At 44.6% G+C, this 47,644-nt stretch carries 38 protein-coding genes and 1 pseudogene; 24 read left to right on the top strand and 15 right to left on the bottom strand.

Going from position 1 to position 47,644, the window contains the following annotated elements; translation table 11 throughout:
- Nucleotides 1-111: 111 nt before the first annotated feature.
- Entirely contained in the window at nt 112-1,557 is a 1,446-nt protein-coding gene (locus tag RT143_RS01635; RefSeq protein ID WP_313090725.1) for an L-serine ammonia-lyase, read from the top strand.
- Nucleotides 1,558-1,607: 50 nt separating this feature from the next.
- On the opposite strand, the gene RT143_RS01630 is transcribed toward RT143_RS01635, so the two are convergent.
- The 3 genes from RT143_RS01630 to RT143_RS01620 form a co-directional block, all read right to left on the bottom strand.
- Complete coding sequence (locus tag RT143_RS01630) at nt 1,608-3,167, bottom strand: pyridoxal phosphate-dependent decarboxylase family protein (protein ID WP_313090723.1); 1,560 nt, start codon at nt 3,165-3,167, stop codon at nt 1,608-1,610.
- Nucleotides 3,168-3,244: 77 nt separating this feature from the next.
- Nucleotides 3,245-3,814: a nucleotidyltransferase family protein gene (locus RT143_RS01625; RefSeq protein ID WP_313090722.1), complete on the bottom strand. Its 570-nt coding sequence runs from the start codon at nt 3,812-3,814 to the stop codon at nt 3,245-3,247.
- Between the two features lie 83 nt (nt 3,815-3,897).
- Nucleotides 3,898-5,262, bottom strand: coding sequence for a diaminobutyrate--2-oxoglutarate transaminase (locus tag RT143_RS01620; protein ID WP_313090721.1), 1,365 nt, complete (start codon nt 5,260-5,262; stop codon nt 3,898-3,900).
- 840 nt (nt 5,263-6,102) lie between these two features.
- Between RT143_RS01620 and RT143_RS01615 the strand changes: the two genes are divergently transcribed.
- The 12 genes and pseudogenes from RT143_RS01615 (at nt 6,103) to pgsA (ending at nt 17,714) form a co-directional block, all read left to right on the top strand.
- Nucleotides 6,103-6,708 (top strand): 2Fe-2S iron-sulfur cluster-binding protein, encoded by a 606-nt coding sequence (locus tag RT143_RS01615; RefSeq protein ID WP_313090719.1) that lies wholly within the window; start codon nt 6,103-6,105, stop codon nt 6,706-6,708.
- Nucleotides 6,705-7,748: an FAD binding domain-containing protein gene (locus tag RT143_RS01610; protein WP_313090717.1), complete on the top strand. Its 1,044-nt coding sequence runs from the start codon at nt 6,705-6,707 to the stop codon at nt 7,746-7,748. The genes RT143_RS01615 and RT143_RS01610 overlap by 4 nt, the downstream gene beginning before the upstream one ends.
- Nucleotides 7,745-10,168 (top strand): molybdopterin cofactor-binding domain-containing protein, encoded by a 2,424-nt coding sequence (locus RT143_RS01605; protein WP_313090715.1) that lies wholly within the window; start codon nt 7,745-7,747, stop codon nt 10,166-10,168. The genes RT143_RS01610 and RT143_RS01605 overlap by 4 nt, the downstream gene beginning before the upstream one ends.
- Before the next feature lie 21 nt (nt 10,169-10,189).
- Entirely contained in the window at nt 10,190-11,284 is a 1,095-nt protein-coding gene (locus tag RT143_RS01600) for an XdhC family protein (protein ID WP_313090713.1), read from the top strand.
- The gene (locus RT143_RS01595) at nt 11,268-11,957 is read left to right on the top strand and encodes a nucleotidyltransferase family protein (RefSeq protein ID WP_313090711.1); all 690 of its coding nucleotides are present in this window, start codon (nt 11,268-11,270) and stop codon (nt 11,955-11,957) included. The genes RT143_RS01600 and RT143_RS01595 overlap by 17 nt, the downstream gene beginning before the upstream one ends.
- Nucleotides 11,958-11,966: 9 nt before the next feature.
- Nucleotides 11,967-13,253 carry a molybdopterin molybdotransferase MoeA gene (locus RT143_RS01590; RefSeq protein WP_313090708.1) on the top strand — a complete coding sequence of 429 codons (1,287 nt, stop codon included), beginning with the start codon at nt 11,967-11,969 and terminating at the stop codon, nt 13,251-13,253.
- Nucleotides 13,253-14,260, top strand: a pseudogene (gene moaA / locus RT143_RS01585) (GTP 3',8-cyclase MoaA); the annotation flags it as partial. The gene RT143_RS01590 and the pseudogene moaA, both read left to right, overlap by 1 nt.
- A 128-nt stretch (nt 14,261-14,388) precedes the next feature.
- A complete protein-coding gene (moaC, locus tag RT143_RS01580; RefSeq protein ID WP_313090703.1) occupies nt 14,389-14,886 on the top strand; it encodes a cyclic pyranopterin monophosphate synthase MoaC in 498 nt (165 codons plus the stop codon).
- Nucleotides 14,873-15,136, top strand: a complete 264-nt coding sequence (moaD, locus tag RT143_RS01575; protein ID WP_313090701.1) for a molybdopterin converting factor subunit 1 — start codon at nt 14,873-14,875, stop codon at nt 15,134-15,136. Before moaC ends, moaD begins: the two co-directional genes overlap by 14 nt.
- Nucleotides 15,137-15,173: 37 nt before the next feature.
- Nucleotides 15,174-15,665 (top strand): molybdenum cofactor biosynthesis protein MoaE, encoded by a 492-nt coding sequence (locus RT143_RS01570; RefSeq protein ID WP_065254023.1) that lies wholly within the window; start codon nt 15,174-15,176, stop codon nt 15,663-15,665.
- A 24-nt stretch (nt 15,666-15,689) separates the two neighbouring features.
- Nucleotides 15,690-16,427 (top strand): sulfite exporter TauE/SafE family protein, encoded by a 738-nt coding sequence (locus tag RT143_RS01565; RefSeq protein ID WP_135889443.1) that lies wholly within the window; start codon nt 15,690-15,692, stop codon nt 16,425-16,427.
- 612 nt (nt 16,428-17,039) lie between these two features.
- Nucleotides 17,040-17,714, top strand: a complete 675-nt coding sequence (gene pgsA / locus RT143_RS01560) for a CDP-diacylglycerol--glycerol-3-phosphate 3-phosphatidyltransferase (protein WP_188874815.1) — start codon at nt 17,040-17,042, stop codon at nt 17,712-17,714.
- Nucleotides 17,715-17,858: 144 nt separating this feature from the next.
- Here pgsA and RT143_RS01555 read toward each other — a convergent pair whose 3' ends face one another.
- Complete coding sequence (locus RT143_RS01555; protein ID WP_313090699.1) at nt 17,859-18,320, bottom strand: pyridoxamine 5'-phosphate oxidase family protein; 462 nt, start codon at nt 18,318-18,320, stop codon at nt 17,859-17,861.
- Nucleotides 18,321-18,715: 395 nt separating this feature from the next.
- On the opposite strand from RT143_RS01555, the gene purL reads away from it, so the two are divergent.
- The 8 genes from purL to RT143_RS01515 all read left to right on the top strand — a co-directional run bounded on the left by purL (nt 18,716) and on the right by RT143_RS01515 (nt 31,431).
- Nucleotides 18,716-22,723, top strand: a complete 4,008-nt coding sequence (purL, locus tag RT143_RS01550) for a phosphoribosylformylglycinamidine synthase (protein WP_313090698.1) — start codon at nt 18,716-18,718, stop codon at nt 22,721-22,723.
- Between the two features lie 276 nt (nt 22,724-22,999).
- Nucleotides 23,000-23,695 carry a YceI family protein gene (locus tag RT143_RS01545; RefSeq protein WP_313090696.1) on the top strand — a complete coding sequence of 232 codons (696 nt, stop codon included), beginning with the start codon at nt 23,000-23,002 and terminating at the stop codon, nt 23,693-23,695.
- Between the two features lie 176 nt (nt 23,696-23,871).
- On the top strand, nt 23,872-24,522 hold the full coding sequence (locus RT143_RS01540; RefSeq protein WP_313090694.1) for a YceI family protein: 651 nt from the start codon (nt 23,872-23,874) through the stop codon (nt 24,520-24,522).
- Between the two features lie 283 nt (nt 24,523-24,805).
- The gene (locus tag RT143_RS01535; protein WP_313090692.1) at nt 24,806-25,531 is read left to right on the top strand and encodes a LemA family protein; all 726 of its coding nucleotides are present in this window, start codon (nt 24,806-24,808) and stop codon (nt 25,529-25,531) included.
- 184 nt (nt 25,532-25,715) lie between these two features.
- Nucleotides 25,716-26,987, top strand: coding sequence for a TPM domain-containing protein (locus RT143_RS01530; RefSeq protein WP_313090690.1), 1,272 nt, complete (start codon nt 25,716-25,718; stop codon nt 26,985-26,987).
- Nucleotides 26,988-27,092: 105 nt separating this feature from the next.
- Nucleotides 27,093-27,686, top strand: a complete 594-nt coding sequence (locus RT143_RS01525; RefSeq protein ID WP_313090688.1) for a TPM domain-containing protein — start codon at nt 27,093-27,095, stop codon at nt 27,684-27,686.
- A 325-nt stretch (nt 27,687-28,011) separates the two neighbouring features.
- Nucleotides 28,012-30,402: an ATP-binding protein gene (locus tag RT143_RS01520; protein WP_313090687.1), complete on the top strand. Its 2,391-nt coding sequence runs from the start codon at nt 28,012-28,014 to the stop codon at nt 30,400-30,402.
- Nucleotides 30,403-30,813: 411 nt separating this feature from the next.
- Nucleotides 30,814-31,431, top strand: a complete 618-nt coding sequence (locus tag RT143_RS01515; protein ID WP_313090802.1) for an LOG family protein — start codon at nt 30,814-30,816, stop codon at nt 31,429-31,431.
- 64 nt (nt 31,432-31,495) lie between these two features.
- Here the strand turns inward: RT143_RS01515 and RT143_RS01510 are convergent, their stop codons facing one another.
- Nucleotides 31,496-32,905, bottom strand: a complete 1,410-nt coding sequence (locus RT143_RS01510) for an FAD-binding oxidoreductase (RefSeq protein ID WP_313090686.1) — start codon at nt 32,903-32,905, stop codon at nt 31,496-31,498.
- 219 nt (nt 32,906-33,124) lie between these two features.
- Between RT143_RS01510 and serA the strand changes: the two genes are divergently transcribed.
- Complete coding sequence (serA, locus tag RT143_RS01505) at nt 33,125-34,357, top strand: phosphoglycerate dehydrogenase (RefSeq protein ID WP_007117350.1); 1,233 nt, start codon at nt 33,125-33,127, stop codon at nt 34,355-34,357.
- 63 nt (nt 34,358-34,420) lie between these two features.
- Here the strand turns inward: serA and RT143_RS01500 are convergent, their stop codons facing one another.
- The 3 genes from RT143_RS01500 to ettA form a co-directional block, all read right to left on the bottom strand.
- Nucleotides 34,421-35,023 (bottom strand): retron system putative HNH endonuclease, encoded by a 603-nt coding sequence (locus tag RT143_RS01500; RefSeq protein ID WP_313090683.1) that lies wholly within the window; start codon nt 35,021-35,023, stop codon nt 34,421-34,423.
- Nucleotides 35,024-35,026: 3 nt separating this feature from the next.
- Entirely contained in the window at nt 35,027-36,550 is a 1,524-nt protein-coding gene (locus RT143_RS01495; protein WP_313090681.1) for an AAA family ATPase, read from the bottom strand.
- Nucleotides 36,551-36,643: 93 nt separating this feature from the next.
- Nucleotides 36,644-38,305: an energy-dependent translational throttle protein EttA gene (gene ettA / locus RT143_RS01490; protein WP_007117348.1), complete on the bottom strand. Its 1,662-nt coding sequence runs from the start codon at nt 38,303-38,305 to the stop codon at nt 36,644-36,646.
- A gap of 285 nt (nt 38,306-38,590) precedes the next feature.
- On the opposite strand from ettA, the gene RT143_RS01485 reads away from it, so the two are divergent.
- On the top strand, nt 38,591-38,875 hold the full coding sequence (locus RT143_RS01485; protein ID WP_313090679.1) for a GNAT family N-acetyltransferase: 285 nt from the start codon (nt 38,591-38,593) through the stop codon (nt 38,873-38,875).
- 127 nt (nt 38,876-39,002) lie between these two features.
- Here RT143_RS01485 and infC read toward each other — a convergent pair whose 3' ends face one another.
- Together infC and thrS are read right to left on the bottom strand one after the other, a co-directional pair.
- Complete coding sequence (gene infC / locus RT143_RS01480; protein ID WP_172460503.1) at nt 39,003-39,500, bottom strand: translation initiation factor IF-3; 498 nt, start codon at nt 39,498-39,500, stop codon at nt 39,003-39,005.
- Nucleotides 39,501-39,535: 35 nt separating this feature from the next.
- Complete coding sequence (gene thrS / locus RT143_RS01475) at nt 39,536-41,464, bottom strand: threonine--tRNA ligase (protein WP_313090677.1); 1,929 nt, start codon at nt 41,462-41,464, stop codon at nt 39,536-39,538.
- 465 nt (nt 41,465-41,929) lie between these two features.
- Here thrS and RT143_RS01470 point away from each other — a divergent pair, with 465 nt between their 5' ends.
- A complete protein-coding gene (locus RT143_RS01470; RefSeq protein WP_313090676.1) occupies nt 41,930-42,949 on the top strand; it encodes a 5'-nucleotidase in 1,020 nt (339 codons plus the stop codon).
- A 77-nt stretch (nt 42,950-43,026) separates the two neighbouring features.
- Here RT143_RS01470 and RT143_RS01465 read toward each other — a convergent pair whose 3' ends face one another.
- The 5 genes from RT143_RS01465 to RT143_RS01445 form a co-directional block, all read right to left on the bottom strand.
- Nucleotides 43,027-44,670 (bottom strand): cation acetate symporter, encoded by a 1,644-nt coding sequence (locus RT143_RS01465; RefSeq protein ID WP_313090799.1) that lies wholly within the window; start codon nt 44,668-44,670, stop codon nt 43,027-43,029.
- A gap of 184 nt (nt 44,671-44,854) precedes the next feature.
- Complete coding sequence (locus tag RT143_RS01460; protein WP_313090675.1) at nt 44,855-45,175, bottom strand: DUF485 domain-containing protein; 321 nt, start codon at nt 45,173-45,175, stop codon at nt 44,855-44,857.
- A 473-nt stretch (nt 45,176-45,648) separates the two neighbouring features.
- Nucleotides 45,649-46,053, bottom strand: a complete 405-nt coding sequence (locus RT143_RS01455; protein ID WP_313090674.1) for a thiol-disulfide oxidoreductase DCC family protein — start codon at nt 46,051-46,053, stop codon at nt 45,649-45,651.
- A gap of 4 nt (nt 46,054-46,057) precedes the next feature.
- Nucleotides 46,058-46,489, bottom strand: a complete 432-nt coding sequence (locus RT143_RS01450) for a thiol-disulfide oxidoreductase DCC family protein (RefSeq protein WP_309594169.1) — start codon at nt 46,487-46,489, stop codon at nt 46,058-46,060.
- 18 nt (nt 46,490-46,507) lie between these two features.
- Nucleotides 46,508-47,455: a TIGR01777 family oxidoreductase gene (locus tag RT143_RS01445; RefSeq protein WP_313090672.1), complete on the bottom strand. Its 948-nt coding sequence runs from the start codon at nt 47,453-47,455 to the stop codon at nt 46,508-46,510.
- Nucleotides 47,456-47,644: the final 189 nt, after the last annotated feature.

Below are 47,644 nucleotides of genomic sequence, written 5' to 3'. Positions count from 1 at the left end.
TTGATAAACTTTTCGATAGCACATTGACACAGATGGGCAATTCGTGGTTATCTAGCAGAATGAATACAACATAATTGAATTTTTCAACTGATTGGCATATAGGATTTATCAGTGATCAGTATTTTTGATTTATTTAAAATTGGGATTGGACCTTCAAGTTCGCATACGGTCGGACCGATGAAAGCGGCGAATCTGTTCGTTAGCGCATTATCACAGCAGCAGCTACTGACGCAGGTGGATAGGGTGCAAGTTGAGCTGTTTGGTTCACTCGGTGCGACGGGTAAAGGGCACGGTAGTGATATAGCGGTGATGCTAGGTTTGATGGGGGAGCAACCACAGACGACGGATGTCACCGCTATTTCACAAAAAATTGCCGATATCCAAGCGCAAAACACGCTGTGTCTAAATCAGCAGCATGAGATTAACTTTGTTGCTGACAAAGATTTAATCCTAAATGGTAGGGTATCGCTGCCCCATCATCCAAATGCTTTGACTATCACTGCTTTTACAGGCAATGACATTGTTTACCAAAATACTTATTATTCAATCGGCGGCGGGTTTGTGCAGACCGAGCAAGAAGCCCAAGCAAAAGAACCGGTAATTGAAAGCGTCAAAAAACCGGTACCTTATCCCTTTAACAACGCCAAAGAATTATTACAAATTTGCCAACACCATCAACTGTCAATCGCTCAGGTCGTCCGAGCCAATGAACTGGCTAACTTGAGTGAAGATGAGCTGCTGGGTGGGCTTAATGACATTTGGCAAGTCATGCAAGACTGTGTCAATGATGGTTGTCGCCACGATGGTATTTTGCCAGGGGGCTTACAAGTACAGCGCCGCGCCAAGGCGATTTATCAGCAGTTATCCGCTGCCGATAGCCGAAAAGCGTTTAATGATGCCCTTGCCGTGATGGATTGGGTGAATCTGTATGCCTTGGCAGTTAATGAAGAAAACGCCAGTGGCGGACGTGTGGTAACTGCACCCACCAATGGTGCGGCAGGCGTGATACCTGCGGTCATGCATTATTATCGAGATTTTTGTCCAAGTTATACGCTGCAAGGTTTGCATGATTTTCTACTAACCGCTGCGGCGATTGGCATCATTATCAAAGAAAATGCCAGCATCTCAGGCGCAGAAGTGGGCTGTCAAGGGGAAGTCGGATCGGCGTGTGCGATGGCGGCGGCAGGGTTAACCTATGTGCTTGGCGGTAGTCCTGCCCAATGTGCCAACGCTGCCGAAATTGGCATCGAACATCACCTTGGTATGACGTGTGACCCGATTGCGGGATTGGTGCAAGTGCCTTGTATCGAACGCAATGCCATGGCGGCAGTAAAAGCGATTAATGCCTCAAGGCTTGCGCTTAAAGGCAATGGGCAGCATGTGGTATCGCTTGATAAAGCCATCAAAACCATGAAAGAGACAGGCAGAGATATGATGTCAAAATATAAAGAAACCGCAATGGGCGGGCTTGCTATCAATGTCCTAGATGAGGATTTTGCCGCCCAGTCAAATCTGATTCCGACGCTGGATGTGACGGTCAATTACAGTCAGTGTTAGAGCTACAATAAAAAAACCGATTCGCCAAGGAATCGGTTTTTCTGTGCTTATCAATCAATCGCAGGCTGATAATCCCCTGTGATAATACGGTCTTTGATGTCATCGGCTTGTGCCAACACTTGAGCCAATAAGGCTTTGACATTGTCAAGCGTGGCGATGGGGCTTAACGTGGTCATTTTAAGCGATTGCACATCTTGGTGAGCATCCCCTTGCTTTTGGTAACTGACGCGCGTCACGCCGATGTTGGCTTCACCTTTGGCAAATAGCTCATCGGCGACATTTTGGTTCAAGCTATCAATCAACTCAGTAGGGTAGTCTTTGGGTACCACGCGAAATAGCACGGAGGCAAACTGTGGCTCTACCAACAACTCAAGCCCATCAGTGGCTTTGATATAGTCAGCGACTTCGCGGGTCAAATCAACGCCATGGTCAATCATCGAGCCATATAATTCTTCGCCCAAGGCTTCCACCGTCAGCCATAATTTTAGCGCATCAAAACGGCGCGTCGTCTGTAGCGACTTAGAGACTAGGTTGGGTACGCCATGTTCTTCGTCATACGCAGAGTTCAAATACTCAGCTTCATAATGCATGAAGCGATAGTTAGCTTCATCTTTGAGCAGAAATGCCCCGCAAGAGATGCTTTGGAAGTAGTGTTTGTGGAAGTCGAGGGTGATAGAGTCGGCTTGCTCAATACCTGCAAGTTTATCGCGGTAGTTATTCGATAAAATCAGCGCACCGCCCCAAGCGGCATCAATATGAAGCCATGCACCGTACTCATGGGTGAGCTTACGAATCGCAGGGATTGGGTCAATCGCGCCCGCGTCCGTGGTGCCTGCGGTAGCGACCACACAGGCGATGATTTTGCCTTCGGCTTTGAGTTGCGCCATGGTGTGTTCAAGTGCGGCAACATCCATCTGCGCTTGGTCATTGACTGGCACAGTAACCACCGATTGAAAACCCATACCCATCATTGCCATGTTTTTTTGCACGCTAAAATGCGCGTTTTCTGAGCAGATGACTTTCACTTTTTGCATGGCGTCGGCTGGGATACCGTCACGCTGTACTGACCATTCTGACCCATCGTCATTTTTATAGTTTTTAGCGATACACCAATCACGGGCGAGTAACACGCCCATCAAGTTGGATTGGGTACCACCTGAGGTGAATACGCCCGCTTGTCCGCTACCAAAACCGACTTTTTGACGTAGCCAATCAATCAGTTGCACTTCCATCAGTGACCCAGCTGGGCTTTGATCCCAAGAGTCCATCGATTGGTTGGTGGCATTGATCAGCACTTCGGCGATTTGACTGGTCACCATCGTTGGGCAGTGCAAGTGAGCGAGCGAATGGGGGTGATGCACTTTTAGGCTTTTATTAAGGAATAATTCGACTGAACGTTTTAAGGCGTCTTCTAAGCCAAGTCCTTCTTTTGATGGTTGAAAGCTAATGGCAGCACGCAGCTGCTTAATACTACCGCCAGTGTACATTTTGTCGTTTTTGAGCCAGTCGGTGACGGCTTGTACAGCGGTGTTCATATTTTTTTGGTAATCGGCAATGGATTGGCTGTCATTACAAAATAACGCTTGGCGGTGCTGTGATAAGTTTGACATGGTAAGTCCTTGCATTCTTTAAGAGAGAGTTAACTATAAATTGTCATTAAAAAGAGTGATATGAGCAAATGGTTAATTTATTTTACAAAACTACGCTTATACAGTTGATGATTTACAATATTGGCTTTGGCATCGTTTTTATCCCAAATTTGCAGTTCCCAAGGATAATAAAAATTGCTCGCATTTTTAAAATACACATGCACACCGATGTACCCGTCGATATCACGTAAATACCAATTTTTTAGACTGTAATCTGTTTTCCAATCATCCAGTTTTTCCATAATGTCTGTCACATCAGCCGATGGCAAAATTATCCGAGCACCAAAAATATCATTTAAGATATTATTGACCGGGTACTGGTTTTGTCGTGCCAAATAGCGATTGACTTTGTCATAGATACTTTCAGCCGTTTTAACGCGGTAAAAAAAATCGATATTTTGGGTATCGGCAAATGCCAAATAATCATTAATCGCTTCATGCAAATTAAGCCGATATGACAAGATAGGCTCAATAGGGACGGTTTTGAGCGTATGTGATAGATTGATTTTTTGTACCTTGCCTGTTTCGAAATAATCTTGCGAATACTCACCATGAATCCGATTGATTTCTCGAATCAGGCGTTCGGTCTTGGCGATATTGGTTTCCATATTTTACTCAAAATGAAATAAACAGATAATAAAAACGGCAAAGCCACGTCAGTAACTTTACCGTCTTGATAGGCAATAATCAATTACCCACGTACTTTTTGCACGGCTTCAGCCACTGCCTTTTTAAAGCGTTCAAGCACCGCATTACATTCTTCTTGGGTGATGTTAATCGGGCAAAGCAAGCGAATCACTGTACCGCCACGACCGCCTTTTTCCAGCAGTAACTTGTTGTCAAAACACGCTCTTTGAATCGCGTTTGCCATGTCAATATCGGCAGGATACGAGCCGATACGGTCAGCAGGTTTACGCTCATCGACAATCTCAATACCGGTCATCAAGCCGCGACCGCGCACGTTACCGATACAAGGGAATTCTTGGGCGATTTTTTTGAGTTCCTCACGCAAGAATTCACCACGGATGCGCGCATTTTCTGCCAAGTTTTTGCTGCGGATTTCATCCAATACTTGAATCGATGCCGCCATTGCAAGCTGATTGCCACGGAAAGTACCGGTGTGACCGGCTGGTGCCCATGCGTCGAATTTTTTGTTGATGGCAAGTACGCATAGTGGCAAACCACCCCCGACCGCTTTACTCATCACCACCACGTCAGGCACGATGTCGGCATGTTCGAAGGCAAACATTTTGCCTGAGCGCGCAAACCCAGCTTGCACTTCATCCAAAATCAATACGATATCGTGTTTGGCCGTCACTTCACGGATTTTTTGTAGCCATTTTTTGGGCGCAGGCACGACACCGCCTTCCCCTTGAATCGCTTCTAGGATGACCGCTGCAGGTTTGACCACGCCGCTTTCAACATCTTCAATAAAGTTTTCAAAGTAGTAAGTCAGCGCATCAACGCCCGCTTCACCACCAAGCCCAAGTGGGCAGCGGTATTCATGCGGATAGGGCATAAACTGTACCCCTGGCATCAAATTGCCCACTTTCTCTTTGGCAGACAAATTGCCAGTCATGGCAAGCGCGCCATGGGTCATACCGTGATAACCACCGCTAAATGCGATAACGTTGTCACGCCCTGTATAAGTTTTTGCTAATTTAATTGCCGCTTCTGTACCGTCAGCACCGGTCGGACCGCAAAATTGCAATACAAAATCTTTTGGAAAAAAAGACAGCAAGGATTCGGTAAATGCATCTTTGACAGGTGTGGTGATATCTAGGGTGTGCAGTGGCAGACCGCTTTCTAACACATCGTATAAGGCTTGTTTGACGGCTGGGTGATTGTGACCCAAGGCTAATGTACCAGCACCGGCTAGGCAATCAAGGTAATCATTGCCTTCAACATCGGTGACCCAAATACCTTGGGCTTTAGCTATAGCTAGCGGTAGTTTGCGGGGATAACTACGAACATTAGATTCCATCGTGTTTTGACGAGTTAAGTAATATTCGTTAGTGGCATGAGAAATAGGGTGTACAGGGGTGTGAACGCTCATATCGGATTACCATCTCAGATAAGGGTTTAAGAAAATTTGCTTGTGGCTATCTTTCTCGAACTTGTGAATAAAATATCAGTCAGGATGACTGACACCAAAACAAAAACGTTATACCGCAAAACCCCAAAATGCCATGACACTGCACCCAAGACCTAACAATATAACGTTCAAAATTTATGGGGGCATAATACCCTTTTTTTGTGAAAAATAAAGTCTTTTTTGCAAAAAATCGCATGAATCCTCCAAAGTGATAACACAGGCTGTATTTTGCGATGGCAAAAGCAAAAAATCACGGTAAGCGGTAAGCGGTAAGCGGTGAGCAATGAGCGGCACAAAACTATGAAGCAGTGTGGAAAGTTTGATAATCGTTGATAGTCTATACGGTATATAAAACTCTGCAGTCACAATTTCAGTCACGATAATGATAAAAAAATTACCTAGTTAATACCATGTTAATGAATTATTTGGTACAAAATAGCCAAGTGTCAACAAGGCTAACAACATCAAAATTTTATAAAAGCTAAATACTGCTTATTGAGAGTTTTACACGAATAAACATACAAAAGCTGATTAAAAAAATATAATAAAATAAAGTCAATTACCTAGCAAAATACACTGGCAAAAAAACTAGTAAAAAAATTACCAAAAGAAACTGCCAAAAAAAATTGCCAAAAAAACAGGATGGCGACATACGCAAAAATGACAAACCCTTCTAATGTTAGCATCATCCTTGCGTAGGCAAGGCGTAGCGAATTTTTAGAAATAAGTTTGATAACAGGCGTCAATACTAGATAACACACTTACCAATAAACCCATAACAACTAGACGAGAAGCAGCTTTATGCCACAATCCTTAACACTTACTATCAATCAGCAACAACATACTTTGACGAATCTAGATGTACGCACCACGGTACTAGATGTCTGTCGCAATCATCTTGGCTTGACTGGCAGCAAAAAAGGCTGTGACCACGGTCAGTGTGGCGCATGTACCATGCTGATTAATGGTCAGCGGGTCAACAGCTGTCTGACCCTAGCGGTCATGCACGAGGGCGATAACATCGAGACCATTGAAGGCATTGGCTCACCTGAAGCGCTTGACCCGATTCAACAAGCGTTTTTGGAACATGACGCCTTTCAATGTGGCTATTGTACCCCTGGGCAAATTTGCTCGACCAAAGCGATGATTGAAGAGTTACGCCAAAACTGGGCAAGTCATGTGTCAGCTGATTTGATGCAGCCTTTATCAAACGATACAGCGCAATTTAAGCAACAATTAGATAAAGAAATCTCTGAGCGTATGAGCGGTAATATTTGTCGCTGCTCGGCATATCCCAACATCGTGCGAGCTATTAAACAAGTATTACAAGAAACAGGTTTTTCGGCAGAGACAGATAAGGTGACCGCTCAGACAGCAGCTACTCAGGCTACAGGAGTGTCGCTATGAAAACGTTTGATTATCAGCGCGCCAACTCGGTGGATGACGCAATCAAAATAGCCACTTTAGCTGAGGGGCATTTGGCTGAGGCGCAGCGTCCGTTTTTTATCGCTGGGGGTACCAATTTACTTGACTTGATGAAACTCGAAATCGAACAGCCAACACAGCTGATTGATATTTCACGTTTGCCGCTTAATACAATTGAAGCCACGCCAGGAGGTGGGTTAAAAATCGGCGCTATGGTCAGTAACAGTGAATTAGCGGCTCACCCTGTTATTCGTCAAGATTATGCGGTGCTTGCCCGTGCCTTGTTATCGGGTGCATCGCCGCAACTGCGTAACAAAGCCAGTACCGGTGGCAATCTACTACAGCGTACCCGTTGTTACTATTTTTATCAGCCTGATAGTCCGTGTAATAAGCGTGAGCCCAATTCTGGCTGCGGGGCAAAAGCAGGTCTTCATCAGAATTTGGCAATTTTAGGCACAAGCGAGCAGTGTATTGCCACCCATCCATCAGATATGGCGGTGGCAATGCGATTACTCGATGCCGTCATTGTTATCCAGCAAGCCGACGGGCAAACCCGCCAAGTGCCTATCGCTGAATTTTATCGCTTACCTGAGCAAACCCCACATATTGAAACTTGCTTAAATCTAGGTGATTTGATTACCCATATCATTCTACCGCCACCCTTAAAAGGCGTGCATAGCTATGACAAAGTGCGTGACCGTGCCTCATATGCCTTTGCTTTGGTGTCCGTCGCTGCCGTGATTGAGCATGATAATGATACACTCACCAATGTGCGACTTGCATTTGGCGGTATTGGCAGTCAGCCATGGCGAAATGACGAAATTGAAAAAATACTGATTGGTAGCACGGGCGATGCCGTGAGTATTGAGCTTGCGGTGGCAACCCTATTCAAAGAAGCAAAAACCGATGAACAAACCGAATACAAGACCGTGCTAGTACAACGTCTTTTACACCATGTTGTGCAGCGTGCGTTACAACAACCCAATCAATCAAGTCCTTTAAGTAGTGGAGTGAGTGCATGAGCCTAACACAAATTTTTGGCGAATCGCCCCTTGAAAAAAAACTGATCATGGACAAGCCTGTCGAGTCACGGCTAGATACGACCGATAGCAAGCTCGTTGGCAAACCACTGAGCCGTATTGAAGGACACCTAAAAGTCGCAGGCAAAGCCACGTATACTGCTGAGCACCAATTTGACGACTTGTGTCATGGGGTGATGGTCGGCGCAACCATTGGTAAAGGCAAGGTAAAAAAAGTACATAAAGATACCGCCTTACAAGTTGCAGGTGTGATTGGGGTGTTTCATGACCCGCTGTTTTTACGCAACCCGCAACAAGGGGGTGTCAAAATGGCGCCTGTGCAAGGCGCAAGTGAAGTTTTTTATCATGGACAGCCGATTGCTTTGGTGGTCGCAGAAACCCTAGAAGCGGCTCAAGAAGGCGCGAAGGCGTTACAAATTGACTATGAAAATGATGAAAAACATGGGCATTTTGACTTTAACAAGCAAAAAAAGCATACCCAATTTATTGATTGGGTAACCGATAAAAGTGACGACATTGGCAAACCTGAAAAAACGCTTGAGCAAGCAGAGGTCAAAGTCGATGTGATTTATACCACACCTAGCCAAAGTAACATGCCGATGGAGCCGCACAGTTCGTTGGCGCGTTGGTTTGAGGGTAAGCTAACCCTTCATACTTCTAACCAAATGCTTGCCTCTTCCAAAATACAACTTGCCAAAGCCTTAGATATGCCCGAAGACGATGTCCGTTTGCTATCGCCATATGTTGGTGGCGGGTTTGGCTCAAAACTCGGTATTTCACCAGAGTCGGTGATGGCAGCCATTGCGGCTAAAGAATTAAAACGCCCCGTACTTGTGAACATGACCCGACCGCAAGTCATGGAAACTACCGTGAGACGCACCAACACCGAACAACGGGTGGCATTGGGGGCGGATAAAGATGGTAAAATCCATACCATTATTCATAATAGCATTGTCACCAATTTACCGTCAGAAACGTTTTTTGAGCCAGTGGCGGTCTCTACCCACTTTTTGTATGGCGGTGACAATCGCCAAATCAAATACGAAATGGCGCGCATGAATTTTACCTTAACAGGTTCTATGCGTGCCCCTGGCGAAGCGGTGGGTCAGTTGGCACTCGAATGTGCCGTGGACGAACTGGCGCATACACTGAAGCTGTGCCCAATCGAACTGCGAAAACGCAATGAACCGAGCGAAGACCCAAGCAAAAAAATTCCCTACAGCACCCGAAAATTGCTGGCGTGTATGGAGCAAGGGGCAAAAGCCTTTGGGTGGGATAAACGCCCACAAACGCCCGCGAGTCGCCTTGAGGGTGATTGGCTAATTGGCTATGGGATGGCGTGCGCCGCGCGTAGCAACGAATTAAAACCCTCACAAGCCCGTGTGAGTCTGTTACCCTCTGACAAACCGCTTGGGGTCTTGGCTCGTATCGAAACTGACATGACTGATATCGGTACAGGTAGCTATACTATTTTTGCGCAAGTGGTTGCCGATATGCTAGGCTTACCGATTGACCACGTCGAGGTCAAACTTGGTGATACCGATCTGCCGCCTGCTGCAGGTTCAGGCGGTAGCTGGGGAGCTTCAAGCGCTGGTAGTTCTATTTATCTGGCGTGTGAAGCGCTACGAGAAAAGATTGCCCAGAGTGTGGGGCTGCATGCCGATAGCATTGGCTTTAAACAAGGCAATCTATATAGACAATTTGAGCATGACCCTAGCCTAGCTGAAAAAATTGGCGAAAAAATTAACCATATGTTAACTGATACGTTGGATAAACTAGCAGAAAAAACAGGGCTTAGTGCCGAGGTCTCTGTAGACAATCTTGATAATGGATTCGATTGGGAACAAGGCGATACCCAGTTATCGCTGAGCAGTTTTTTGCAGCAATATGCCCCTCATGGCTTGGTAGCTAATGGTGAAATCGAACCTGGTAAAACCAAAAAAGAATACCGTCATGCAGGCTATGGCGCACAGTTCGCTGAAGTCGGGGTACACCGGGTAACCGGTGAAATTCGGGTTCGCCGTATGCTAGGCACATTTGCCGCAGGGCGTATCTTAAATGAAAAAACGGCACGCTCGCAGTGCTTTGGTGGTATGGTTTTTGGTATAGGGGCTGCCTTGATGGAGCAAATTCACCATGACAAACGTGATGGTCGTCTATGTAATCACGATTTAGCCGAATATCAAGTGTGTGTGAATGCTGATGTGCCTGACTTAGAGGTAATAATGTTACCCGAAACTGACCCTTATGCCAATCCGCTCCACAGCAAGGGCATAGGTGAATTGGCATTATCAGGGGCAGGGGCAGCCATTGCCAATGCGATTTTTAATGCCACAGGGGTTAGAGTACGAGACTATCCCATTACCTTGGATAAACTGCTGTACCAGTTGCCATTACTATAATCGGGTACACTGTCATTTGCTATGAACCACTTGTTTGATATTTTTGATACCCTTGAGCAGTTGTCGCCTAACAGTGAGGCGGTACTAGCCACCGTGGTGAGTGTCGAAGGGTCAGCCTATCGGCAACCTGGCGCCAGAATGTTGATTTTAGCCGATGGTCAATCTATAGGTATGGTGAGTGGCGGTTGTCTTGAAAAACACTTGGTTCAGCGAGCTTTTTGGCTCACCCGGCATGGGGCAACGCTCAAAACCTATCATACCGCAACCGATAGCCAGTTATCACAAGATGAGGTAGCTGATGACAGTGATGAGCAAGAAGGCTTTGGGCTTGGCTGTCAAGGCGTCATTCAAGTATTATTTGAACGTCTGGTTTTGAATGAGCAATCTGTATTATTTGCCTGTTTTCAGCGCTTAAAACAGACAAAACAGCCACAAACACTGGCTACAGTTATCACCTCAAACTCAGATGAGTTTGTGGTTGGACAGCATCTGCCTTTGACTCAGTTGTCGCAATTGGGTCAGCAAGATTGGCAATTGGTTAATCAAGTCGCTGCCAGCCGTAAAAGTCGCTTTATGTTGCATGTGTATCAAAAACAATCGCAACAACTGAGCATCTTTGTAGAAACGCTACAACCACCGCTACAATTATTAATTTTTGGCGCGGGACAAGATTGTTTACCTTTGATGACCATGGCAAATTTGCAAGGCTGGCAGGTGACGGTGATTGATAGTCGTTTGGATGTCATTGCCCGTTATCGCGGGCAGGCTCACGCCAATTTTGTGCAGATTGCCCTTGATGAGGCTGAGTCTGTGCAGACTTTTTTTGAGTCACCGCAGCCGACCGCTGTGGTGATAATGACCCATAGTCTGAGTCAAGATAGAGTATGGCTCAGCCAAGCTTTTAAAGCACAAAATTCGCCTTTTTTTATTGGGCAATTAGGGCCCACATATCGCACTGAGCAGTTGCTTAGTGAGATTGACGATGGTTATCAACTGGTGAAATCTGCTAATTTGTTCTATCCTGTGGGTTTAGCGCTCGGTGGGGATACGCCCGAAGCGGTGGCTTTATCTATCACTGCCCAAATTCAACAGGTATATCATGAGCGTCACGCCTAGCAATTTAACCGTGGTGATTTTGGCGGCAGGATTGAGCCAGCGTCTTGGTTTTGCCAAGCAGCTGATTGTAAAAAATCATCAAACCTTGCTGGCTGAAAAAATTCAACTGGCACGCCAATTGCAGCCTTATCAAGTGTTGGTGGTTTTGCCAAAACTTGATAACCCAATATCTAAAGCGTTATACAATGAAGTTGCACCATTTGCCGTCACAGTCGTTGATAATCCAACGCCGCAAACAGGGATGGCGCAATCGATTCAGTATGCAATGACAACATTACAACAACAGTCAGTAAGTGCTACGATGCGGATTTTGTTTTTGACTGTTGATCAAGTGGCGATAACCCTCGATGATTTGAGGCTATTAAGCCAAAATGTTGAGGACCATCAGCTGATTGTGAGTGAGTATGGTGATAACAATCAACCAATTTGGGGGATTCCCGTCAATTTACCTTGGGGTTTTTTGCGAGCATTTGGGCATCAGTTGCAAGGCGATAAAGGTTTTCGGGCGTTATGGCAACATCAAACTGCTATCGTTTCGCCCACCGATGGTACGGTTTATCAGCTTTATCCAATACCGTTGCCGCATTTAAGCCAAGATATTGATACCTTAGAACAATTTGAGCAGCTAAAAACAGCCTATCACCTTTTGCCGCCGACCCAACACTTTAATTGAGACAACCTGATGATTTCTGTCAATGAACTAAAACAAGCGATTAATGAGCGCCTAGAGAACTATTTAACGTCGCGTCTGGGCGAAGTAAAGACAATAACAATGGGTTTGTTAGACGCGCAAAACCACATTTTAGCCCAAGATATTGCCGCATCCTTTGATATTCCCCGCCAAAATCTATCATCCATGGATGGTTTTGCGATAGCTACGGGTAGCCATCTTGACCACGATAGCCAACTTGAAATCATCGGTGAATCGGGGGCGGGTAAACCTTTTAACGGTCGTTTGCGACCCAATCAAGGCGTGCGAATTTTTACCGGCGCGGTGGTGCCAAATGACTGCGACACGGTAGTGATGCAGGAAGACACCAACCTTAGCGACATTCAGCCCAGTTTGGATAACAGCCAAGCCTATCACATTCGCTTGACCCAAACCGCTAAAGTGGGCGCAAATATTCGCCGCCAAGGCGAGGAAGTGCAAGCAGGCGAAACCGTTTTAACGATTGGTAAACGCCTAAACCCCACCGATATCAGCTTACTTGCCAATTTAGGCGTGGATAGCGTTCCGGTATTTCAGCCACTCACGGTTGGCATTATTGCCACCGGTGATGAGCTGGTGGACGTGGGGCAGCCGCTGGCAACGCTCGCCCAAATTTATAATTCCAACACGCCCACGCTAAAAGCGTTATTAAAGCAGTTGCCGATTGCGATTCAAGATTATGGCATTGTCCCTGACAACCTTGAAACCACTCGCCGCACTGTTCAGCAAGCGATAGCCGAATGTGATGTGATTATTTCTACTGCGGGTGTATCGGTGGGCGATTATGATTTTTTAACCCAAGTTATTCAGGCGCTTGGCAAAATTCACCATTACAAAGTGGCGATGAAACCAGGTAAACCTTTTATATTTGGGGAATTTGAGCAAGATAAAAAAACGGTCATGTATTTTGGGTTACCCGGCAATCCGCTATCTACCGTGGTATGCTGCCTTAATTTTGTCAAACCTGCGCTATGGCAACTATCGGGCGCGATACAATCAGATATCCCAAAACCGCTGCAACTGTTTGCCAAAACTACCCATGACATAAAAAAGCGAGCAGGACGCCAAGATTACCAGCGAGCGGTTTTTTGCCAACATGAAGACGGCAGTTTTAGCGTAACCCCTTTATCTGCCCAAGACTCCCACCGTGTAAAACAGCTTAGCCACGCCAATTGCTTGCTTGTATTACCCCAAGACAATGCAGGGGTAAAAGCAGGCGAAATAGTGACAGTGCAGCCGTTTAGTTGGAACTTTAGCTAACGATGACTTCGCAACATTCTTCATTAAATTTGGTGGACAATTTTCATCGCCAGTTAAGCTATTTACGCCTGTCGATTACCGATTTTTGCAACTTTCGCTGTCATTACTGTCTGCCCAATGGCTATACTGCCAACGCGGGTAAACGCCCTGACAACGAGCTTTCTGTATCCGAAATCGATGTTTTAATACAAGCCTTTGCCAAACTAGGTACCACCAAAGTGCGGCTGACGGGGGGTGAGCCATCGATTCGACAAGATTTACCGCGCATCATCGAACTTGCCAAACAGACCCAAGGCATCCAAACAGTAGCGGTTAGCTCCAACGGCTATCGGCTTGCCAAGCATTTATCCGACTGGCAAACGGCAGGGCTAAATCAGCTTAACATTAGTATCGACAGCTTTGACCCCGCCATTTTTAAACAAATCACCGGCTTTGATATATTGCCAACGCTGTTACAAGACATCGATAAATTGCTAGCAACTACCGATATTAAGCTAAAACTCAACGGTATTTTGATGGCAGACACCGCCTTTGATAACTTGCAATCCGTATTAAGTTTTGTCAAAAATCGCCCTGTCACTTACCGTTTTATTGAGTTTATGCAAACCTCGGATAATAAAGCTTTATTTTTTGCCCAACATAGCAGTGGTCAGCGTATCAAAGATTTTTTATTACAAAATGGTTGGCAATCCCAACGTCGAGCAAGCGATGCAGGCCCTGCGATTGAATATCGCCATGCCGATTATGTCGGTGGCATTGGGCTGATTGAGCCTTATGCCCCGCAGTTCTGCGACAGTTGCAATCGCCTGCGAGTGAGTAGCCAAGGCAAAGTACATTTGTGTTTGTTTGATAATGGCAGTTATGATGTGCGAGGGTTTTTGGCAAATGGCGATGTCGATGGATTGGTTCATGCCTTGCAAAGTTTAATGCCGATTAAGCCCGAGCATCATTTACTCAAGCAAAACGACAGTGGTATCATGGCGAATTTGTCGATGATTGGCGGTTAATCGATGGCGGCTTTTTTGAAAATATAAAATAGGCAAATTTAAGAAAAATTTACTCATCCAAGTTCAGCTTGATAAGCGTATACGTTGATATAATTTTGTGCCACATTTGAGGGGTGAAAATCCAAAACATGACAACACAATTAACTCCCTTAGACCTGACACATTTAGACGCACGCGGCGATATCGCCATGGTCGATGTGTCGGGCAAAGCGATAACCCAACGCACCGCCACCGCCGTAGGGCAAGTCATTTTCCCTAGCGACAGTTACCAAGTGATAAAATCCGCCGATGGTATCACCAAAAAAGGTTCAATCACCCAGACCGCGCATATCGCAGGGGTCATGGCAAGCAAACGCACCCACGAGCTGATTCCGCTTTGCCACCAGCTGCCACTCGATGGGGTAAAAATCGGCTTTGAGTATGATGATAACAACTGCTCAATCCACGTCACTGCCACTGTCAAAGTCACCCACAAAACAGGCGTGGAAATGGAAGCCTTAACCGCTGTGTCGGTGGCTTGCCTAACGATTTACGACATGACCAAAGCATTATCTCACGACATCACCATCAGCGATATCAAGTTACTCACCAAAACAGGGGGCAAATCCGACTATGCCAACACCTAGCGCGTCTGAGAAAAATTTAGCCATCTTATACTTTGCAAGCCTTGCTGAACAAGCAGGGAAAGACGAAGAAACGATCCGCTTTGACGGTGATAACTTGACCGAGCTTTACCAAACGTTAAGCGCACAATACGGTTTTAAACTCGCCCAAACCAAACTTGCTGTGGCAATCAATCACCATATTACCAACTGGCAAACGCCGCTTCAAGATGGTGATATCGTCGCCTTTATTCCGCCTGTAGCAGGTGGTTGAATATCACGTACGCCCTTTAAACAATATAGAGAAAACCATGAATGCATTGCATAAAGGCTCATCCACCATTAGCATCAGTGAAGACCAAGCCTACCAAACCGTGATTACTAGCGGCTTTGCGTTAATTGACCGAGCCATTGACGACAGACGGCTTAAACACACCTTAATGAGCGATACTTGCGGGGCGTTAGCGACATTTGAAGGCTGGGTACGTAATCACAATAACGCTCGCCCTGTTAGCAAACTCACTTATTACGGCTACGAGCAACTGGCACTCAATCAAGGCAAAAAACTGGTTGAACAAGCCAAAGCCCAGTTTGATATCGAAAACGCCATTGCCATACACCGTGTTGGCGACCTTGCGATTGGTGAGATGGCGGTGTGGATTGGGGTGGTGGCTGCCCACCGTTATCCTGCATTTGATGCGTGTCGTTGGCTACTAGATGCGATTAAAGCGGATATTCCTGTGTGGAAACAAGAATTTTATGCCGACAGCACTGAGAGTCTGTGGCTTTCTAATAATGGTTAATACTCTAGTAATGGTTAACAAGCAATGACAACTACCCTATTAAGCGTGCTGTTTTTTATTTCTGCCTTGCTCTATTCATCAGTCGGGCATGGCGGTGCATCGGGCTATCTTGCGATGATGGGGTTAGTCGGCGTTGCGCCAAGTATGATGAAACCTACTGCGCTATGTCTTAATATTTTGGTGTCCATCATTGCATTTTGGCGATTTTATTCCGCAAAAAACTTTTCTTGGCAAATTTTTATTCCCCTTGCTATTACCGCGGTACCGATGGCGTTTATCGGGGGAATGACCCATTTACCCAGTCATTTATATAAGCCGATTGTTGGGATGGTACTGATTTTTTCGGCTATTTATTCATTTATCTTTGCCAAAAAACTCACCAGCGAGCAACCATTAAAACAGGTGTCAAAATGGATTTTGGCAATCGTGGGGGCGGTTTTAGGGTTGCTTTCGGGATTGACGGGAGTGGGCGGTGGTGTGTTTTTAAGTCCAATTTTATTGTTTAACCGTTGGGCAAGCCCTAAAGTTGTCGCAGGTGTAGCGTCGGGGTTTATTTTGGTGAATTCAATTTCAGGCTTGTTTGGTGTGTTATCGACAGGGGCGAAACTGCCAAATCAACTACCAATTTGGCTTGTAGCGGTTTGTGTAGGGGGTTTTATTGGCGCAACTTATGGTAGCAAACGCCTTGCCGACCCCATGCTCAATAAATTATTATCTCTGGTGTTAGTCATTGCAGGGCTGAAAATGTTGGCAAATTTTTAATGCTTAGGTAGATACCAACCGATGCATCTAGTACCAACTTAAAAAATGCAGTGAATTGCAGCATTCACTCATGCCACTGCTTGAACCATAAAAAAAACCCATTGCAGGAGGTGAGCAATGGGCTGAGGAAAAGCACAAGTAAGTGTTAAAAGTCTGAAAATTTTTCACAATAAACGCGGTTTATCAAAATTTTCCAATCACTGTATGATAAAAAATTGATAAAAAAATTCGCAAATTAATACGTTATGACTGATGAATTGGGTACAAAGCATTCAAATTTCAATAAACCTGACAACAGCAAAATTTGCTAATAGCGAAATAAGTCTTATTGTTATTATTATTTCGTTGTCGGACGTTATCATAGCAATAAAAGTCTAAATTTTTGACTGTCTAATTACACCCTGTTACTTTTGAAGTGTTTTTTATACAATGACATATTTAGTAAAAAATACCATAAAATCAATAGGGTAAGCCGGTTTAATTGTTGAAAAGTATGACAAAAACAAGCACTATTGGCAAAAAATAATGACATTACTTTGAGAACCGTTATAATTATTTCAACTAAAATTAGCGTTACGCCGCGCCCTACAACAATAATGAACGAAAAATCCCATGACCGATAAGCCAGTGACCGACGAGACAGCCAACCCCCCTGTTGCCTCGGGCAGTATTTTTAACTTGCCCAACAACTTGACCATTGCGCGCATCGTGATGATTCCACTGTTTGTGGCGATTGCTTATTGGCCACCTGCGATGGGGATTGGACAGAGCGCCATTAGTGATAATGCAATTGCCAACATCGGTATGTATCAGTTTAGCGATAGCCTTCTACGCCACTTTTTATTGACGGCTGTATTTATTTTGGCGGCAATTACCGATTGGTTAGATGGCTACTTTGCCCGCAAGCTCAATATGACATCGGCATTTGGGCGGTTTCTTGACCCTGTGGCAGATAAATTGATGGTTGCGGCCGCGCTAATTATTTTGGTGCAGTGGCATCCTGATATTGTCATGGCGATTTCAGCGATTGTTATCATCTCACGTGAGATTGCTGTCTCTGCCTTGCGTGAGTGGATGGCAGAGCTGGGCAATCGTACCAGCGTTGCAGTGTCATATGTGGGCAAAATGAAAACCACTTTTCAAATGGTGGCAATTACGGTGTTACTACTTAATTGGGAGTCGCTTGAGATGACGGGGTATTTACTATTGGTCATTTCAGTGGTGTTGACGTTATGGTCAATGTTTATTTATCTAAAAGCGGCATGGCCCTATCTAAAACAGCCTTAATTGATAACTTTAAAAAAAGCTAATGACTTTAAAAAAGCTGATGACGTTAAAAAAACGGATTATGTTAAAATAATTTTTAGCTAAAAACTTCCCATAAAAAACCCCAGTTAAAAAACTGGGGTGATATTTTTTTAAAGCCAATAATTAAAAGGTCACTGAATGGTTTTCACCCAGATTTTCTGCGGTTTTACCTTCTTGGACAGCCGCGGATACCATCTTAAACATATTCACCACCGTGTTACCGCTTAGCCAATACTGCGCGCCGTTACATTCAACACAAATCACTTGCACATTAGGATCTTCTTTGCCTTTTTCATAGAACGCTGCATAGACTGGACTCCAAAGCTCATCTAGTTTGGCTTTGTCATTAACTAGCTTAGCCGTACCGTTGATAGATACAAAGTCTTTTTGGTCGCTTGAGGTATAAGATAAGTTGACTTGTGGGTTTTTTTCCAAGTCTTTGATAGTTTCTGACTTGCGATCGCCGATGAACCAAATTTTACCATTTTCTAATTCATTTTTGTTGGTGGTCATTGGGCACGCATGTAAATGTTTTTCGTCTGCAGTAATGGTGGTCATCATTGCATATTTGACGCCTTTAATCACTTTATTAATATTTTAAATATGTTGCTCTTTGGTGAGATCTGCCATGAGAAGGTCCTTGTTATTATATGGTTATTATACGTCTCAAAGTTAATACTAAAAAATTTATTGCTAACTGGTTAAAAAGTTACGTCAAAACTGGGTTAAAGTCATTAACTTGGACGATAATATCGGCTTTGGCTGTTTAAATCTGTCGAAAAGCTGCAAATAATTGGTATAAAACCGTTAATGATGTTATCGCAAGGTAACGCAATTGAAAGGCACTTTAGAAAAAACACATCGTGAAATGACAGTCTATCACCATCAAGACAAGTGATACGCCCGTGGGTTTAATGCTATAATAGCCGCAAATTTTTCTGTTATTTTCCCAACTTTTCCCGAAGCAAGCGGAACTTTCTATGACTATCATCGCTGGACACCCATTTTTAACCGATTTTCAAACCACCAAACTGCTAAATTCCCTTAGCCAAAAAACCAATCTCAAAATCACTCACTTAAAAAGCCAGCAAGTTTATATTTTTTCTAAAGATTTGGCAGAACACGATTATAGAAAAGCGGTAGATTTGCTCAATCATGGTGACGAAATCGCGCTCAATCAAGCAAGCCCAGATGAAAACCAAGGTGAGAATCAAAATGAAAACCAAGAGGCGCTGCAAATTATCGTCAGCCCACGTTTTGGTACAATTAGCCCTTGGGCAAGTAAAGCGACGGACATTTTTAACAATTGTGAGATAGCGATTGAACGTGTTGAGCGCTTGGTGGTGTATACGCTCATAGGCGAAAATTTGCCTGAAAAGCTACCGCATGATATCGAGATGATGTTGTACGACCGCATGACCCAAAGCCTATTTTATGATTTGGCAAAGGCTCAGCACTTATTCGATGACCACGAGCCAGCACCGCTCAACCATGTCGATGTGATGGGCAAAGGGCGTGAAGCGTTAGAGTCCGCCAACCGTGAGTTCGGTTTTGCGTTATCGAGCCAAGATATTGACTACTTGATGGATGCCTATGTTAATGCGCTGAAGCGCAATCCGACCGATGTTGAGCTCATGATGTTTGCCCAAGCCAACTCGGAGCATTGCCGCCACAAGATTTTTAACGCGCAATGGACGATTGATGGGGAAGTACAGCCAAAATCCTTGTTTAGCATGATTAAAAATACCTTCGAGCAAAATCCCAACGATATTTTATCCGCTTATAAAGACAATGCTGCGGTGGTCAAAGGACATGACGGACAGCGTTTTTATCCGCTTTTAAACACTCAAAATAACCACTTGGAATACGATTTTCACCAAGAGCCGATTGATATTTTGATGAAAGTAGAAACCCACAATCACCCCACGGCGATTGCCCCGTATTCGGGAGCGGCGACAGGCTCAGGCGGGGAAATCCGTGACGAAGGGGCGACAGGGCGGGGCGGTAAGCCAAAAGCAGGCTTGGCAGGCTTTCATGTGTCGCATTTGCAGTTGCCCGACATGCCCGAAAAATGGGAAAAGGCAGGGCAAGTCTCGACCGCTGACTATGGCAAACCAGAGCGTATGGCGTCTGCTTTGCAAATCATGACCGAAGCCCCGCTGGGCAGTGCGGCATTTTCTAATGAATTTGGTCGTCCCAATTTGGTCGGTTATTTCCGCTCATTTCAGCTTGACACCTCCGCCGAACAAGACGGTAGCCAAATGCGTGGCTATCACAAACCCATTATGATTGCAGGCGGTTATGGCAATATCAAACGCAATTTGGTCGAGAAAAATCCGATTCAACAAGGCGACTTGCTGATTGTGCTCGGTGGTCCTGCCATGCAAATCGGCTTGGGCGGTGGGGCGGCAAGTTCGGTGGATAGTGGTGAGCTTGATGAAGGCTTGGACTTTGCTTCGGTGCAACGAGACAATGCCGAAATGGAACGTCGCTGTCAAGAAGTCATTGACCGCTGCTGGGCAATGGCAGGAAACCAGCCAGATGAAGATAACAATCCGATTGTGTCGATTCATGACGTGGGGGCAGGGGGTTTGTCAAACGCCATGCCTGAGCTTGTGAATGACCATGAACTTGGTGCGGTGTTAAACTTGCGTAAAGTGCCGTCGCTTGAGCATGGCATGTCGCCAATGGCGATTTGGTCAAATGAAGCCCAAGAGCGCTATGTGTTGGCAATCCGTCCACAGAGCCGTGAACTATTTGATAGTATCTGTGAGCGCGAGCGTTGCCCGTATGCGATTTTGGGTGAAGCGACTGACGTGCGTGAGTTGGTGGTCAATGACCCACTACTGAACAACAAAGGTGACCAACAGCCTGTCGATATGCCACTACAAGTGCTACTCGGTGGCACGCCAAAAATGCAGCGTAGCTTTAGTCGTAGCACGCCAGATTTGACAGCGTTAAATCTTGATAAAGTCGATTTGGCTGAAGCGGTCAAAGACGTGCTGCGTCATCCAACGGTTGCCAGTAAATCTTTCTTAATCAGCATTGGCGACCGTTCTATCACGGGTATGGTAGTACGTGACCAATATGTTGGACGTTACCAAGTGCCAGTGGCGGACTGTGCTGTTACCGCTTCTGCTCTCATCCCTGTCGATGGCAAACCGATGACAGGCGAGGCCATGAGTATGGGCGAGCGTACCCCAGTTGCTTTGATTAATCCTGCCGCATCTGCGCGCCTTGCCGTTGCCGAAGCCATTACCAATATCGCAGGGGCAAATATCGCCAAGCTATCAGATATTACCTTGTCGGCGAACTGGATGGCAGCCTGTGGTGAAGATAAAGAAGACCAAGCGTTGTTTGATGCAGTGTATGCCGTGGGCGAAGCACTTTGTCCGGCACTTGGCATTGCCATTCCTGTGGGTAAAGACAGCTTGTCGATGCGGGCGAATTGGTCAGATGAGCAAGCAAACAAGTCTGTGGTGTCACCGATGTCGCTGATTATCACTGCCTTTGCCCCTGTGCAAGATGTCACCAAGACCTTAACCCCAGAATTGCTAACCAGCTCAGCGCTTGGCGAAACCGCTTTTTATCGTTTAGACTTATCAAAAGGTCAGTTCCGCTTAGGTGGCTCAATCCTTGCCCAAACCCTAAGCCAACTGGGCGATACTTGCCCAGACCTAGATAATCCGCAAGATTTAATCAACTTTTTTAACTTTATCCAGCAAGCTAACAACCAAGGCTTAATCACGGCATATCATGACATTGGTGATGGCGGTTTGCTTGCCACCATCGCTGAGATGCAATTCACCAGTCGTCAAGGCGTGAAATTGGTGTTATCTGATGACAATTTGCTCGGTCAGTTGTTCGCTGAGGAACTCGGTGCGGTGATTCAAGTCAAAACCCATCAGGTGGCTCAGTTGTTAGCGCTTGCCGAAACCACAGGCGTCAGCGAGTTGTTAAGCTTAATCGGTCAAAGCACCGATGAAGACAGTTTACTCATCCAAACCGCCACGCAAAATTTACGTTTTGAGCGTAGCGAGCTTGAGCAAGAATGGAGCAAAGTGGGCTACCATATCGCCAAAAACCGTGACAACCCCGAATGCGTACAACAAGCATTTGATTTGATTGGTGATAAATCCCATCAAGGTCTAATCGCCCAAGCCAATTATGATCTCAACCAAGCGATTGAAGCCCCCTATATCAATAGCCGCAGCGTACAGCCCAAAGTCGCTATTTTGCGTGAGCAAGGCGTGAATGGTCAGCTAGAAATGGCGGCAGGCTTTAAACGCGCAGGGCTAGAAGCCGTCGATGTGCATATGAGTGATTTGCTCAAAGGGCGTGTCAACTTGCGTGACTTTGATGGGCTCGTGGCTTGCGGCGGCTTTAGTTATGGCGATGTGCTTGGCGCTGGCGCTGGCTGGGCGAAATCGGTACTGTTCCATGACGAACTACGCATGCAATTTGTGCGATTCTTTAACCGACCAGAAACCTTCTCGCTTGGCGTGTGTAACGGCTGTCAGATGATGAGCCAGCTTAAAGATTTGATACCAGGCGCAGAGAATTTCCCCCGTTTTATCGCCAATAAATCAGCACGGTTTGAAGCGCGCACAGTGAATGTGAAAATTGAACGTACCAAGTCGGTGCTGTTAAAAGGTATGCAAGAGAGCATTCTACCGATTGCGGTGGCACATGGCGAAGGCTTTGCAACGTTGAGCGATACCGATATCGCAGGGATGAGCGCACATGGGCAAATTGTGATGCGTTATGTGGACAGTCTCGGCACACCAACCGAGCATTATCCGCTCAATCCAAATGGCTCACCGCAAGGGGTGACAGGGATTTGTAGTACCGATGGGCGTGTGACCTTGATGATGCCACACCCAGAGCGCAATTTGATGGCATATAACCACAGCTGGAAACCTGAAGCTTGGGACAATGACGGGGCGTGGATGCGGATGTTTAGAAATGCTCGGGCATTCTTAAGATAAAAGTTAACATAGTTGATTTTTTTATAAAAGGATGGCAAAAGCTATCCTTTTTTAATGACTAACCTAACTCATCTACAGTAATAAAGGCTGGGTAACAAAGGCTCTCACGATGAAAGCCTTGGCTCGGTCAAAAACTAGCAACAATTTACAAACAATAAACGATAACAAGGGAAAGGTATATGTTATAATAACTTAATCCTACATAGACTAAGTTAAGTTTCATTAACAATGCCTTGTAAGTCCACACAACTCTTATAATATATCGAGGAAAACCCCATGAATAGCAAACTTTTAGCCACTACCGCTATCACAGCGTTGTTAGCCACACAATTTGCCAATGCAGAATTGGTTATCTCGCAAAACGATGAAACGCAAAAAGTTGGTGAAACCGCGGCTCAACCCGCAGTGACCACAAAAGCGCCTAAAACCGCCAAAGTAGAAAAAGTTAAGCCAAGCAACATCACCAGCTACAAGCTAGACCCAAACCACGCCAATGTACGTTTTGCGATTGATCACTTCGGTACAACGACCAACCAAGGTGGTTTCTACGGCGTAACGGGTGACTTGAATTATAACCCAGCCAAAAATACAGGCAGCATCAACGTTGACATTCCTGTCAATAGTCTTGACACGGGTAACGAACATTTTACCAACCATTTAAAATCAGCTGAATTCTTTAACGCTGAAAAATACCCAACGGCTAATTTTAAATCAACCAAATTCCATTTCAAAAATGGCAAAGTAACGAAAGTTGACGGTAACTTGACGCTATTGGGCAAAACCAACCCAGTCAGCCTAAAAGCCACTAAATTCAACTGCTACAACAGCCCAATGCTGAAAAATGCGCAAGTATGTGGAGGTGATTTTGAGACTACCATTGACCGCACCAAATGGGGCATGGATACCTATGTCAAAATGGGTTTTGCTAAAGACGTCAAACTCAATATCCAAGTTGAAGCGGTACAACAATAAGCTTGCTTAGCGTTACCCAAAAGCCAATGTTAACGCATTGGCTTTTTTACGTTTTTACGATAGATAATTTCACAAATGCTGAACTTTGCCAACACTCTTTGCACAGCTTGATGCAATTGATAAGTTAAAATGTTCAAACTCATGCAATTTTTAACGACTAATAATAAGGAAAGTTGATGACAGATAAAACTAACAACTTAGGGACACTTACCAAACTTGCAGGCATGGCAACCACTGCCATTTTGACCAAAAAAGCCTTGGCTAAAACTTTTAGCTTAGGCGCAAAAGCAGTAAGCAAAGAAATCGTCAAATCTGATTCAATCAACTATAAACTCGACCCGATGCACACCAATGTGCGATTTAGCATTGACCATTTTGGTACCTCGACCAATCATGGTGGGTTTTATGGCTTGGAAGGTGACATGGTATTTGACCCCGACAATCAAACAGGACAAATTGACCTTGATATTCCGTTGGAAAAATTGCAAACAGGTCATAAAGCGTTTGATGAACACTTAAAAAGTAAAGACTTTTTTAATGCAGATAAATATCCAACTGCCCACTTTACCTCTACCAAATTTATCTTTAAAAAGGGTAAATTACACCAAATTAAAGGCAATTTAACTTTGCTCAAAAAAACTCGCCCTATTACGTTGACAGCGAGCAAATTTAATAGCTATCCAAGTCCGTTACTCATGGCATATGTGTACGGTGGTGATTTTGAAACCACGATTGACCGTACCGATTGGGGGATTGATGGTTATGTCAAAATGGGTGTGAGTAAAAAGGTGAAATTAGTCATTCAAATTGAAGCTGCCCAGCAATAATTTTTTAGCGAATAATGAAAGTAATCAAAAAGATCAGCGTTGGCTGGTCTTTTTTTATGGCACGCTGATTGCAAATTTTTAACTATTCAATTTTTAGCTATTCGTTTTTTAACTATTCGATATTTAACTATTCTAAGCCGCTAAGCCGACTTTAATAAGTCTGCGATTTGATACAAAACCATACAGCACTATACAAAACGTAAATTTACAGTATCCGCACATAGCTTCATAATTTTCAAAAACCTAAACATCGCTTTATTTAATTTATTTTTGAGGAAAACTTATGAAATCATTCAATACCACAGTAAAAAACACCTTATTAGCCGCAGCCTTGGTGGTGGGTTCTGCCAATCTGACCGGTTGTGGTTATAACTCTATGCAAGCGCAAGATGAGCAAATCAACGCCTCATGGTCAGAAGTAGTCAACCAATACCAGCGCCGTGCTGACTTGATTCCAAACTTGGTCAAAGTCGTTGAGCGTTATGCCCAGCATGAACAAGCGACCTTAACACAGGTCACACAAGCGCGTTCACAAGCAACGACTATCAATGTGAGTGCCGATGTACTCAATGACCCAGCGGCTTTTCAACGCTATCAACAAGCGCAAGATCAATTGGGCAGTGCGTTATCGCGCTTAATGGCAGTGTCAGAGCGCTATCCTGATCTAAAAGCGGACAAACAATTCCAAGAGTTACAAGCACAGCTTGAAGGCACCGAAAACCGCATTACCGTGGCACGTGGTCGTTATATCCAAGACGTTCAAACTTATAACACTACTGTACGCCAATTCCCAACCAATGTCACCGCAAAAGTGTTTGGTATGCATACCCGTCCAAACTTTACCGTGGCCAATGAGGCGCAAATCTCCACTGCACCAACCGTTGATTTTGGCAATAACAATACCAACACCGCAAATGCAGGCGGTCAGCCCGTGCAAAACAGTGGTAACACTGCCAATGCCGGTGGTCAGCCTGTAAATAATTCGGCTACTGCGACAGCGAAACCCTAATTCACCATTGTTAACTGTATGGTTAAAAGTTAAGAAGATTTTTTTAAATAGTCTGCTATCAGTCGGTGGCAGGCTCATTGAATAAGATTTGCATAAATTGTCAGACTGATTTTCTAATTTTTTAAAATAGTTGTTGAATTGACGACATCATAATAAAAAAATTGCCTACTTTAAGGAAACACAGGTGTCATTGAATATTGTACAGACACAGCCCAATTTACAGCGCTCCCATAAACAGCCGCAAAAATTGTCGTCTCGTTTGTTAGCCAAGCGGTTGCTATTAAGTACCTTTACTGCACTGACCATGGGCATTGGGCTTGCAATACCTATGGCAGCCGTCGCAGAAACCGCCACAGCGACAGCCAATTCCGCAACCGTTACCGCTAAGCCCACATTACAAGATCATAGTGTTGAGGACATGGTTGCGATTGCCAAAACCGCACAAACCAATGAAGCGCTCAATGATGCTGTACTCAATAATGATGCAATTAAAGAGACGTTAGGCAATGATGCGCTGCCGATACCAGGTAGCACCCAAGCAACTGGCAATCAGGCAACAGCTACCGCCAATGCCCAAACGACTACGATACCTAAAAAGTCAACCCAAGCCCCTGTCGCCGCTGATAAACTAATCCTAAATAACCCTGTCATTGATGAAGCAAAAATTCTATCTGCCAGTGATAAACAAGCGATTGAAACCAAACTGCGTAGTCTTAATGACCGCGGCTTGGCGCAAGCAGCCGTGGTCATTGTACCAACCACCAATGGCGAGGATATTTTTGACTATTCAATGAAAGTTGCTGATCGCTGGAAACTGGGCAAAAAAGACACCGATCAGGGGCTGTTGATGGTTGTGGCCGTCAATGACCGTAAAATGTATATTTTAACGGGCTATGGTCTTGAAGGTACCATTCCAGATGCCGTCGCTAAACGCATTATTAGCGATGACATAACCCCAAGATTTAAACAAGGCGATTATGCCGGGGGTATCACATCGGGGATTAATCGCATTGAAGAACGCTTGACGACCGATCCTGCTATTTTAAAGCAAGCGGATGCCAATCGAGTCAATACCAATAGCAATGCCCAGTCAAATCAAGAGGGCGGTATACCGCTTATTTTCCTAGGCTTTTTTGGCTTTGTCGCTGGCATGATTTTGACCAGTATATTAGGGCGGTTTTTTGGTTCGATTGCTACGGCAGGTGGCATTGTAACGCTTGGTACAATCTTTGGCGCAGGTTTACTGGGTAGTATATTTGTGGCATTTATTGTCTTTTTATTCTTGCTATTTCGAGGTGGCGGTGGTGGTCGCGGGGGTAGAGGTGGCGGTGAAGTTGTTTTCCTACCGGGTGGTGGCTTTGGCGGCGGTGGATTTGGTGGTGGCGGCTTTGGCGGTGGTGGATTTAGTGGCGGCGGTGGCGGCTTTGGCGGCGGCGGCGCTGGTGGCGATTGGTAATCAGTAGTCAGTAATCGGCTAGTTAATAAAAAATTATTGAAAAAATTGTGTTAACTTTACCCCTTATCATCAACTATATACTTCATTATTTTCTATGGAATTTTCATGAGCACAAATGACCCAATAACTGTAACGAATGGTGCCAACGAAGAAACCATTGCTTACACCTCACCGATGGCGACAGTGACTACCACTGTGCCAAGTTGGGCTAGATGGTGGCGTCAAGTTGCGTTTATACCTAGCCTGCACAATCGCTGGTTAACGCCTACTGCCCAACAACAGCTAAATCAAGCAATTACCGAAGCTGAGCAAGGGCATCGCGGCGAAGTGGTGCTAGTGATTGAGAATCATTTGCCTATTTCGTCCGCACGGCTACAAAACAGCCGAGACAGAGCGATCGAAGTTTTTGGGGATTATCGCGTCTGGGATACGCAGGATAATACTGGGGTATTGGTGTATCTTAATATCTGTGAGCGGCGTCTGGAGATTGTCGCCGATAGAGGCATCAATAGCCATGTGATGCCAACCATGTGGCAAGCGATGTGCGATAAGGCTATCGAAGGTATTAAAGCCAATCATCCTGTGGAAAGCCTGATGGCATTGCTAGCGGATGTCGGTCAACTGTTGCATCAATATTACCAATTAGACAATGACCCAAGCGGCAACGAAATCGCTGACAAGATGATTTTTATAAAGTAGTTTTAAACTTACTTAGCATAGTGCGATGATGCAATCCTACCAAAAGCGATGTCACTCATCGCTTTTTTTTATTGCTCAGCTTTTATTGCTAAACTTTTAATGCCCAAGAGTAAGCGGGTAAACTTCAAAAATTATTAAGGATTATCTTTTTGGCGCTAAAAAATTGCATTAAGGCTCGACAAAAGAATCGACAAATTTTGCTAGGTGAAATGATAAAATTTTACATATAATGAAACCGACATACCGCCACTCAGGTTGTTAGACAATTAGACCAGTCGTCATGTTGGCGATAAATCATTACTTATAAAAATTTTGAGGGAATTCCATGCCAACGCTCACCAATAATATTGCTGATAGTATCGGTCAATTTTATCTCGGTCAAGACGTGTACCCAGAGTGTACACAAGGTCAAGCAACCCTATATGATGCAGCTGACTTAACAACCCATGCGGTGATTATCGGGATGACAGGCTCGGGTAAGACGGGTTTGGGGATTAGCTTACTGGAAGAAGCTGCGCTGGATAATATTCCGGTGATTGCGATTGACCCCAAAGGTGACTTGGGCAATTTGGCATTGACGTTCCCAAATTTGGCAGCCAGTGACTTTGAGCCGTGGATTGATAGCGGCATGGCAAATCAAGCGGGTATGAGTGTGGCAGAGTTTGCCAAACAAACCGCAGAAAACTGGCAACAAGGGCTTGGCAACAGTTTTCAAACCCCTGAGCGTGTGCAAGCACTCAAAGCCGCCAATCGTGTCAGTGTCTATACCCCAGGTAGCGAGAATGGCTTACCCATTGCGCTACTTGGCAATCTCGTGCCGCCGCCCGATAGTGTCAAAAATGATGGCGAAAGCTATGCGGAGTATATCGATGCGACAGTGTCGGCACTGTTGTTGCTATTAAAAGTCGATGGGGATAACCTTGCCCCAGAGCATGTGTTTTTGGCACAACTACTTAAAAACGCCTGGGACAATAACCAAACTTTAACCTTGGTGGATTTGATTACCCAAATCCAAACGCCACCGTTTGACAAAATTGGCATCCTGCCGCTGTCACAAGTATTTGCGGATAAAGACCGTGGCGCACTGGCGATGAAGCTCAACACGCTTTTGGCATCGCCGAGTTTTGCCAGCTGGCTCAAAGGCATGCCCCTGGATGCTGGCGCACTTTTTTATGATAAAAACGGCAAAGCACAAACCAGTGTGCTCAATATTGCGCATCTATCCGATGATGAGCGTTTATTTTTTGTCACCTTGTTACTCACCAATTTATTGGGCTGGATGCGCCGTCAGCAAGGCACTTCAACCTTGCGGGCAATTTTGTACATGGATGAAGTGTTTGGTTATTTACCGCCGATTGGCAATCCACCGACCAAAATATTGCTGTTGACCCTACTAAAACAAGCGCGTGCATTTGGTTTGGGGATTGTGTTATCGACCCAAAACCCAGTGGACTTGGATTACAAAGCATTATCCAACGCGGGTACTTGGTTTATCGGACGGTTGCAGACTGCTCAAGACCGTAAACGGGTGATGGATGGCTTGCTCTCTGCCAGCGGCAGCAGTGGACTGGACAAAGCGGCGCTCAATGCGTGGTTTGATAAACTCGGTAAACGCCAATTTTTGCTGCACAATGTGCATGACGCCAGCCCTGTGATTTTTAGTACCCGCTTCACGCTCAACTACCTATCAGGACCGCTTAGCAAACAAGCCATAGCACAGCTCAAAGCCAATAGCCAAGCCGCCCCTACCGACCCAGCGCAAGCTCAAGCCACCACGCCTGACATCAATCCATTAGCAAGCACCATGAGTCAGCCGCCGGCCTTGCCCAAGGATGTGGGCTTGTATTATGCCCCCAAAGACATGGCGGGCAATGGGCAAACCTTCTATGAGCCTACTGCCTTTGCCTATGCGCGGGTATTTTTTAATGACAAAAAATCAGGCGCCCAAAGTCAGCAGCAGCTATTATTAACCACAGCATTTGGTGAGCCGCCGTTGGTGGTAAATTGGCATCAAGCGATTTTAAGTGATTTGACCTTTGAGCAGTTACAATCGGCTCCGCACCAACCCGCTGTGCTCAAACAATTGCCTACCCAAGCGCTCGACAAGGCATCATGGAGAACTTGGGAAAAAGCGGTGAAAGAAGCCATCCGTCAGCAGCAAGTGTTAAATCTGTGGTATGTCGATAGTTTAAAGCTGTATAGCGAAGTGGCAGAGAGCGAAGAAGCCTTCCGCAATCGGCTCATCGTACCGCTGCATGAACAGCGTGATATCGCCATTGCCCAGCTGCGAGATAGCTTTGCTAAAAAACAAGACGCGCTAGCCAAAAAACTGCAAGCCGCCAATGAAAAATACCAACAACAAGCCGCTGAGTCGAGCAAAGGCTGGCTGGATGCAGGGGTTAGTATTGGCTCTGCGGTCTTAGGGGCGTTTATGGGGCGCAAGGCGTTGTCACAGACCAATATCAATAACGTCAAACGTGCCATGAACTCGGTGGGCGATATCAATGCCAACAAACAAACCGTCGCAGAGCTTGATGCGATTCGCCAGCAGCTGCAGCAGGAGTTAGACAGCATTGGGCAGCAGTTACAAAGCCAAATCGACAGCTTGGCAACCACGTATGATGCTCAGTCAATAGCACTTGATACTGTACAGATTGCCCCAGCAGCGAAGGATATCACGGTGTTGTTGGTCGGCGTGTTGTATCAGCCGCTATAAATAGACGCAATATAAACCTTTTGACCCCATCAAATTTCGCGGAATGCGGTATGCCCCCAACGTCTGAATACGAACAGCAAGCCCAATATTTTCTCGCCAACATTATGCCAGTGGCAATGGCGTCGCTGCCAATGCCCATCATACTTATTAGGATATCTACTTGATGGTTTTTGATAGCTTATTTTTGTTATCAAGCCCTTCTTATTCAGCCTTTCATTGATGGCTTTTTAACAGCCATTGCTTTATTTTTTGCCAACTGCACCAATTATAATGCCTATGCGCCAAATGTAGCCAAAATGAGATACGCTGCGCCTAGGGTGCGTTCACCAATTTGTAGGATGATTGACCTATAATGACAACACATTAAAAGGAAAAAGCATGACACCCGTAGATATTATTACTAGTAAAGAAATGAGCGATATTGCACAAATTGTCAAACTTCATGATATTGATGTTCCCTTAGTCGCTGTGTATTGCGGCTCTCGCAAAGGCAATGACCCTGTCTATGTCCAATCGGCGCATGAGTTGGGTAGGGGGTTGGTTGAAGCGGGGTTAGGTCTGGTGTATGGCGGTGCGGTGATTGGCTGTATGGGCGCGGTTGCCGATGGTGTGATTGAAGAAAACGGCATTGCCGTGGGTGTGATTCCTGAGTTTATGATGGATCGGGAAGTGGCGCATGGCGGGCTGACGCGTTTGCATTTGACCGATACCATGCATACCCGTAAAGCCATCATGGCAGAGTATGCTAGTGCCTTTATCACCTTGCCAGGTGGGCTTGGTACGCTTGAGGAAATCATGGAAATTGCCACTTGGCGACAGCTATATCAACATGAAAAACCGATGATTATTCTCAATATCAATGGTTTTTATGACAAATTGGTTGAACATTTACACTTTACCGCTGAGCAAGGTTTTATGAAACCAGAAGATTTACAAAGATTAATCGTTTGTAATACTGTCGCCGATGCCATTGAACTACTCAAACCGATTGTTAACATGCCAGACACGCTGAATGTGAATAAAATCTAACCCTGTGAGCGACAAAAAAAAGACCTCAGTTAAAGGTCTTTTTTTGTATCCTTTTTTTGGTTATCTAGTCGAAAATCTTACCACGATTCATAATCCCATTGGGGTCAAAGACTTGCTTGATGGCGCGTAAGTAATCAATTTCTTCATCAGGACGGGTGTAATTAAGATACGACTTTTTGGTCATGCCCACGCCATGCTCCGCTGAGATAGAGCCGTTGTATTTTTGCACCGTTTCAAACACATACTTGTTGACCACTTGGCATTTTTCAAAAAATTCGTCTTTGCTAAGGTTCTCTGGTTTTAAAATATTTAAGTGTAAATTACCATCGCCGATATGCCCAAACCAGCACACTTGAAAATCCGGATAGTTTTGGCTAACAATGGCATCGATATCCGCGATAAACTCTGGCACGCGGCTGATGAGCACGGAGATGTCATTTTTGTACGGGGTAAATACCGAGATGGTTTCAGAGATATACTCGCGCAGTTTCCATAGCTCTTGGGCCTGGTGAATCGATTGGCTCATTACCCCATCAAGCACCCAGCCTTCGCTCATACAGTCTTCAAAAATCTGCATCGCCATGTCCATAATCGGCTCGTAGGGCGCTTCAAATTCGAGTAACGCATAAAATGGCGCATCGGTTTCAAACGGTTTTTGCACATGCCCTGTGGCAAGTAACTTGTCAACGGCGACATCATCAAAAAATTCAAACGCAGTCAAATCCATTTTGCTTTGAAAGGCTGACAGGATTTGCATGATATTGGCAAACTCTGGCACGCCAAGCACCATGACGGTTAGGTTCTTGGGCTGACGCTCAAGTTTGACCTGCACTTCAGTGACAATGCCTAAGGTGCCTTCTGCCCCAATAAACAAATGACGCAAGTCATAACCGGTGGCATTTTTTATCATGCCTTTATTGAGGTGCAAAATATCGCCTTTACCTGTCACCACGGTCATGCCCAAAATCCAGTTGCGGGTCATGCCGTATTTGATGACTTTGATGCCGCCGGCATTGGTGCCAATATTGCCGCCAAGCTGGCTTGAACCGGCTGACGCAAAGTCCACGGGATAGTATAACCCTTGCTGTTCGGCAAAGTCTTGCAGCGCTTTAGTGACGATACCGGCTTCCACTTCCACCATACGGTCTGCAGGGTAGAAGCCCAATACTTGGTGCATTTTATCAAGGCTAATCACTACCTCGCCATTGGCGGCAACTGCCCCTGCCGATAGCCCCGTCCGTCCACCGCTTGGGGTGATGACTATGTTAAGCGCATTACATAGCTTGACGATGGCTTGCACTTGCTGGGTGGATTTTGGGAAGACAATGGCGCTGGCATTTGGCTCAAAATGCTTGGTCCAATCTTTGCCCCAAAAGCCCAAACTGTCCGCATCGGTTTTGATTTGGTGTTCGTCAAATCCTTGCTGATGTAGTTGTTCAATGAGCGTATGGATGGCGGTCTGATTAGCAGTCATGGCGTGGCTTTTACCCATATTTTTATACAGATTGAAAAGGTTTTTGAGGCTCTATCATAGCATAATTAACGGCATAAATTTTGACAAAAACGCTGGGGATTGATGAAGAATTTTTTACCCATAAGACAAAAAAATCATGCCATCTTGCTGGAATTTCACCACAAAAAACCCAGCAAGTGTGATAGGATAATTGACTAAAAATACTGACTAGGGGTTGTTATGGCACAAAATCTATCACTTGAGAAAGACAAAATCCGCTTTTTGATGCTTGAAGGCTTGCATGACAATGCCTTTAAAGTGCTGTCAGAGGCGGGCTATCACAATGTTGAGAACATCAAAACCGCCTTAGACCCCGAAGAACTTATCGAAAAAATCAAAGATGCCCATTTTATCGGTATTCGTTCTCGCACCCATTTGACCCGCGATATTTTAGAAAAAGCCGAAAAGCTCATCGCCATTGGCTGTTTTTGTATTGGCACCAACCAAGTGGACTTGGAAGCTGCCCGTGAGCTGGGTATCCCTGTCTTTAATGCCCCTTATTCTAACACCCGCTCTGTGGCAGAATTGGTACTTGCCGAAATCATCATGCTGATGCGCGGTATCCCTGAAAAAAATGCGGTGGTACACCGTGGCGGCTGGAACAAATCTGCCAAAGACAGCTATGAAGTGCGCGGCAAAACTTTGGGTATCGTGGGTTATGGCTCTATTGGTACTCAGTTATCAGTGCTCGCTGAAAGCCTTGGTATGAAAGTCATCTATCATGATGTGGTCACCAAATTGCCATTGGGCAACGCCACCCAAGTGGGAAGCCTAGAAGAACTGCTAGGTAAAGCCGATGTGGTCACCTTGCATGTGCCAGATTTGCCAAGCACGCGTAATATGATTACTGCCACAGAATTGGCAGCCATGAAGCCAGGCGCGCATCTTATTAATGCGGCGCGTGGCAAATGTGTGGATATTGATGCGCTGGCGGCAGCCTTACAAAGCGGTCATATCTTGGGCGCGGCGATTGACGTGTTCCCCAAAGAGCCAAAATCAGCGGATGACGAGTTTGAATCACCACTGCGCGCGTTTGACAATGTGATTTTGACACCGCATATCGGTGGCTCGACCCAAGAAGCCCAAGCCAATATCGGTCTTGAAGTGGCAGAAAAATTTGTGCGTTACTCTGATATGGGTGATACTGCAACCTCTGTGAACTTCCCAAATGTTAGTATGCCGCAAAAAGAAGGCACGCATCGTCTGCTACATATTCACCAAAACGTGCCTGGCGTGTTGTCACAGATTAACAAATCCTTTGCCGATGCCAATATCAATATCTTTGCCCAAAGTCTGATGACTGAAGAAGATGTGGGCTATTTGGTGATGGATGTCGGTAGCGGTGATTCTGCGCAAGCGGTTGAAGCACTCAAAAATATTCCAGAAACCATTCGGGTGCGGGTGTTGTTTTAATTGAAAATGCTTAAATTTTTTGAAATAGAGAAACCAGCTAATTAAGCTGGTTTTCAATATTTATTATGCTAACTTTCTAAGAATATATTGGAATTCTTGATATTCTACGGTATCACTAAAAGCTTGTAAAATCGTGTCTAGGTTTTCCCTGTCCATAATTTTAATTGGAATATTGGCTGAGCTTGGGTCAAAAGTAAAGCTTATCATATCAATTTTAGCTTTGCGTTTATTGCATAGCGTTGGATTGTTTAAATTAAGAATAGTAATTGCCTGTTCGGCTCTAGTAGATTTACTTTCAAGCTCGCCTGCAAGATTAATTTTAATTTCAATATCGCATTCAATCATCAAGGGGTTTAAATCTAATTCTTGATTTCCTTTTGCATTGTCGCATTGCTTGGGTGTTTTACAAGAAAGTAGCAGATTATTATAGTCGTAAGTGAGTGCGGGATATAAATTCCTACTTTTTACATGCTCAATAGTTACTTGAGTTTCCAATGCTTGACAACAATAACAACATAAATTCTTCTGCTCAGGTCTTAATTGTTCCCGTAGTATTTCATAGCCATCTTTATAATCTTTCCCTAAAGTCCAACCGTTAGGTTTTTCATTTTTGACCCAATCTTCAACTTGAACAGGCATAGAAAGTTTTTTATTAATGAATTGCATTGTTTAACTCACTTTATTTCGAGTAAGTTTTGCTTGGGCAAGCATCAATCTCACTTTTAGCAATTCGGTATTACTGGATGATACTTTTTTCGCTATGTTATTGATTTGGCTTTCCGCACTTTCCAGTTCTTTATGGCTAATCGCTCGGCGAATGTCATTAAATGCCTTGTCAATTTCGGGCGTACGAGCGGGTACGTCAAAAATATCATTGAGCAAGGTATTCGCATCTTCGCCATAGACATTCGGCATTTGCTGAAGTTCGCCATTGTCGAGCGAATAGACCAAAATATCCTGTCTGTCGCTAACGATAAGCGGTGAGTGTGTGGTTAGAATAAATTGGACTTTGGGAAAGGTTTTGACAAGCTTGTCGATAAGGTCGTGTTGCCATTTTGGGTGGAGGTGTAAATCGACTTCGTCAATCATGACAACGCCTTCGCCGTGTAGTGGGTCGTCAAGGCTTGGGTTAAGAATGGCTAATCGTCTAGCGATGTCGCCAACGAGAGCGAGTAGGGATTTTTCGCCTTGAGAAAGTTGGTTTACGTCCAGTTCTTCACCGTCTTTTTCAACTATCATGGTGGGCGTGCCTTGACGGCGTATGCGTGGATTTCTAAATCCTGTAAATTCTTCAATTGATTTTTTAACTCTTAACAAAGTCTCAACAGCTATACTTTCTCTAGTCGAAATATGTTTAACTGAATTTAAATAGTCTATTTTTTCCTGATTAATTTCTGTGAGCCTTTCTAATTTTTCCATTAAATTATTCAAGCTTGAGCCTAGTTCTGTATTAACTAATTTACTATAAAAAGAATTTTCATCTTTCATAGAATTATAAATATTTTCGATTTCATTTTTTTCAGCAATAAGAGTATTCAATCTTTCAATGTATTCACTCTCAGTTAATATTACATTTGCTTTTATTTCATTTTCAATATCTTCTTGTTGTCGAAACCACTTAAAAAAATCATAAAAATCAATTCCAGCACTATCAACACAAGCATGATAGGCATCGAATCGATTAAATTGACTAGATAGAATATCTGCTTGCGAATTTCCAATTATTGAACGTTCAACAGGATAAAAGACAATTAAAGGCAAAGATAAATCAGAAATATGAGAGTTTTTATTTCTGAAAGACTTAATCACCTTATTTAACTCTTTCGTATAACTTGGAAATTTACCATTCTTACCATCTCTTACTTTATTTGTATTCCAGCGAGTAATCTCCAATAAACCCGCTTGATTTATAAAGTTATTTGCGTCAAAGTCAAAATTAATAATGATATTAGCTTCATCTGTATTGTTTTTAATTAATTTATTATCAATTTCGAAACCACTCATTTCATTGCGAATACCATTCACAAACCAACTTAGCCCAGTCGCCAACGCTTGCAGAATTTGCGATTTACCCGCTCCATTATTCCCCACAATCACCGTTACATTACTCACTCTATTCTCAGTCGGGGCAAAATCCACCGTCAAATTCTCAAATCTGCCATAATTTTGTAACTGTAATTGTTTGATTTTCATCATATTTCCCATTATCAAAAACGATTAAAAAACCCCACTCAAATTGCTTGAGTAGGGTTAATATAGCATAAATTATTAGCCAGAAATCGCTAACTATTTCGCAATCTTTTTATACTTCATGCGTTTTGGTTCGGCATCCGCGCCCAACTGTTTTTTGCGATACGCTTCAAACTCAGAATAGTTACCATCAAACCAAATCGGACCTTCATCCTCAAATGCCAAAATATGGGTGGCAATACGGTCTAAGAACCAGCGGTCATGCGATACCACCATCACCGTACCGGGAAACACTTCCACCGCATCTTCAAGCGCGCGCAACGTCTCAACATCAAGGTCATTCGATGGCTCATCGAGTAACAGCACGTTTGCCCCTTGTTTTAAGGTTTTGGCAAGTTGCAGACGGTTACGCTCACCACCCGACAGGCTACCGACCAGTTTTTGTTGGTCTTGACCTTTAAAGTTAAAGCGTCCGATATAGGCACGGCTAGGCGTAGTGTATTCGCCCACGGTAATCATGTCAAGACCGTCGGAGACTTCTTCCCACACAGTTTTTTTGTCGTCTAGCTCATCACGCACCTGTCCAACATACGCCACTTTTACCGATTCACCGACTTCAACTGTGCCTGTGTCTGGCTTGTCTTTGCCTGTAATCATGTTGAACAAGGTTGTTTTACCTGCACCATTGGGTCCGATAATCCCCACAATCGCCATCGGTGGCACAGTGAAGGATAGGTTTTCGTATAGCAAACGGTCACCAAATGATTTTGAGATATTGTTGACTTCAATCACTTTGTTGCCAAGACGTGGTCCTGGTGGAATGTAGATTTCAGCAGTTTCGTTACGTTGTTGGAATTCTTTGGAGTTTAATTCCTCAAAACGTTGCAAGCGAGACTTAGACTTGGCTTGCTGACCTTTTTGGTTTTTACGCACCCATTCAAGCTCTTGTTTCAGCGCTTTGGCAAAGGCTTCTTCTTGCTTTTGCTCTTGCTCTAGGCGTTTATTTTTTTGCTCAAGCCACTCGGTGTAGTTACCTTGGTAAGGGTAGCCATAGCCACGGTCAAGCTCCAAAATCCACTCGGCGACATTGTCCAAGAAATAGCGGTCATGGGTAATCGCCACGATGGTGCCGCTATAGTCTTTTAAGAAATGCTCAAGCCAAGCGACTGATTCAGCGTCCAAGTGGTTGGTCGGTTCGTCCAGTAGCAGCATATCAGGTTTGGATAGCAATAGACGGCAAAGGGCGACGCGGCGTTTTTCACCACCCGATAATTTGCTCACGTCGGCATCCCACGCGGGTAGGCGCAGCGCATCGGCGGCTTTTTCTAGTTGGTTGTTGAGGTTATGGGCGTCCCACGCTTGGATGATGTCTTCCATCTTGCCTTGTTCGGCGGCAAGTTTGTCAAAGTCGGCATCGGGTAGGGCATATTCACCGTAAATTTCATCAAGGCGCGCCAATGCGTCTAGGGCTTCACGCACACCGTCTTCCACGTTGCCGCGCACGTCTTTGGCAGGGTCTAACTGCGGTTCTTGGGCAAGGTAGCCAATCTTGATACCCGCTTGCGCCCGCGCTTCACCGTTATACTCGGTATCCACGCCTGCCATGATTTTAAGAAGTGTTGATTTACCGGCACCGTTGAGACCCAGCACACCGATTTTTGCACCGGGGAAAAAAGACAAGCTGATGTCTTTTAGGATTTCCCGTTTGGGTGGAACAATTTTTGATACCTTGTTCATGGTATAAATATATTGAGCCATGTTTTTCCTGTTTAAGTTAGCTAATAGCAAGTGAAGGTAAGGCGTATCATCCACGCCAAAAAATTTGAAAATGGTGAGATTTAACCGCTTATTATCGCATTGTTAACAGGGTGGGGCAAGGTAAAAGCCTAGCGAAAAATCATTTGCAAACCCCATACCGAATAGGCAAGAACTTTTACAAGTCATGGACAGTGGTTGTGCTACTATCAAACGGCAAATAACCAAGCGACAAATAACTAAGTCACAGATAACATAGTAAATAAAAGAATACACAAGGAGACAACCATGTCGGATTTACAATTATCGATTCACCATAACCAGCAATCACAACGCTTTGAAACCACCGTTGAAGGCACCACTGCCTATATCAGCTATGTGGATAATGGTGATGTCATCGTATATGACCATACTATTGTGCCAGACGCGATTGGCGGGCGCGGTATTGCAGGGGCGTTGACCAAGCACGCGCTAGACTATGCCCGTGAGCAAGGTAAAAAAGTCATGCCAGCCTGCTCGTATGTGGCAAGCTATATGCAAAAACATCCTGAATACCGTGATTTAAAAATATAATAATTTAAAAATACAGCGATTTAAAAATACAGTGATTTAAAAGCTTAAAATTTTATCAATGGGTCAATACGCCAATAAAAAAACCACATAGGTTGATGTGGTTTTTTTATCGATTAGGGTCTGCTGATTATTTTTTCTTGGTAGGTCCAAGTAGCATACCCATTTGGCGACCTTCAACTTTCGGTTGTTGTTCAACATTGGCAACATCGGTCGTATCGGCAATGACTTTTTCAAGCTGCTGTAAGCCAATTTGTTGGTGAGCCATCTCACGACCACGGAAACGAATGGTGACTTTGACTTTGTCTTGGTCTTCCAAAAACTCACGGATTTTACGAAGTTTGACTTGATAGTCGGCTTCTTCCGTGCCGGGACGCAATTTGATTTCTTTAAGTTGCGTTTGTTTTTGGTTCTTTTTGGCTTCTTTGGCTTTTTGTTTTTGGTCGTACAGATATTTTCTGTAGTCCATCACTTTGGCAACAGGAGGCTGAGCGTCTGGTACTATCTCGACCAAATCCAACTCAGCATCACGGGCGGCCTGCAAAGCCGTTTTTATATCCACAACACCAACTTGTTCGCCGTCTTCTTTGACTAAGCGTACCTCTTTGGCACGAATTTCCTCGTTGATGTCTAATCGGTTTGAACTCTTAATAATACTTACTCCTACGCTGTTTTTGATTTGACGCGCCCTTTTTGGGCGGTCGCTTGGTTAACCAAGTCGATAAAGGCATCGATACTCATCACGCCAAGGTTGTCACCTTCGCGAGTACGGACGTTAACTTGGTTGCTTTCTACTTCTTTATCACCCATGACAATCATATAAGGAATACGTTCAAGGGTACGTTCTCTAATTTTAAAACCAATTTTCTCATTACGCAAATCGGTGACCACACGAAGTCCGGCTTGATTCAACTGTTCGGCGACTTTTTGACAGGCTGCCGCTTGGTTGTCGGTAATATTCATCACCACGACTTGCTGCGGTGCAAGCCAGACTGGCATCCAGCCGGCGTAATGCTCAATGAGCATACCGATAAAGCGTTCAAATGACCCCAAAATCGCACGGTGTAGCATTACAGGGCGCTCACGTTCGCCTTGCTCATTGACAAACTCCGCACCTAGTCGCTCTGGCAGGTTAAAGTCAAGCTGCAGTGTACCGCATTGCCATACGCGGCCAAGACAGTCTTTGAGGCTAAACTCGATTTTTGGCCCATAAAATGCGCCTTCACCTGGCAGATACTGCCAGTCAAGCCCGGCATTATCCAACGCATCTGCTAAGTCTTTTTCTGCCAAGTCCCACAGTTCGTCAGCACCGACCCGTTTTTCTGGGCGAGTCGAGAGTTTCATTTGCACGTCATCAAAACCAAAGTCTTTATACACATCAAGGGTAAGCTTGATAAAGTCTTGGGCTTCTTGTTTGATTTGCTCATTACTACAAAAAATATGGGCATCATCTTGGGTAAAGCCACGCACCCGCATGATGCCATGGAGCGAACCTGATGGTTCATTGCGGTGGCATGAGCCAAACTCAGCAAGACGCAATGGCAAGTCACGGTAGGATTTTAACCCTTGATTGAACACTTGCACGTGACACGGGCAGTTCATCGGCTTAATCGCATAGTCACGTTTTTCACTGTGGGTGGTGAACATCATGTCGCCATAGTTTTCCCAGTGACCTGATTTTTCCCATAAGCTTCTATCGACGATTTGCGGGGTTTTGATTTCAAGATAGCCGTTATCTTTTTGTACTTTGCGCATATACTGCTCAAGCACTTGCCACATTGTCCAGCCATTCGGATGCCAAAACACCATACCAGGCGCTTCTTCTTGCATGTGAAATAAATCAAGCGCTTTACCGATTTTACGATGGTCGCGTTTTTCCGCTTCTTCGATACGCTGAATATAAGCTTTTAAATCTTTTTTATCTGCCCAAGCGGTACCGTAGATACGTTGTAGTTGCTCATTTTTGGCATCACCGCGCCAGTAGGCACCACTCATTTTGGTGAGTTTAAAGGCTTTTAGGAAACGGGTATTGGGCACGTGAGGTCCACGGCACATATCAACGTATTCTTGGTGATAGTATAAACCCATTTGAGTTTCATTCGGCATATCTTCGATTAGACGTAATTTATAAGTCTCGCCACGGTCTTGGAATACTTTGATAACCTCGTCACGCGGTGTCATTTTTTTGATGACATCGTAATCTTGGTTAATCAATTGCGTCATGCGCGCTTCGATTTTTTCCATGTCTTCTGGCGTAAACGGGCGCTCGCTGTAGATATCGTAATAAAAACCCTCTTCAATCACAGGACCGATAACCATCTTCACCTCAGGATACAGCTGTTTGACAGCATGACCCAGTAAGTGAGCGGTCGAGTGGCGAATGATTTCCACACCTTCCTCGTCTTTTGGCGTGATGATTTGAACGCTGGCGTCTTCGGTAATCGGGTCACACGCATCAACTAATTTGCCGTTGACACGTCCTGCAACGGTGGCTTTGGCAAGCCCTGCGCCGATGCTTTGCGCCACTTCCATGACTGACGTTTGTCCATCAAATTGTTTAATATCGCCGTTTGGTAAGGTAATGGCTACCATAATTGCTCCTGTTGTCCTTTGGCAGTGATGACCGTTACTATCGGTCATGTAACCGTGAGAGATGGGAATAAAAAAAGGGAAAAACTCTGCCCATCCAGACTTACCGTGTCTAGATAGGCATTACAATCCCATGAATGCGTCGCTTTGCAAAAAGCGTAAACAAGATATTATAGCAAATTGCGGTGATGAAACCAACTTGCTGATTGAATTGCTTGCAGTTATGGCAGAAACTGAGGCAGCTCATGATATGCGTTTAAAAAACACTGCAATAGACGACAGCCAATGCTTGGTATCTACAATTTGGCTGGGTGTCTTTAATTTGACAGGGTGTCTTGACACTAAGCTGTGGGGTCTTTAGCCGAACAAGTTACAGGAATAATCTAGATTACCCGTGGCAAAACTTATATAACTACAGGATAGTGAGTGCTATGCTTCATAACAACACGATTGATTAAGGGCATTTTTATGTCAGTTGATTTTTCCAATACATTAATTGTGGCGGTCTCTGCCACGGCATTGTTTGACCTATCGGAGTCTGAGCGGTTTTTTCAACAAGCCTTAGCCCAAGATCCAGAAACGGCGATTGATAAATTTCGCAGTTATATGATTGAACGCGAAAATGATCCATTGCAAACCGGGACGGGTTATCCGCTTATCAAAGCCTTACTCAATCTCAATCACCATTGTGCAACCGATGACAAGGGTGAGGGCATAGCTGCGCCCATGGTTGAAGTGGTGATTATGTCAAAAAACAGCCCAGATACCGGTATTCAAGTATTAAATGCGCTGCGTAGTCATGGACTACCGATTAGTCGCTCGGCATTTACCTCAGGCGAAGGGGTGGCGGATTATGTGGCGGATTTTAAGGTGGATTTGTTTTTGACCACCAATCATGACGATGCCCAGCAAGTCACCGATGCAGGCGTGTGTGCCTGCGCGATTTTAGATGCACCGCCCATTGATATGAAAGAGCTAGACACCAATCAGCTACGCATTGCATTTGATGGCGATGCCGTGTTATTTGATGAAGCGGGGGAGCTACTATCTCGCCAGCAAGGACTCAAAGCGTTTCATGATTATGAAGCCAAAATGAGTGATGTGCCGATGAATAAAGGCCCGTATGCGGATTTTTTAATTAAACTCTCTAAACTACAAAAACGCCTGCCTGCTAAAATTAAGCATCCACCGATTCAAATTGCACTGGTGACGGCGCGCAATGCGCCTGCTGATTTGCGCGCGATTAAGACATTGCGTAATTGGGGCGTCAATGTAGATTTGGCATTCTTTTTAGGTGGCTTAGATAAACGCCATGTACTACAAACCTTTGCTCCGCATATTTTCTTCGATGACTCCATTCATAATTACGAATCTGCTAAAGGCGTCGTACCCTCAGGGCTAGTGCCTTATAGCTCAAAATCAAAATTGTATGTCAAACAAGCTGATGCCACGGCAACCCAAAACCTTGTTGAGATTCATCAAGCCTAAAATTTATAGGTTTTATAAAAAATCCCATATAAAAAAATACCGCTTATGGTAAGCGGTATTTTTTATTGAATATTGGATTAGTGGTCAGATGCACCTGACGCACCGATACCGGTTAATGAACGTACATACTGTGCATCAAAGCCTTTTCTATCTAACTCAGCGCGTGGTGAGTTGTCAGTGATAGATGCGATCCACGCTAGAATGAAGGTCACAGGCATACTAAATAACGCCACGTTTTTGTATGGGAAAGCGGGTGATTCGTGTTTCATGATATCGACCCAAACCGCAGGTCCTAAGATAATCAGTAACACTGCGACTGCTAAGCCTGCAAACCCACCGATGACCGCACCACGAGTGGTTAGACCGCGCCAGAACATCGCTAAGAAAAGAATCGGGAAGTTGGCGGATGCCGCGACCGCAAATACCAAACTTGCAATGAACGCAAGGTTTTGGTTTTCAAAGATAATACCAGTCACGATTGACAATAAACTTAGTGCAACCACGGTAATTTTTGATGCACGCATCTCTTCTTCAGGTCTCGCTTGACCTTTTCTGATAACACTAGCATACAAGTCATGGCTGACCGCTGAGGCGCCTGATAAAGTCAAACCTGCCACAACCGCTAGGATAGTCGCAAAAGCAACCGCCGAGATAAAGCCTAAGAATAGGTTACCACCCACGGCATGGGACAAGTGAATCGCTGCCATGTTGGCACCACCGATGAGTGCTTGTGAGCTTACGCCATCTTTAACCACAGTCGTGAAATAATCTGGATGCTCTGCTAGGATAACGATGGCACCTAAACCAATAAGAACAATTAAGAAGAATACGTATGAAATACAGCTTGCAGCCACCAACACCGATTTACGCGCAGCTTTGGCATCTGGCACCGTAAAGAAACGCATCAAGACGTGTGGTAAACCTGCTGTACCAAACAATAGGCCCAAACCTAACGAGATAGACTCAATGGGATTATTAACCAATTTACCAGGCGATAAAATCGCTTCGTGTTTGCTATGGGCAGCAACAGCTGACTTGAATAGATTTTCAAAACTAAAACCAACATGGTTCATGACCATGAGGGCCATGAAAGTCGCACCCGACATCAGCAAAATAGCTTTGATAATCTGCACCCACGTGGTGGCTAGCATACCGCCAAACAATACGTAAACCATCATTAACACACCAACGATGATGACTGCGTAAATATAATCTAATCCAAATAATAACTGAACCAGTTTACCCGCACCGACCATCTGCGCAACCAAGTATAGCGCGACGACGACCAAGGTACCGGATGCCGCAAAAATACGTACTGGGGTTTGGGAAAAACGATAAGATGCCACATCTGCGAAGGTAAATTTACCCAAGTTACGTAGCCGCTCAGCGATTAAGAATAAAATAATCGGCCAGCCAATCAAGAAGGCTAGCGTATAAATCATGCCATCATAACCGACGGTAAAAACCATACTCGATAACCCCAAAAAGGTTACCGCTGACATATAGTCCCCGGCAATGGCTATCCCGTTTTTGGTACCTGAGATACCGCCGCCCGCGGTATAGAAGTCGCTTGCGGTTTTGTTTTGTTTTGACGCCCAGTAAGTAATACCGAGTGTTGCCAAAACAAAAATCAAGAACATGATAATGGCTGAAATATTCAGCGGTTGTTTTTTTACTTCGCCTTCAAGGGCACCCGCTGCCCATGCTGGCATCTGTGCCATCAGACCCAATAGCGTCAAGCTTACGGCAGTTGAAACCTTGCCGATACGCTTGTGCAAGCCTTTAACAGCCAGGCCGTTATATTGTTGTTGTAACATGCCACCCTCCATGGTGTCAAAAATGATGTCAAAATTGTTATAAAAAGCACAATTTTAAAACTGAAAACCCAACACAATCCCTGTGAGGTTATACTTTACCACTGTTGATATCATCGATTACTTTACGAGTCATCGTGTCAAATTCACCGTTTGCTTTGCTGACATATATCCAAGTGATGAGTGGTACAAAAATCATAATGGCAACAACAATGTAAAAGCCAACAGGGACAGTCGAGCCTGCTGACAGTGGCGCAGCAAACATTTCAGGATCAAAACCCACGAGTAACAGATAACCAAACCACACAATTAAGGTAATAATAGAAAAAATAAGCCCTAGGCTTGTTTTTCTCTTTGCCATGCTTTGGAACTCAGAATGATTAATGATACGCTGAATTTGTGCCTCATCCATGGTAACGCTCCTTGTAAATGAATGAACAGACAACTCATTGATGATTGATTCAACAATAAGTGTCAAAACTGACAAGGAAGATAGCGATTGGGTGACAATAACAGTAGACAACAATATGGTGAAGCAAGTCCGCTATGCTAAACGTAATAGATTGTCTTAAATGATACAAACAATCTCATCTTCCTGATTAGTTGCTATTATTAAATGAAAATTGTTAAAAAATCTAGCTATTTTTTCTCAAACTGTAAAAAAATTGTAGAATTTTAGTTGAAAATTAGTGACAACCCTATCAAAGCACCCAAAATTAATATTAGACATAACTTGATACTCATAATCGTGACTAATTATGATTGCACCATCATGACTGTAACGCCCAATGACCAGTAAAAATTATCAAACTATCCATGATAAATAAATCATAGAGGATAGATAAATCACTGAGCGTACCTACCGCCATTTAAACCAAACGGCATTTATTTGCCTCGAGTTCTACACATACCGTCTTTGCAGTCTGCTGCGACTTTACCATAGACAAGTTGGGTTATCCAGTTGGGTACACGGTTGCGATGTCGCGCAAAAATAGGGTAAATCATATCACTGGCTTGTTTCACTACAGGCCATTCAAACACGGTTGCAAATGGCAGTTGTGCGGTTTTGTATAGCAGTCTTACAGCATCCATGCCTTTTTGCATGTTCCCCTGTTTATCTTGCACACACAGATAAGTCATCGCCTCATTTTCGCTAATACCAAATTTGGCAAGTTCGTCCCGTGCGTCATCAATCGGAACGATGCGAATGGCGTTAGGTTTTTTTTCTACCATATGCAAGGCTTCGGTACGGCAGACAGGGCAGGTATCATCATAGTACATGGTAATCATAGCATTATCCTTTTGTTTGAATACGTTTAGCAGGGGGTATTTGGCACACGCCATTCTCGCAAGTGGGCATTTTTGCTAATTTTCCATACATAAGTTTTATGATCCATTTCGGAAAATAGTAACGATTGCGAGCAATAAACGGATAAGCAAAATCACCGATTTGTTTAACAATCGGTAAGCCTAAAAGCGGAGCGAATGGCACGCTAGCGGTACTGTAGAGTAAGCGGACAGCATCCATGCCTTTATGCATGTTGCCTTGCTCGTCTTCTACTACCACATAAGTCATGGCATCTACCATGCTTATCCCTGCGTTTGCCAATATCGCTTCAGCATGGCTGACTGGCACAATATTGATTTGACTAGGGTTTTTGGCTTGCATGGTTTGGGCGTTGGTTGTACAAAGTAGGCAAGTTTCATCGTAATACATGGTAATCATGTTAATATTCTCCTAAGCTTAGTCTTGTAATGCATCTAATACGGTCAAATCTTTAAACTCAAACCTTTTAGCTAAAAGCGATTTTGGCACAACGCGTTGCCCATCCAACAGTAACGTCGACATTTCACCAAACATGGTCTTGACCACAAAGGCGGGCAGGGTCATCACGGTAGGGCGGTGCAACCAAGTGCCCATCGCATCGGTAAATGCAGCATTGCTAATAGGCGTTGGATTGGTCAAATTGTAAATTTGCTGAGTGGGCAGGGTGTGAGTCAGGTTTTGTTCAATGATAAAAATCACCGCACGCACCCAATCAGTACGGCTAATCCAGCTCATGATTTGCTGACCATTGCCAAGCTTACCACCTGTGCCCATTTTAAATGGGGTAATCAGTCGTCCAACCATACCCCCCTCGGGCGCAATCACCACCCCTGTACGCACAATCGCAACTGGCACAGCATCTGTTACAGTATCTGTTACAGCATCTTGGGCAGTCAAAGCTAGCTGCTCCCATGCTTGACAAATTTCGTGAGCAAAGTCGGTTTTTGTCACAGGGCTGGTTTCATCAAGCGCGGTTGGGTCGTTTTCCTGTTGGATACCGTACCAACCGATGGCTGAGCCGCTAATCAATAGTTTTGGCTTGTTGCCGATTCGCTCAATATAGTCAATTACCGCTTGTGTGGGTTTTAGTCGGCTATCAAACAATTCTTGCTTACGCGCATCCGTCCAACGGCTGTCGGCAATACCCGCACCCGCCAGATTGATGATGACATCATACGTCTCATTGGTGCTGGCAAGATCGTCATAGCTAATAACGTCGTCTGCGATATTTTTGGTTTTCTCTTTTTTTACAGAACGGGATACCCAAGTGACTGACGCAATTTCACCTTTTACGCCATGGGTTTTTAACGATTGTGTTAACGCTGTGCCTAAAAATCCTGAACCGCCTGTGATAAGTATTTTCATCATTTCTTTCCTTTTTTCTGTCAAAACTGAAATTTATGGGTAAAATTTTTAGCTTTTTGGTAAAACCAATTTGCCAACGATTACACTAGTTAAACCGCCAACTATTGCAAGTCTGCCGTTAAACACCAAGATGCCTAACCATGTTACTAGAGTATTAGAAGTAAATAATCTATTAATATCATGAAAGGC

Origin of the sequence: Moraxella sp. CTOTU48268 (assembly GCF_032069585.1) — a bacterium.
Lineage (GTDB): Bacteria > Pseudomonadota > Gammaproteobacteria > Pseudomonadales > Moraxellaceae > Faucicola > Faucicola cinerea.
This window is presented reverse-complemented; position numbering and strand designations above follow the sequence as displayed.

Coding starts and splice junctions, on each gene's coding strand:
- RT143_RS01630 (WP_313090723.1), bottom strand. CDS start 3,167: ATGTCAAACTTATCACAGCACCGCCAAGCGTTATTTTGTAATGACAGC.
- RT143_RS01625 (WP_313090722.1), bottom strand. CDS start 3,814: ATGGAAACCAATATCGCCAAGACCGAACGCCTGATTCGAGAAATCAAT.
- RT143_RS01620 (WP_313090721.1), bottom strand. CDS start 5,262: ATGAGCGTTCACACCCCTGTACACCCTATTTCTCATGCCACTAACGAA.
- RT143_RS01615 (WP_313090719.1), top strand. CDS start 6,103: ATGCCACAATCCTTAACACTTACTATCAATCAGCAACAACATACTTTG.
- RT143_RS01610 (WP_313090717.1), top strand. CDS start 6,705: ATGAAAACGTTTGATTATCAGCGCGCCAACTCGGTGGATGACGCAATC.
- RT143_RS01605 (WP_313090715.1), top strand. CDS start 7,745: ATGAGCCTAACACAAATTTTTGGCGAATCGCCCCTTGAAAAAAAACTG.
- RT143_RS01600 (WP_313090713.1), top strand. CDS start 10,190: ATGAACCACTTGTTTGATATTTTTGATACCCTTGAGCAGTTGTCGCCT.
- RT143_RS01595 (WP_313090711.1), top strand. CDS start 11,268: ATGAGCGTCACGCCTAGCAATTTAACCGTGGTGATTTTGGCGGCAGGA.
- RT143_RS01590 (WP_313090708.1), top strand. CDS start 11,967: ATGATTTCTGTCAATGAACTAAAACAAGCGATTAATGAGCGCCTAGAG.
- moaC (WP_313090703.1), top strand. CDS start 14,389: ATGACAACACAATTAACTCCCTTAGACCTGACACATTTAGACGCACGC.
- moaD (WP_313090701.1), top strand. CDS start 14,873: ATGCCAACACCTAGCGCGTCTGAGAAAAATTTAGCCATCTTATACTTT.
- RT143_RS01570 (WP_065254023.1), top strand. CDS start 15,174: ATGAATGCATTGCATAAAGGCTCATCCACCATTAGCATCAGTGAAGAC.
- RT143_RS01565 (WP_135889443.1), top strand. CDS start 15,690: ATGACAACTACCCTATTAAGCGTGCTGTTTTTTATTTCTGCCTTGCTC.
- pgsA (WP_188874815.1), top strand. CDS start 17,040: ATGACCGATAAGCCAGTGACCGACGAGACAGCCAACCCCCCTGTTGCC.
- purL (WP_313090698.1), top strand. CDS start 18,716: ATGACTATCATCGCTGGACACCCATTTTTAACCGATTTTCAAACCACC.
- RT143_RS01545 (WP_313090696.1), top strand. CDS start 23,000: ATGAATAGCAAACTTTTAGCCACTACCGCTATCACAGCGTTGTTAGCC.
- RT143_RS01540 (WP_313090694.1), top strand. CDS start 23,872: ATGACAGATAAAACTAACAACTTAGGGACACTTACCAAACTTGCAGGC.
- RT143_RS01535 (WP_313090692.1), top strand. CDS start 24,806: ATGAAATCATTCAATACCACAGTAAAAAACACCTTATTAGCCGCAGCC.
- RT143_RS01525 (WP_313090688.1), top strand. CDS start 27,093: ATGAGCACAAATGACCCAATAACTGTAACGAATGGTGCCAACGAAGAA.
- RT143_RS01520 (WP_313090687.1), top strand. CDS start 28,012: ATGCCAACGCTCACCAATAATATTGCTGATAGTATCGGTCAATTTTAT.
- RT143_RS01515 (WP_313090802.1), top strand. CDS start 30,814: ATGAGCGATATTGCACAAATTGTCAAACTTCATGATATTGATGTTCCC.
- RT143_RS01510 (WP_313090686.1), bottom strand. CDS start 32,905: ATGACTGCTAATCAGACCGCCATCCATACGCTCATTGAACAACTACAT.
- serA (WP_007117350.1), top strand. CDS start 33,125: ATGGCACAAAATCTATCACTTGAGAAAGACAAAATCCGCTTTTTGATG.
- RT143_RS01500 (WP_313090683.1), bottom strand. CDS start 35,023: ATGCAATTCATTAATAAAAAACTTTCTATGCCTGTTCAAGTTGAAGAT.
- RT143_RS01495 (WP_313090681.1), bottom strand. CDS start 36,550: ATGAAAATCAAACAATTACAGTTACAAAATTATGGCAGATTTGAGAAT.
- ettA (WP_007117348.1), bottom strand. CDS start 38,305: ATGGCTCAATATATTTATACCATGAACAAGGTATCAAAAATTGTTCCA.
- RT143_RS01485 (WP_313090679.1), top strand. CDS start 38,591: ATGTCGGATTTACAATTATCGATTCACCATAACCAGCAATCACAACGC.
- thrS (WP_313090677.1), bottom strand. CDS start 41,464: ATGGTAGCCATTACCTTACCAAACGGCGATATTAAACAATTTGATGGA.
- RT143_RS01470 (WP_313090676.1), top strand. CDS start 41,930: ATGTCAGTTGATTTTTCCAATACATTAATTGTGGCGGTCTCTGCCACG.
- RT143_RS01465 (WP_313090799.1), bottom strand. CDS start 44,670: ATGGCACAGATGCCAGCATGGGCAGCGGGTGCCCTTGAAGGCGAAGTA.
- RT143_RS01460 (WP_313090675.1), bottom strand. CDS start 45,175: ATGGATGAGGCACAAATTCAGCGTATCATTAATCATTCTGAGTTCCAA.
- RT143_RS01455 (WP_313090674.1), bottom strand. CDS start 46,053: ATGATTACCATGTACTATGATGATACCTGCCCTGTCTGCCGTACCGAA.
- RT143_RS01450 (WP_309594169.1), bottom strand. CDS start 46,489: ATGATTACCATGTATTACGATGAAACTTGCCTACTTTGTACAACCAAC.
- RT143_RS01445 (WP_313090672.1), bottom strand. CDS start 47,455: ATGAAAATACTTATCACAGGCGGTTCAGGATTTTTAGGCACAGCGTTA.